Here is a 57671-nt window from a genome sequence, read left to right on the forward strand (position 1 = left end):
TTTTGCCGGCGGCGCTGGGGTTGATTCTGATTCTGTCGTGGCTGATGTTGCCGTGCGGCGCAGTGTGGGGTTGGTTGATACGTTTGCTTAATTAGTGCTTTTGCCTTCGCGGCGCTTTTTTGTCTGTTTGCCTGCGGCGTTGGGCTTTGCTTGGTTTGTTTGCCTGCGCGGCGCTTTGTGTCTGGTTGCCTACGGCGTGGGCCTTTCCTTGATCTGGCTTCTTGGCCTTTCCTTGAATTGATATTGGTTTATTAGCGTCGCCCCTGTGCGGGGCAGGCACTTACTTTCTTTGCCGCCGCAAAGAAAGTAAGCAAAGAAAGCGGCTCAAACCGCCAACTCTTAAGCGGGTCCCCTAGCTTGGAGGGGGTAGTGGCGCATCTGGAATCCGTGCCTTGGCACATTCGGCGTGAGTGACAAAGCGCTCATCAGCTCCCACTCCGCACTACGTGCGTCGCGGATGGGTCTGCATGGGAAACCTGGGGCTTCGTTTGGGCGTGGTGGGGGCCATCGGCTTCGCCTCGGCGAGGCGCCTGGAGATTCAGAAGACGAGGTCCGCGAGTGGCCGCGGTGCCGATCAAAATGCGAGAGCGCAAGCGCGGAGATCGGTTTGGTGAATTACGCGTCGGCGCGCGCAGCGCCGTCGGAAGTATGACGGCTTTGTCACTCACGCCGAATGTGCGAGGGCACCGATTCCAGATGCTCCACTACCTCCTCCAAGCCAAGGGACCCGCTTAAGAATTAGCGGTGTGAAGCCGCTTTCTTTGCTTACTTTCTTTGCGGCGGCAAAGAAAGTAAGTGCCTGCCCCGCACAGGGGCGACGCTAATAGACCAATATCAAATCAAGGAAAGGCCAAAGATCCAGATCAGGGAAAGTCCAACACCGCAGGCAAACAGACAAAACAAAAGAAGACCAAAAGCGCCGAGCAGGCAAAACCGCAAAAGCCGCGCCGCGAGGCGATCCCCCGCCCGAATGGGCAAAAACCAGAGATAGCCCTCAATAACCCTTCTTTTCGACCCATCGCGCCGCAGGCAAATAAACAACAATCACCCTCACCAGCACTAAAGGCAAGCAAAGCAAACCTCATGGCAACCACGACCGCAAACCAGCAAGCCGCGCCCGCTTCCCCGGGCCCCTTGAAGCGCATCATCCTGATCGTCCTAATCGCGATCATCGCCGCAGGCGCTGCCGGCGCGGGTGTGTGGTTCTTCATGTCCCAGCGCAGCCCCGCCCCCGCCTCAGCGGCAACCGCCAGCGCGCCGGCGCCATTAGCCGTGCCCCTGTTCTTCCCGCTCGAATCAATGACCGTCAACCTGCAATCGGACGACGGTCAGCAACACTTCCTGCGTATCGGCCTGACGCTCAAGCTCAACGACCCGAAAACCCAGCAGGAACTCTCCGACCATATGCCGGAAGTGCGCAGCCGCATCCTCCTCGCACTGTCGAACAAACACCCGGAAGAACTCGCGCCGCTCGAAGGCAAACGCGCGCTCGCCACCGAACTCCAGACGTTGATCGAACAGCCGACCGATAAGGGCGCCGCGCCGATCCACGTCCAGGACGTGCTGTTCACCGAATTCGTCGTGCAGTGAGCTTCTCAGTGACGTTATTCAGCGCTGCCATCATTAACCGCTTAGGGACGCACGAGGAATAAGGAATGGGCCACGAAGAGTTCATGTCCCAGGAGGAGGTCGATGCCCTCCTCAAGGGTGTCACCGGCGAGTCCGACTCGGTCGCCGAGCAGACCGATCGTGCGGGCGTACGCCCGTACAACATCGCGACGCAGGAACGCATCGTCCGCGGCCGGATGCCCGGCCTCGAAATCATCAACGACCGCTTCGCGCGCCTGTTGCGCGTCGGTATCTTCAACTTCATGCGGCGTTCGGCGGAAATCTCCGTCGGTCCAGTGAAGGTGGTGAAGTACAGCGAGTTCACCCGCAACCTGCCGATCCCGACCAACCTGAACCTGGTCCATGTGAAGCCGTTGCGCGGCACGTCGCTGTTCGTGTTCGACCCGAATCTGGTGTTCTTCGTGGTCGATAACCTGTTCGGCGGCGACGGGCGTTTCCATACCCGCGTCGAAGGCCGCGATTTCACGGCAACCGAGCAGCGCATCATCATGAAGCTGCTCAATCTCACGTTCGAGCACTACGCGGCTTCGTGGAAAAGCGTACGCCCGCTGCAGTTCGAATTCGTGCGCTCGGAAATGCACACGCAGTTCGCCAACGTGGCGACGCCGAATGAAATCGTCATCGTCACGCAGTTCTCGATCGAGTTCGGCACGACCGGCGGCACGCTGCACATCTGCATGCCGTATTCGATGATCGAACCGATCCGCGACATTCTCTCGTCGCCGATCCAGGGCGAGGCGCTGGAAGTCGACCGCCGCTGGGTCCGCGTGCTGTCGCAACAGGTGCAGGCAGCGGAAGTGGAACTGACCGCCGACCTAGCCCAGGTGCCGGTCACGTTCGAACAGATCCTGAACATGCGCCGTGGCGATGTTCTGCCGATCAACATCCCCGAACACATCACGGCGAAAGTCGATGGCGTGCCGGTGATGGAGTGCGGCTACGGAATTTTCAATAGTCAGTACGCGTTGCGGGTCCAGAAAATGATCAGCGCAGCCGACACGATGAAGGATGGTGGATATGAGTGATCTGAACGCAAAGACTGAGGCCGAACTGGCCGCTGGCGAGCCGCAACTGGCCGCCGACGCAGCCAGCGCCGAAGACGACGCGGCGATGGCCGACTGGGCCAGCGCGCTGGCCGAGCAGAACGACAATACGGAAGTCAGCGCGACCACGGCCGGCGTGTTCCAGCCGCTCTCGAAGGTCGAACCGACCTCGACGCGCAACGACATCGACATGATCCTGGACATTCCCGTCCAGATGACCGTCGAACTCGGCCGCACCAAGATCGCGATCCGCAACCTGCTGCAACTCGCGCAGGGCTCGGTCGTGGAACTGGACGGCATGGCGGGTGAACCGATGGACGTGCTGGTCAACGGCTGCCTGATCGCCCAGGGCGAAGTGGTGGTCGTGAACGACAAGTTCGGTATCCGTCTGACCGATATCATCACGCCGTCCGAACGCATCCGGAAGCTGAATCGATGAAACGTGTTGCCGGTCGCGCCATGCTGCATGCGTCGCGCAATGTTCTCAATCGCGCTGCGCCCGCAGCAACGGCAACGACGGCAGCGGCCACCTCGGCGCCGATGCTCGCACTGATCTTCGCGCTGACCTCGGTGGCAGCATTCGCACCATCGACCGCGCACGCAGCCGACATGAACGCGGTCAACAACGCCGCGAAAATCGCGTCGGGTGTGGGCGCCGGCACGGCCGTTCCGGCGCTCGGCGTCGGCGCGGTGTTGCAAACCATCGTCGGCCTGCTGGTCGTGATCGGTCTGGTGTTCGCCTGTGCATGGCTCGCGCGCCGCTTCGGCTTGCAGCCGGCCCATCGCGGCGGCCTCGTGAAGACGATCGGCGGCGCCTCACTCGGCGGCAAGGAGCGGGTCGCCGTGGTGGAGATCGGCGATACGTGGCTCGTGCTCGGCACGGCGCCCGGCAATGTGCGTCTGCTGCATACGATGCCCGCCGGTTCGGCCGCGGTCGATCCGATCGCAGGCATGCAACCGGCCGCACCAGGCGCATCGAATGCTTCGGGTGCGTCGCTTGCATCGGGTAAAGGCGCAGCATTGCCCGGCACCTTCGCCCAACGCTTTCGCGACGCTTTAAAGGGCGAAGTGGGCAAGCGTTTCAATGGGCAAGGCAGCGGGGATCGGTAATGCAGTTCAGTCTTCAATCAGCGCAATCCTTGCAATCAGTACATCAAGCGCACGTCACTCGCATGTCCTGCGCCGCCTCGAAAGTCATTCCCGTCTTGCGCCGTGTCGCGCCGGTCGTGTTGCCGGCGCTGATGCTCGCGCTGCCGACGCTGTCATTCGCGCAAACCGCCGGCTTGCCGGCCTTCAATACGAGCCCGGGCCCGAACGGCGGCACGACCTACTCGCTGAGCGTGCAGACGATGCTGCTGCTCACGATGCTGTCGTTCCTGCCGGCGATGGTGTTGATGATGACGAGCTTCACGCGCATCATCATCGTGTTATCGCTGCTGCGCCAGGCGCTCGGCACCACCACCACGCCGCCTAACCAGGTGCTGGTCGGTCTCGCGCTGTTCCTCACGCTGTTCGTGATGTCTCCGGTGCTCGACAAAGCCTATAACGACGGCTACAAACCGTTCTCCGAAGGCTCGATGCCGATGGAGACGGCGGTGAACCGCGGCCTCGCACCGTTCAAGACCTTCATGCTGCGCCAGACCCGCGAAAGCGATCTCGCACTGTTCGCCCGCATCTCGCACGCGGCGCCAATGCAAGGTCCGGAAGACGTGCCGCTGTCGTTGCTGGTGCCGTCGTTCGTGACGAGTGAACTGAAAACGGGCTTCCAGATCGGTTTCACGATTTTCATCCCGTTCCTGATCATCGACATGGTGGTGGCGAGCGTGCTGATGTCGATGGGGATGATGATGGTGTCGCCGGCCACCATCTCGCTGCCGTTCAAGCTGATGCTGTTCGTGCTGGTCGACGGTTGGCAATTGCTGCTCGGCTCGCTCGCGCAGAGTTTTGTTTAACCGGGTCACTTAGCTGCGTCACTGAGCTACATTACTGAGCTACGTCACTGAGTTGCATCACTCAACCCTTTCACGCTTCCGGTCGAAAACGCCATGAATCAAGAATCCGTCATGACGCTCGCGCACCAGGCCATGTATGTCGGCCTGCTGCTTGCCGCGCCGTTGCTGCTGGTCGCGCTGGTGGTCGGTCTGGTGGTGAGCCTGTTCCAGGCCGCTACGCAGATCAACGAAACCACGCTGTCGTTCATTCCGAAGCTGCTCGCAATCGCCATTACGATGGTGATCGCCGGTCCGTGGATGTTGACGACCATGCTCGACTACCTGCGCCAGACGCTCACCAACATCCCGTCGCTCGTCAACTGAGCGCGGCCCCGGCCTCCGCTCGGCGCTTGCGTCCTCCCCCACCGCCATGTTTTCCGTCACTTACGCACAACTGAACGCCTGGCTCACGGCGTTCCTGTGGCCGTTCGTGCGGATTCTCGCGCTGGTGGCGACCGCGCCGGTGCTCGGCAACCGTTCGCTGCCGACGCGCGTGAAAATCGGCCTCGCGGCTTTCATCACGATCATCGTCGCGCCCACGCTCGGCGCGCTGCCGCAGGTCACGGTGTTTTCCGCCGAAGGCGTGTGGATCATCGTCAACCAGTTCCTGATCGGCATCGCGCTCGGCATGACGATGCAGATCGTGTTTCAAGCGATCAGCGCCGCCGGCGACTTCGTCGGCCTGGGCATGGGCCTCGGCTTCGCGACATTCTTCGACGCGCAGGCGAGCAGTTCGAGCCAGGTGCTGGCGAGCTACATGAACATCATCGCCATGCTGGTGTTTCTGGTAATTGACGGGCATCTGCAGATGATCAGCGCGCTGCTGACCACCTTCCAGTCGGTACCGGTGTCGGCGAATATTCTGGGCGCACCCGGCTGGCGCACACTGGCGAATTTCGGCAGCACAGTGTTTTCGGCGGGGCTGCTGCTGTCGCTGCCGGTGGTCGTCGCGCTCCTGATCACCAACATCTCGCTCGGCATTCTGAACCGCGCCGCGCCGCAAATCGGCGTATTCCAGATCGGCTTTCCGCTGACGATGCTGATCGGCATGCTGCTCCTGCAACTGATGATCCCGAACATGATTCCGTTTTTCATGCGCCTGTTCGACGTCGGCATCGATCAGATGGGACGTGTGGCGGCGGGATTGAAGTAGCGCGGCTTCCGGGCTGGCGGGTGGCTTCGCGTTAGCCACGCCTCACGCGCGCATCGCTCACGCATTCTGGCCATGCATCGGCCACTCAAGACAAAGAAGGGCAGAACCGGCTCACACCGGCTTCCGCCCTTCCTTGTTTCTGACTACTCGTCCGATCAGTTCAGGTACTGGAACAGCGAAACGCTCTGAATCTTCACAAACGCCTGCTGCGCCGCCTGCAGCGCGTTTTGCGTCATCGTGTACTGGCCGATCGTCTTGGCCATGTCGGTCTGGGTCAGATTCGCCAGGTTGCTCGCCGTCTGCAACGTGTTGGTCTGCGTGACCGTCTGCAACGCCTGCACTTCCTGCTCGCGGCCACCCACTGCCGCCTGCGCGGTCACGACGTTGTTCATCGTGTTTTCGAGCTGGGTCATGCTGGCGGTCAGTGCGCTCTGGTAGCTGGCCGTCGAGGCGCCGCCCGACACCGGCGTTTGCAACGTGGTGATCAACTGGCTCAGGTTGGCGAATACATCCGTGCTGCCTTGCGTGGCCGGCGTCACCGTGAAGCTGTCGCCCGCGTTCGGCGCGCCGCTGATCGACACCGTCTGACCGCCTAGCGTGATCGCCGAGCCGGCCGTGAACGGTTGCGGCCCACTCGTGGTCGGCGCCCCGCTCGGCGGGGTCTGGGTCACCGTGTAGGTGGTCGCCGACGTGAAGGCGATCTTGTACATGTCCGCATTGGCCGGATTGGTCGGGTTCGTCAGGCTGACGGTGCTAATCACACCCGTGCCGGAGTTGCCGGCCGTCGCGGCCGGCACAGAGCTGGTGCCGATCGGTGCCACGCTGCTGAAGATCGCGTTCCCGTTGTCACCGGTCTGAATGGTGTGCGTGGAGGTGATCTGCATGGCAGGCGTGCCGGTATCGCCCGAATAGGTCACGACGCCGGCCGAATTGGTGGTGTACGGCTGCGCAGTGCTTTGATAACCGCCGAACAAGGCGTTGCCTTGCGGGTCGGTCGAATTGGCGAGCGTCATCAACTGGCTGCGCAAGCTCTGCAATTGCGTCGCGATCGAGCCGCGGTCGCCGTTGTTCAGCGAACCGTCGCCGGCGCGCAGCACCAGCGTGTGAATGCTCTGCAGCACCGTATTGACGCTGCCGAGCGTCGAATCTTCCTGTTGCAGCGAAGCGAGTGCCGCGCCCTGGTTGGTCGTGTACTGCGACAGGGACGTCGCCGTCGAGCTCAACTGCACTGCCTGCGCCGCGCCGAGCGGATTGTCCGACGGCGTGGAGAGGCTTACACCGCTCGAGATCTCTTGATACAACTGCGACAACTGAGCTTGCTGATCGCTCATCGTCGCCACGTTCATGTTGAAGTACTGCGTGCTGGAGATACGCATGTTCAACGCCTCACTGGAAGATGCCGAGTAGCGTCTGGAACAGGGTCTGCGCGGTCTGAATGACCTTGCTGTTCGCCTGATACAGCTGCTGATACTGAAGCAGGTTGGCTGCTTCTTCGTTGATGTTCACGCCCGAGACCGACTGCTGCGCGGTGGTGATCTGCGTCACCAGCGAGGTCTGCGCCGTGCTCGATGTCTGAATCTGGTTGGTCTGGTTACCGATCTGGTTGACGTAGTTCGCGTACGCGCCCGTCAGCGTGACCGTGCCGCCTGCCATTGCCTTCGCCGTGGACAGATTCGACAGCGCCAGCGCATTGCGGCCGTCGTTGTTCGCGCCGGTGTTCGGGCCGATGGTGAACGTGTCGCCGGCGGCCGGTGCGCCGCTGATCGTCACCGAGACGTTGTTCATCTGGCCGGCGGTCGCGTTGTTGATCGTCAGCGTCGCGCCCGTGATCGACGAATACGGCACCACGGTCGCCGCGCTGGCGATCGGGTAGGTGGTGGGGGGCGTACCTGCCACCGTCACCGTCGAGCCCGTCGGGAAACCCGACAGACCCGCGCCGTTGTACGACAGCGTGGTGGTCGCATTCGGCATCGTGTAGCCGGCTGTCACCGTACCTTGCGTGATCGTGCCGGTGCCGGTGTTGCTCGACGTTGCGGCGCCGAGCACCGGTGCGGCGGCGGCGATCGCCGACGGGTCCGAGGTCGCAGTGTTGAAGCTGTTCAGCGCGCCGCGGGTCGGTTCGACCGTGAACGAATCGCCGGCTTTCATCGTGCCGGTGGTCGAGAAATTCAGGCCGTTGATCGGCTGGGTCAAATTGGTCGCCGAGCCCACCACGGCGCCGCTCGAATTGTCGGTCAGCGTGTAAGTAGTGCCGTTATAGGCGAGCGTGTAATCGCCGGTGCTCGGCTGCGCGGGATTCGCGAACGACACGTTCAGCGAAGCGTTGCCGGTATTCTGCGTATTCGCGTAGACGGTCGGGCCGCCCACCGAGAACAGCGCGCCGCCCTGTGCGCCGGCGAGCGTGATGCCGAGGCTGTTCTGCGCGTTGACCTGCGAAGCGAAGCTCACCGCAATCGCGCCAAGTTGTGCTTCGCCCGGATCGAGCGTCTGGCTGCGGAACGCGAGGAGACCACCGAGCGTACCGCCGGTGACTTTGCTGTCGGGCAGGTTTTGCGGCGCGGCGGCCGGGTTCGCGCCAGCCTGGCCGAGATACTGCACCGACAGTTCGCTGGTGTCGCCCGTCGAAGGCGCCGTGCCCAGGTTGTAGCTGTTACCAGCCGAGACGAGCGGCTGGCCGTTGCCCATGAACACGCTGTAGCTGCCGTTGCTGTTCACGACGTTCACGCCGATCAGTTGCGACAGGTTCGACACGGCTTGATCGCGCTGATCCATCAACTGGTTCGGCGGCTGGCCCTGCGAGCTGGCCGCGGATATCTGTCCATTTAACTGGGCAATCTGCTGCGTGTAGCTGTTGATCTGCGAAACGGTGTTGCTGAGCTGCGTGTTGACGCTCTGGCGCAGCGCGTCGTATTGCTGGCCCGCGGCATTGATCTGGTTCACGAGCGTCTGCGCGCCGCTCATCGCGGTCTGGCGGGTGGCCAGACTGGAGGCGTTGTTCGAGACGTTCTGCAAACCGGTGAAATAGCTGGTGATCGCGCTCGCAATCCCGGCCGTCGGGCTGCCGATCAGATTGTTCAGCTGCGAGATCATCGTGTTGTACGTCGACAGCGAACTGCCCGAGCTCTGCGCGTTGTTCAGCTCAGTCGTCAGATACTGGCTGTACTGGCGCGTCACGGTGACGGTCGAGACACCCTGCGGCAAATAGCCGGAACCCGTGTACTGGCCGCCGCTTTCCGCGTAGACCGGCTTTTCGATCGTGTAGCCCGGCGTCGACGCGTTGCTGATATTCTGGCCGGTCGTCGTGAGTCCCCACTGGGCTGCGTTCAGTCCACTGAGTCCGAGATTGATGAGATTGGACATGCGTCATCCTGAAGGGCGACACCGACCACATGCCGCCGCGTTACTTGAACATCCTGTTTAACGGCCCCCACGAGGAAAAATTGAGGGCCATTCCGATGCTTGTTCGACGTTTGTTTCAACGTTTGCGAGGCGCGTGCCGCAAGGCTTTTTCGCCTTTTTTCCGCTTTTTTCCCGCTGATCAGCGCACCAGCGAGCGGCGCTTCATTTCCAGTTGCGTAATCAGACGTTGCAGCGTGTTTTCGGCGCTGCCCGGCAGCGTCAGAAAACGGAAGCCGAGTTGATAGCGCTGCGTGCCGTTCGGCAACGCGGTGGAGCGGTGTGACACCAGTTGCAGATCGAGCGAAAGCCGGCCGAGCGAGCCGAGCGACAGTTCGCAATCCTGCAGCTGCGTGCCCATCGGCAATTCGGCCACGCGTTCATCCGCGGTGCGCATGCCGACGCCGCCGAGCGACAGATCGTGCACTTCAAAGCGGAACGTGTCGCCTTCGGGCAAACGGCCGCTGCACATATACGGATCGAGAATCGGCGCATCGACGCGGAAATACTCGCGGCGCTGCACGTAGAACAGCACCTCGGGGAAGTTGGCCTCGAATGCGGGCAGTCCTTCGTAGCGGGTTTCGCGTGGCGTGCCGGTTGCGAACTCCACACGCACACCATCCGGCGATGCGTGGAACTGGCAACGCGGCGCGGCTAATAAACCTTTGTTCTGTTCGGAGAGCGCGCCCCAATCGAAAGTGAAAGTGCGCCCGCGCACGTCGACATCGAGCAGGCGCGTCACGAGTTGACCGCCCGCATATTCAACGGTGAGGAAATCGCCTCGATTGACGAGGTTGCGTAACTGAACGCCAATCTCCAGCGGATTGCGACGGCCGAAATCGGGGACGCTTTCGTCTAGCGGGGCGTGCGACTGGCCGGGTGCGTCGGTCTGGCCGTGCGACTGGGTAGTATCCATAGGCTTGCCGGTATGCATGTTCTTGCGGGCGCGTGCCAAGGCTCCTGCCGGGGTGGCTTTCGCGCGGTCTTCATCGAAGCCGCAGCACGCGCATTCAACCGGACATTACAACGCTTTCCGGTATCGGGTCTAACTGATTAGCGGCAGCGTTCAGCCAAAATTTAGGGGCATGTATTGAAATATTTGCCGCAAACGTTAAAACGCCGATATGTCACCAGTGGAATCCGGGTGCATCGAATACAGGCGGCATTCACGCCGGTTATGCGGGTGGACCGGCCGCCCGTAGGCAGCCGGCCTCGTCCGTCTTGTTATGCATCTGGCCCCGTCGCGTGCATACTTTATTCGAGAAAATCAAACTGCATAAACTGATCGGCTGCGCAGTCGAGTGGAACCACACACCTGCCGCGCGCCTGCCACGCATTTGCATTAAGGGAAATCAGCCCATTTTCTGCATGATGGACATCAGCTTTTTCGCGTAATGCGGATCGGTCGCGTAACCCGCGCGCTGCATGCCGTTGGCAAAGCCATTCACGTCATGCGCGGAATTGATCACCTGCGCATAACGCGGATTGCCCTTGAGCAGGCTCGCGTAGTCGGTCATCGCTTCCTGGTACGAATCGTACGCACGGAATTTTTCGACGGTGCGCTGCGGCTTGCCGTTCACATATTCGGTCGTGACCGTCGAGACGGTCTTGCCGGTCCAGTCCTTAGTCGCCTTGATGCCGAACACGTTGTGGCTGGTCGAACCGTCCGACTTCTTGATCTCGCTCTTGCCCCAGCCCGATTCGAGCGCGGCCTGGCCGATGATGAAGCGCGCCGGAATGCCGGTTGCCGCGCTGGCGGCTTGCGCCGGGGCGGCGAGTTTGTCGACGAAGGCGTCGACCTTCGGCGAGGTGCCGTCGCCTTTGATCGGCGGAGTCAGCGCGCTGTTGGCCGAGTAGCCCTTGCCCATCGCCAGTTGGCCGTTGGCCTGCGCATTGCCGTAGGCCTTCGCGAGCGCGTTCAGCGCCGCGGTCTGGCCTTCGTCGCCGCCGCTGCCGCCGCCGAGCGCGTTGGCCATGCCGGGGAGACCGCCGCCTGCGCCGCTCGCGCCACCTACCTGCATGCCCTGATTGCGCATCATCTGCTTGAGCATCGCGTCAGCCACGCCAATGCCCTTCTGCGACATCTGTTGCGACAACTGCTGGTCCATCATCGACGTGAAGGTGGCGCTGTCATGCGAATCGAACGGACCATCCTGTGGTGTCGCATCGCGCATGCTTTTCAGCATCATTTGCGTGAACACCGCGTCGAACTGCTGCGCGGCCATCTTCATGCCGGCTTGCGGCGAAGCCTTGGCTTGCGCGCTCAATTTGCCGAAGCCCTGCACGTCCAGCGCGAAGCGCTGGGTCAGGTCGTTCGCCGCATTGGCGGAATTGGTCGTATCCGAATTCATCCTGTGTCTTCCTTAGATGATTTCCAGGTCGGCGCGCAACGAGCCCGCCGCTTTCATGGCCTGCAGGATCGACATCAGATCCGCGGGCGTCGCACCCAGTGCGTTGAGCGCCTTCACCACGTCGGCGAGGTTGGCGCCGGCGGTCACCATCTTCAGTGCGCCGTTGTCCTGCTTCATCTGAATCTGCGACTGCTTGGCCACCACCGTCTGGCCATTCGAGAATGCGCCCGGCTGACTCACCACCGGCTGCGTATTGATCACCACCGAAAGATTGCCGTGCGCCACCGCGCAGTTTTGCAGCGTGACCATCTGGTTCATCACGATCGAACCGGTGCGCGCGTTCAGGATCACCTTCGCGGCGGCTTGCGCCGGCTTGACGTCGAGGTTCTGCAATTGCGCCATGAAGGCAACCTGCTGCTCCGGCTCGGACGGTGCGCGCAGTTGAATCGTGCGACCGTCGAGCGCCGTGGCCGTGCCGCTGCCGAACGCATTGTTCACCGCTGCCACGATGCGTTGCGTGGTGTCGTAGTCCATGTCGTTCAGGTCGAGCTGCATCGTGCCCGCTTGCGATACCGAGGTCGGCACCGCGCGCTCGACGATCGCACCGCCGGCAATGCGGCCCGCGGCCAGCGTATTCACCTGCACCTTGCTGCCATTCGCGCTCGCGCCGGCGCCGCCGACCGCGAGGTTGCCCTGGCCGAGCGCATACACCTGGCCGTCGGCGCCCTTGAGCGGCGTGAGCAGCAGTGTGCCGCCGCGCAGGCTCTTGGCGTTACCGAGCGAGGACACCGTCACGTCGATCGCTTCGCCGGGACGCGCGAACGGCGGCAACACCGCCGTCACCATCACCGCGGCGACGTTCTTCAACTGGATGTTCGACAGCGACGACTGCTGATTGCTCGAGCCCGCCGCCTGGTTGTTGATCGAGATGCCGAGGTTCGCCAGCATGTTGGCGAGCGTCTGCGTGGTGAACGGCGTCTGCGTGGTCTGGTCGCCCGTGCCGTCGAGACCGACGACGAGGCCGTAGCCGATCAGCGGATTGTCGCGCACGCCCTGGATCTGCACGAGATCCTTCAGACGTTCGGCATAGGCGGGCGTAGCGGCCGGCAGCGCGGCGCAAGCGAGCGCGATGAAGGCCAGCGCACGGCAGACGCGAGCCAATCGCGCGAGAGGTGCGGCGAACGCGGCGCGGTGGAGGCGGAAGAAGGCGGTACGCATGATCACCACGGCGACACGTTGAGGAAGAAGCGCTGCAGGAAGCCCATGTTCTCGGATTCGTCGATATAGCCTTTCGCGGAGTATTCGATTTTCGCGTCAGCCACCTGGGTCGAGTACACGGCGTTCAGGTTGGAGATCGTGTTGGGATTCACCACACCGGAAAAGCGCACGAATTCGTTGCCCTGGTTGATCAGCATCTGCTTCTCGCCGCTGACCATCAGGTTGCCGTTCGGCAGCACGCCGGTCACCGTCACCGTGATCGTGCCGTTGAAGGTATTCGACGCGTTCGCACCGCCGGTCGCCGAAAACTTGTTGGCGCCGTTCGCGCTCAGGTTGGTCTTGCCGAACAGGCCGCCGAGAAAGCCGGCGGTCGGCACGTCGAAGTTGGTGTTGCCGTTACGGTTGACCCCGGCGCCCGACGACTTCGTCGCGTTGACGTTTTCCTGAATCACGATCGTCAGGATGTCGCCCACATTGCGCGGCCGCTGATCTTCGAACAGCGGCCGGCCCGCGTAACCCGGGTTGTAGATCGAGCCCGGCGATTGCGCCTGCGGCGGCATCGGCGGCAGCGCCGTCATCGGTTGCTGGACGATCGGCTGCTTCGGCACGAGGCCGCAGCCACCCAGAGTCGCGAGCAGCGTGAGCTGCACGAGCGCCTGAGCGGTGCGCGAATGAACCGGATTACGAGTGAAGTGCGACATCTTAATTACCGCCTGTTAATTCCCCAGTCCCTTAGGCCTTAAACCTGCATCTGGCTGAGGGTCTGCAGCATCTGGTCGGAAGTCGTCACGGCCTTGCTGTTGATTTCGTAAGCACGCTGCGTCTGGATCATGTTCACCAGTTCCTGCACCACGTTCACGTTCGATGCTTCCACGTAACCCTGATTGAGCGTGCCGGCGCCGTTCAGGCCCGGTTGCGCGACGTTCGGCGCACCCGACGACGCGGTTTCGGAGAACAGGTTTTCGCCCTTCGCATCCAGACCGGCCGGGTTGATGAAGGTGGCGATCTGCATCGAGCCGAGCTGCTGGCTGTTGGTCGAGCCGGCAACGGTGATCGACACCACGCCGTCGCTGCCGATGGTCAGCGAGGTCGCGTTGTTCGGAATCGTGATCGCCGGAATCACCTGATAGCCGCTCGACGTGACGAGCTGGCCTTGCGCGTTGGTCTGGAACGAACCGTCACGCGTGTAGGCGGTCGTGCCGTCGGGCATCTGCACCTGGAAAAAGCCCTGACCGTTGATGGCGACGTCTTTCGAGTTGCCGGTCTGCTGCAGGTTGCCCTGCGTGTACAGACGTTCGGTCGCGACCTGTTGCACACCCGTGCCGAGCTGGATGCCGGAGGGCAGTTCGGTGTTTTGCGTCGAGTTCGCACCCGGCTGGCGGATGGTCTGATACAGCAGATCCTCGAACACCGCGCGCGAGCCCTTGAAGCCGTTGGTGCTGACGTTCGCGAGGTTGTTCGAAATCACGTCCATCTGCGCCTGTTGCGCATTCATGCCGGTAGCGGCGATGTAGAGCGAGCGATTCACTATTCTTCTCCTATGTCGACCGGAGTTAGCGCTTTAGCGCTTAGTCCGGTCCCATGCATGGCTGTCGATCGGAGTTAGTGCTTCAGCACTTACTCCGATCCCATCCCGTTAGCTAAAGCTGAGCAGCTGGTTGGCGGACTGGTCGTTCTTGTCCGCGTTTTCCAGCAGCTTGGTCTGCATCTGGAACTGGCGGGCGTTGGTGATCATCGCGACCATCGCGCTGACCGGATTCACGTTGCTGCCTTCAAGCGATGCCGGCGCCAGCGTGACGGTCGGATCAGCGTCGGCAGCATTGCCGTCGCCGGTGCGAAAGAGGCCGTCGTCGCCGCGCGTCATGCTTTGCGGATCCGGATTCACCAGCTTCAGCTGATCGACCGTCACCACCGCGGTCGGCGGGTCGCCCGGCGTCAGCGCGGACACCGTGCCGTCCTTGCCGATAGTGATTTCCGCACCCGGCGGCACCGACACCGGGCCGCCGTTGCCGAGCACCACCTGATTGGTCGCGTTCACCAGTTGACCGTTCTCGTCGACGTGCAGATTGCCGGCGCGCGTGTATGCCTCGCCGCCGTCGGCGGTTTGCACCGCCAGCCAGCCCGGACCCTGAATCGCCACGTCGAGCGGGTTGCCCGTCTGCTGGATCGGCCCCGGCGTGTAGTCGGCTCCAGGCGTCGACGACAGCACGAAGGTACGCGTGGTGTTGTCGTCGATCGAACTGCCGTCGCCGAACGCCATCGGCACGGCGCGGAACGTCGCAAGCTGCGCGCGAAAGCCAGTGGTCGAGGCGTTCGCCAGGTTGTTGGCAACGATAGCCTGCTGCTCGAGCGCTTGCGTGCTGCCCGACATCGCGGTGTAGATCAGCCGATCCATGATGGGGAGTCCCGGTCGCTTACAGGTTGATCAGGGTCTGGTCGACGGTCTGCTGGGTCTTGATCGTCTGCGCGTTCGCTTGATAGTTGCGTTGCGCGGTGATCAGGTTCACCAGTTCGCTCGTCAGATCGACGTTCGAGTTTTCCACCGCGCCGCCCTGCAGCACGCCGTGGTTAGTCGAGCCCGGTGCGGAGATCTGCGCGACGCCCGATTGGGACGTCTGCTGGAACTCGTTGTTGCCGAGGTTCACGAGACCGTTCTGGTTCGAGAAGTTCGCGAGCACGATCTGGCCGAGCGCCGCGGTTTGCTGGTTCGAATAGTTGCCGGTCAGCGTGCCGTCGGCGCCGATCGTGAAGCTCGTCAGCGTGCCGGCCGCGTAGCCGTCGGGCTGCAGCGAGTTCACGCCGTCCTTGCCGCCGTATTGCGTCGTGCCTGCGATGTTCAGCGTCAGGTTCTGCGGCGTGGACGAACCATCGGTGGTCGGAATGCCGAAGTTGAAGACGAACGGCGTGGTGGTGGCCACGCCGGCCGCATTGGTCGTCCCGAGCAGCGTGCCCGACGAATTGAAGTTCGCGTGGCCGACCAGGCTCGCGGTGCCGGTCGAGGTGCCCGCGTACACGTTCCACGTGCCCGCCGAGGTCTTGGCGAAATACATGTTCACCGTCTGCGAGCCGCCGAGCGAGTCGTAGACCGTCGTGCTGGTCGAGTAGTTGTACGTCGACGAGCTGTTCTGGTTGAACGCGACCGGGGTCGGTGCGATCGCAACGCTGTCGCCCGTAGCCGGCACGCCGTTGAACGTGATGGTCTGGCCGTTACCGAGCGAGACCGCCGAGCCGGCCGTGTACGGAGCAGCCGCGCTTGTCGTGCCGAGCGTGGTGTCGGTGACCGTGTAGGTCGTCGGGCTCGTGAAGTTGACGGTGTAGCTGTCGTTGTTCGTGCCCGACGCGGTGTTCGTAATCGTGGCGCCAGGGGTCGTGAGCGTGCTGCCCGCGACAAGGGTCGGCGTCACGGTCGGCGTGCCGAGCATCAGTGGGTCCTGCGCGTTCAGGTTCAAGCCCGCGACGATCTTGGTGGTGGCCTGCGGCGCGATATTCGCGGTCGGCACGCTGAGCGGCACGGTCTGCGCGGTGTTGATGATGCCCGAGCTGTTCGCGGCGTAGCCCATCAGTTGCAGGCCTTGCGCGTTGGTGACGTTGCCGTTCTTGTCGAGCTGGAACACGCCGTTGCGCGAGTACACCAGCGAGCCGTTGTTCGACAGCTGGAAGAAGCCGTTGCCGTTGATCGCGACGTCGAGCGCCTGGTTGGTGCTGGTGATCGTGCCTTGCGAGAACTGCTGCTGCACTTCGGAGAGCTTGGTGCCGATGCCGACCTGATTGCCCACTGCGGTCGCCACCGAATTGGCGTACATGTCGGCGAATTGCGCCGCGCCGCTCTTGAAGCCAACCGTATTCGCGTTGGCGATGTTGTTGCCGATCACGTCGAGGTCGCTCGACGATGCCGACAAACCACTCAAACCTTGTTGGTAACCCATAACGGTCTCCGTATCTGAAAGTCGTAACTGACTGAATCTGAATCAGAGGATGGCGGCGACGCTGGTCAGCCCCACGGTCGAGCCGTTCGACAACACGAGGCCCGGCGTACCGGTGCTTTGCATGACGACGCTTTGCACCGTCGCGCCCGTGAGCGTCGTGGCCGTAGCCTGCTGACCGTTGATCGAGCCGACCGCGCTGATCGTGTACTTGCCGTCGGGCAACGTGTTGCCGGCCGTGTCGGTCGGCGTCCAGCCCACCGGAATCGTGCCGGCCGACTGCTTGCCGAGGTCGATCGTGTTGACAATCTGACCCGCCGAGTTCTTCACGACCACCTGCAGATCGCCCACTGAGTTGGCGAGCTGCACGCCGAACGAGGTGGCCTTGCCGCTCGCGACCGTCACCGAGCTGCCCGGCGCGAGCACGGTCGAGCCGATCAGCAGGGCGGCTTGCGACTGCTGGCCTGCCGACATCTGCGTGGCGAGCGAGCTGAGCGTCGTGTTCAACTGGCTGATGCCCGACACCGTGTTGATCTGCGCCAGCTGCGAAGTCATCTGCGAGCTGTCCATCGGATTGGTCGGATCCTGGTTCTTCAACTGCGCGACGAGCAATTGCAGGAAGGTATTCTGCAGATCGGTCGCCGAGGTGCCCGACGTGCTGCCGGTCGAACTGGTGGCGCTGGTCGCGCTCTTGGTGCTGCTCGTGCCGTTCATCGTATCGAGCAGCGTTTGCGACACGTTGGTGCCGTTGCTGCCGATGGTGGTGTTGGTGGTCAAGGAATTCTCCTCAGGTTCCGATCGTTAGCGTTTTCAGCATCAGTGTCTTGGCGGTGTTCAGGGTCTCGACGTTGGCCTGGTACGAGCGCGAGGCCGAGATCATGTTGACCATTTCCTGCACCGGGTCGACGTTGGGCAGCGTGACGTAACCGTCCGAATTGGCCGCCGGGTTGCCGGGGTCGTAGGCGGTCTTCATCGGCGTCGGATCGTCCACCACGCCGGTGACCTGCACGCCGCCGATCTGCTGGCCGGAGCCCGAGCGCGCGCCGCCGATCGGGTTGACCGCGAACACGACCTGCTTGGCCTTGTACGGCTGGCCGTCCGGGCCGGTCGTGCTGTCCGCGTTGGCGAGATTCGACGCCGTCACGTTGAGCCGCTGCGACTGCGCTGACATCGCGGAGCCTGCAACACCGAAAATGTTCATCAAAGATGGCATGTTTCCTTCCCTCTCCTGTCGATCGGAGTTAGCGCTTCAGCGCTTACTCCGGTCCCATGCAACGCAGTCGATCGGAGTTAGCGCTTCAGCGCTTACTCCGGTCCCATACAACGCAGTCGATCGGAGTTAGCGCTTCAGCGCTTACTCCGGTCCCATGCAACGCAGTCGATCGGAGTTAGTGCTTCAGCACTTACTCCGGTCCCATGCAGGGCGCCCGATCCCATGCAACGCAGTTGCACGGTTCGACCCGGCTTACGTTAAATCCCGTAGCGATTGTTCCTGCTTACTGCGCGTATCTGTGCGGCATCGGTTATTACGAGCCCGACTGGATTGCCGCGAGCATCGTCTTGATCTCGCCCGACAGCACCGTCATGCCCGATTCGAAATGCAACGTGTTATCCGCGAACTGCACCCGCTCCGTATCGATATCGACCGTGTTGCCGTCGAGCGCGGGTTGCGTCGGAATGCGGTATTGCAGATTGCCGTAGTCGTCAGGCGTGCCCCCGGTCGGCGTCAGCGTCGCCTTGCCGGACATGTGGCCCGGCGCGGTCGACACCATCGACATGCCGCTCGTCACCCCGGCGGGCTGCGTCATGGCGAGCGTCGAGTTGTTCGAGGCGCCCGTGCCCGCACCGCCACCGGTCTTCTTCAGCGCGCCGGCCAGCGACGAAGCGAAGTCGACGTCGCGCGCCTTGTACCCGGGGGTATCGGCGTTGGCGATATTCGACGACAGCAGTTCCTGCCGGTAAGCGCGCACATCGAGCGCCTGGCGGCCAAAGGCGAATTCGGCATCGAGTTTGTCCAGCATAGAAATCTCCGGAGAACGTTCCCGAGGCTTCCCGTTTGTGCCTCGCTGTGCCTCGCGTGAGGACTGCGTCGGACGGGAAGACCTTTTTGCATGAAGTGCATCTTATGGGCCGAACGCAAGTGGCAATCGGACGAATAACCGGGAAAGGGGGCTTCTATTCAACGTTTGCGCAATGGGGACGCTCACTAGAATGCAAAGCGTACCGATGCATTCGATGGAGAAACACGATGGACCAACCCACCTTCGATCTGACGCACCGCGCAAGCCGCGCGGCGGCGCATCGCGTAGGTGCGGGCGCGCTCCGGCGTGCTTCGCGCGGTGTAGTCCATCTCCTGACCCGTCTTGTCGTGAACCTGGCGGTATGGGTCGCCGGCGGTATCGTGCTGCTGCCGGCAACCACGCATGCTCAGGACGCCGGTGACCCCATCGTGATTCCCGGCCCGGGTGAAAAGAATCCGGCCGCCCTCGCCGATCTGGCCGCGCAGATGCAGGCAACGCCCGCGAAACGCACGGGGTCCGCGGCGACGCTCGCCGCCGCTACCGCGCAGTCGCTGACGCCGGGGCCGGTCGCGCGCGACGCCGATCAATTCACGCGTGCCGCCAACGCGAGCGGCTCGATCGTCATTCCGGGCGCGGGCGAGCCGCCTGCCGCGCCGCAGATGATCCGTACCAGTTTCAAGCCCGACGCGAACGGGGTCGTGACGATTCCCGCGCCCGGAAGCGCCAATGCGGCGGCTACGGCTGCTACGGCGGCGGCGAATGCGCCGAGCAGGGGTATCGAAAGCGTGCTCAATAGCTCGTCCGATAGCGCTGCCTCGAACGCGGCCAATCGCGCGCCGACGAGCGGGTCGTCCGCCACCTTCGACAGCCTTGCGTCGCGTGGCGAGCCGCCTCAGTTGGGCGTGAACGGCAAGCCTGTCGTGACCACCGCAGTCGCATCGAAGCCGGGGCCGACGCCGACCCCCGCACCAATGCCGACGCCGCCCGCCACCATCGCTCGCACGCCGTCGATGCGCCAAGTCGCGCCGGCTGTCGCGCAACAGAATCTGCGGCCCGCAGCGGTGGCGCAGCCCGCGCCGCTCGCCGGCCAGCAAGACGCCGAGGCGATTCGCAGCGCCGCGCTCACCTTCTTGCAGCAGCAATCGGCAGGCTTGCCCGGCAAGGTCGACATCACCGTCGCGCCGGCGTTTCCGCGCGGGCTCGCGGCCTGCGCGATGCTCGAACCCTTCATGCCCAGCGGCGCGCGCCTGTGGGGCCGCATGACCGTCGGCGTGCGCTGCGCCGGCGAACGGCCGTGGACCATCTATCTGCAAGCACGCATTTCACTGCGCGCCACCTACTATCTGGCCGCCCGCGCGATGGCGCCGGGCGAAGTGCTCACTGCCGCCGACCTCGTCGCGCGCGATGGCGACCTGACCGGTTTGCCACAGGCGATCGTCACGGACCCGTCGCAGGCGGTCGGCTCGGTGTCGCTCGTGCGCATCGCCGGCGGCATGCCGTTGCGCCGTGACATGTTGAAAAGCGCGTCGGCGGTGTCGATCGGGCAAACGGTGCGGATCGTCGCAGCCGGAGAAGGTTTCGCGATTTCGGCCGAAGGCAGCGCCATGAACAACGCGTCGCCGGGCCAGCAGGTACGGGTGAAGACGGCCAACGGCCAGATCATCTCCGGCATCGTCAAGGATGGTTCGACGGTGGAGATTCAGTTGTGAAGCGGCGCGGCGGCAAGTCCGGCGGCCCGGACGCCGGCGCGGATTCGGGCGTGACGGCCGATGCGGCTGGCGCAGTGGCTGCAGTGGCTGAGGCGGCCGTGGAACCCACCGTGGGGCCGGATCGACTTGTAAGGAAAGGTAAAGCCTGGAGCGATTGCGCTAAAGTTTTGATCACGGGTTGCCGTTATCAGAATCAAATCGTTCAGGAAGCCAATCGTGAAAGTCGATTCCACAACCAATTCGAATCTGCCGACGTTGAAAGACGTTCTGTCCCGCTCGCAGCAAAGCGACGCGGCGAGCGCGAACAGCAACACGCAGAGTGCGGGCACGACCTCGCAGACCACAGCCAGCAGCGGTTCGGGCGACGCCAGCGTCAGCCTGTCGGGTCTGTCGCAGCATTTGCGCAGCCTCGCGGCGTCTGGTTCGGCCGATATCGACACGGCGCACGTCGAGTCGATCAAAGCCGCGATCAAGGACGGCTCGTTGACGATCGATTCGAGCAAGATCGCCGACGGCGTGCTGAATACCGCGCGCGAACTGTTGCAAAGCAAAACCTCGTCGACCGGCAACTAATCGACGCATCGAAGTACGGTGAATTGCCGGGCGGCATTCGACAAACCCGGCTCGCGAATCATGTGCGAGCCGTCTTGTTCAGCGAGTTGTTGAGATGAAAGACGCCCTGCTTGCCACCCTCATCGAAGAATATTCGGCCGTCGAGGCGTTCGCCTCGATTCTGGCGCTCGAGACCAAGGCACTGACCGCCTTGTCGCCGCTGGAACTGCTGCCGCCGATCGTGGAAAAGAAAACCGAGCTGATTGGCACGCTCGCCAAGCTCGAAGCCACGCGCGACGCACTGCTCGCGGAAATGGGCTTTCCGTCCGGCTGGCCCGGCATGGAACTCGCGGCCAGTGCGGACACGCGGCTCGCCGGGCAATGGGCGCTGCTGCAAAAAGCCGCCGACCGGGCGCGGCGCTTCAATACGAGCAACGGTGAACTGATCCGCGTACGGATGGACTACAACCAGCGCGCGCTGACGGCGCTGCAAGTGGCTGTGCCGCAGAAGGCCGGTTTCTACGGACCGGATGGGCGGATTCCGGCGCGTCCGGCAGCTTGAAGATTTCGCTCGTGCGGCGCGTTTCACGCGCTGACGCAGTGAAGTAGATTGCTTTGAACAAAAAGGACTCGTCAAAGACGAGCCCTTTTTGTTCGCGCTGGCCGCGGAGCATGAGATGGCGGACGTGTAACTGAAGAGAAGGCGGACGTTTCGCGCACCGCCGGTCAAACATCAATCCGTCGAACTCAAGTCGCCTCGGCGTTCGCCCAGGCCATCTCGCGCAGGCGCGTGCGCAAACGCGCCACGGCCTGGCTGTGCAACTGGCACACCCGCGATTCACTGACTTCCATCACCGCGCCAATTTCACGCAGGTTCATGCCTCGTTCGTAGTACAGCGACATCAGCAGCTTCTCGCGTTCCGGCAGGCGGTCGATCGCCTCGATCAGCGCCGAGCGCAGGCTGTCGTCCAGCAGCGCTGACAGCGGGTCCGAATGGTCGACGCAGTAACGGTCGAGAAACGGTTCGTCGTCCGCGGAACGGTCGAAGTCTTCGTAGTAGATCAGCTGGCTGCCGTGCAGGTCCTGGAGCATCGACTGGTACTCGTCGAGTGGCATTTGCAGATGCTCGGCGATTTCCGTCTCGCTCGCCGAGCGGCCCAGATTCTGTTCAACCTTGTGCACAGCAGATTCGACTTCGCGCGACGTGCGCCGCAAGCTGCGCGGCAACCAGTCGTTGCTGCGCAATTCGTCGAGCATCGCGCCGCGAATCCGCTGGCTGGCATAGGTCTCGAACTGCGCGCCCTGGTCTTCCTTGTAGCGGCCCGCCGCATCCAGCAGTCCGATCATGCCGGCCTGGATCAGGTCGTCGAGATCGACGCTTGCCGGCATCTTGGCAACGAGCTGCAAGCCGAGGCGACGCACCAGAGGCGCGTACTTCGTCAGAACATCGGCTTGGGAAATCTTTCCCTGAGCGTTATACATCGTGCTCCCCTTGTCCGTGTCCCGCCTCTCAGGCGTGCTGCACGGACGGTTGGTCGGCGTGTTGCGCCGCTGTAACTGTCGCGGGCGCCATCCACGGCGCTTGCGACGACATCGCTGGCCGCATCGGCCAGTACTGCAATTCGGCGGCAAGATGCCGGAAGTCGCGCGCAGCCGGTGTCGATGGGAAGGCATCGACGACACACCGCGACAACTCCAGGGCTCGCGCCATCCGCGCATCTGCGGCAATGCAACCGGCGTCTTCCAGCGCCACCGTCAGGTAGCGCCCGGCCACGCCGGCCAGGTTGACAAACGCGATATGCGCGTCGTCCACGCTCTGCACGTGGTTCACCAGCACGCGAAACTGCGCGGTGGCGTGTGCGTAGTGCAAACGCTTCATGCACGCATACGCATCGGTGATTGCCTGCGCGGCCACCCGCGTGACGATCATCAGGTCGTGCGCCTGCATCGCAAGCGGCGACAGGTGGCCGTGCTGGTCCAGTTGCGCATCGATCAGCACGATGTCGGCGGAGCCGCGCAACACCACGCCGAACTGCGCGGCCGTGTGGCCTTCGCGGTTGTTGCGCGAGGCGGCGAGAACGGAGAAGCCCAGCGCGTGACGCGCAGCGGCGTCGTCGAGCGTCATCTCGCCGCGCATCACCGCCGCAAAATTGCCTGCGCCGCGCATGCCGCCGAGCGTCGCGCTCACCGACTTCTCGCCAAGGCACTCGTCGATCACCAGTACGTCCTTGCCCTGCTGCGCGAGCGCCGCGGCGAGGTTCACCACCGTCGTCGTACAGCCGACGCCGGCCGAGCCGCCCGTCACCGCAATCACGCGCGAGCCGCTTCTCGCCAACAACCGCCGCAGTCCTTCTGCCTGATCCGACATGAATTTATCCAAAGCGGACCTCGTGCAGTTCGGCCGTGGACCGCGCGGACAGCGCCGACAGCAACGCCGGAATGTCGTCGTCGTGCGGCACGAACGGGGAGTTGTCGCGCGGAATGCAGAACGTGCTCTTGATCAAAAACTTCTTCGTCGCGACGTACAGGTTTTCCGGCACTTTCTGACCGGTCGACACGTAGTGCACCGGCAGCTTGTAGCGAATCACCGTATCGAGCACGCCGCCCAGATTGGTGGCTTCGTCGAGCTTGGTCAGGATGCAGCCGGCGAGCGGCTGTTGATCCGGTGCGCGCTGATAGGCCTGCACCACTTCGTTCAACGTATCGCCGTGGCTCGTTGCGTTAAGCAGCAGCAGGCGCTGCACCGGCTGACCGGCGCGGCACAGCATGGCGATCTGGTCGGAGACCAGGCGGTCGCGCTGGCTCATGCCGATCGTGTCGATCAGCACGATATGCTTGTTGCGCAACTCGGAGAGCGCGAGTTGCAGATCGGCGCCGTCTTTCACCGCGTGAACCGACACGCCGAGAATCTTGCCGAAGATGCGCAGTTGTTCGTGGCCGCCGATCCGGTAGCTGTCGGTGGTGAGCAGCGCCACCTTGCTGGCGCCGAAGCGCATCACGCAGCGCGCGGCGAGCTTGGCGGTGGTTGTGGTCTTGCCGACGCCCGTCGGGCCCATCAGCGCGAACACGCCGCCGCGCTCCATCAGCGCGTCTTCGTCTTCCATCACCGGCAGGTTCGATTCGAGCACCGAACGCACCCACTCCATGCCGCCTTCCATGTTGTCGACGTCGTCGGGCAGGTTGTCGACCATCATCTGCACGAGCTGCGCGGAGAAACCGGCGGCGAACAGGTGCTTGGTGAGCGCGGCGCGCGCCGGGCTGCGGCGCTGGCGATCGCCCCACAACAGGCCGGCGAAGTGTTCTTCCATCATGCCGCGCATCGACGACAGTTCGTTCATCACGGTGTCGTTGACGACCTGCTCCATGCGCACCTTGATCGCTTCGGCGACCGAAGCCGGGGTGCGGGCGTCGTCGCCGGTGGGCAGCGGCGGTGCAGCTTTCTGAGCGGCGCGGCGTGCGGCGAGTTGCGCGGCTTCGCGAGCCCACTCGGGCGTATCGGTGACTTGCGGTGCGGCGGGTTGGGCAGCGGCCTGTTGCGAGGCCTGCGAGGCCGCTTGTGAGACCCGTTGTGCTGCGGGTTCGACTGCGGCGCCGAGGCCCTTGGCCATCGCGGCGGCCGGTGTCATCGCTGCGGGGCGCGCGCTGTACGCGCCTTGCTGCTGCTGTTCGGCCGCGACGCGGCGTGCGTGATCGATCAGCCAAGGATTCGACTCTGCCATCGTCTGCGGCACATCGGCTGCAGGCGCGGCGGATGCTGCCGGTACGCCGGCTGCTTTGAGCAGATCCGCACGGATGTCTTTGCTCAGACGCGTCGCCGCGGCGCGGGCGCTGGGTTGCTCGATGCTGATCGATTGCGACAGCGACGCTGCAGCGGGTGCGGCCAGCGGTGCTTTAGGAGCGTTCGGCAGCGCAGCCTTCGGCGCGGCGGGGACGGCGGGCTTCGCGGCTGAACCTGAAGCAGTGCTAGCGGCATTAGCTACGTTCGGCGTCATGTTCTCGGCTCCCGCTTCCGGGCTTGCGCCAAACACGGACGAGAACACGTCGGGCATGCCACTCGCATACGGATTCGCTTGCATCGTCGGAGTGGCGCGCGGTGCGACGAGCGCGGGCTGCTGTCCGGCCAGTGCATTCATCGGCGCGGCCAGCGGTGCGCCTGCGCTGCCGCGCGGCGCTTTCGGCGTGATGGCGGCGAGGTCGCTGTCGGCTAGCGCGACGATCTCGACGCTGCCGTCGTCCATCGTGCGATTGGACAAAACGACGGCATCCGGGCCCAAGGCTTCGCGCACGAGACGCAGAGCATCGCGACTGGTAGCACCGACGAATTTACGAATGTTCAAGCTGGACCCCCGATGAGGTAGACGCACTTACGGACTAACGGACCGGCAACATACCGTTTCCCATTGAGACCATTATTGCGAAACCCGTCGAGTGACGATCGATGGATAAAGACCGTTAAAGGTGGGCAATTCGGGCGATGGAAATGCACTTCGATTCACACACACGACGGTTTGAAACAGGCTCACCAGCGGCGTCCGACGGCACTTTCGCGGACGCCGCATGACCTCCACCACGCGCTTGCGGTGCGAAAAGTCAGGCGCCGAAATGAAAACCGGCGCTCGAGGAGCGTCGGCGGAAGCCATCGGTCTGGAACAGCGGCAGCAGTTGCGGTTAACTGTCAGGTTTCACCGCACAGGGTCTAACCGCGCGGGTTTAACCGTGCGCCCCGATCAGATTCACCACCTTGATATTGCGCGTATCCGGCACTTCCGCGTACGACAGCACCTTCAACTGCGGCAGGCTGCGGCGCAGGAAGCGCGCGAGCATCGGCCGTAACGCATGCTGCACCAGCAGCACCGGCGCGAGCCCAAGGTTCTGCTGACGCGTCATCGCCTTCTGCGTTTCGTTCAGCAGCGTATGCGCGAGACCCGGTTCGAGGCCCGGATTGGCGCCGGTAGAAAGCGCCTGCGACAACACCCGCTCCAGATTCGAATCGAGGCCCATCACCTGCATGTCGCCCACGCCCGGGAACCACTGCTGCGTAATCGCGCGGCCCAGCGCGAGGCGCACGGCGGCGGTGAGATCGTGCGCGTCGGTGATCTTCGGCGTGTGTTCGGACAGCGCTTCGAGAATCGTGCGCATGTCGCGGATCGGCACGCCTTCTTCCAGCAGGTTTTGCAGCACCTTTTGCAGGGTGGTGAGCGGCAGCGACTTCGGCACCAGATCGTCGACCAGCGACGGTGTGTCCTTCTGCATTCGCTCCAGCAGCGCCTGCACTTCGCGGCGGCCGAGCAGTTCGGACGCGTGCGTGACCACGAGGTGATTCAGGTGGGTCGCCACCACGGTGCTCGAATCGACCACCGTGTAGCCGTACACCTGCGCCTGTTCGCGCAGATTCGTATCGATCCAGATCGCCGGCAAGCCGAACGCCGGATCTTGCGTCGGCGTGCCCGGCAGCGCGGCGGACACCTGCCCCGGATTGATCGCCAGCCACTGCCCCGGATACGCTTCGCCGACGCCCACTTCGACGCCCTTGAGCGCGATCCGGTAGCCGTTCGGCCGCAATTCGAGGTTGTCGCGGATATGGATCACCGGCGGCAGGAAGCCGATTTCCTGCGCGAACTTCTTGCGGATGCTCTTGATCCGCTTGAGCAGTTCGCCGTCCGAGTTCTTGTCGACCAGCGGAATCAGCCGGTAGCCCACTTCGAGACCGAGCGTGTCGATCATCGTCACGTCGTCCCAGCTGGCTTCGGCGTTTTCCACCGGGGCCATCGCGGCCGGTGCGACATCGACGAGCGTTGCGCTGTTCTTGCGATCTTCGCTGCGCTTTTTCATCGTGCGGCCGAGTTGAATCAGACCGCCGCCGAGAATCAGAAACGCGAAGTGCGGCATGCCCGGGATCAGGCCCATCAGCACGAGAATGCAGCCGGTGATCACCAGCACGCGCGGGTTCGTGAAGAGCTGGCCGGTCAGCTGCGTGCCGATGTCTTCGTTGGTCGCGACGCGCGAAACGATCACACCGGCCGCCGTCGAAATCACGAGCGACGGGATCTGCGCGACGAGGCCGTCACCGATGGTCAGCAGCGTGTAGGTCTTACCTGCCGATGCGAAGTCCATTCCATGCTGCACCATCCCGACGATCAGCCCGCCCAGGATGTTGATCACCATGATCAGCAAGCCGGCGATCGCGTCGCCGCGCACGAACTTGCTCGCGCCGTCCATCGAACCGTAGAACTCGGCTTCCTGGGAGACTTCCAGGCGGCGCTTGCGGGCCTGATCTTCGTTGATGAGGCCGGCGTTCAGGTCGGCGTCGATCGCCATCTGCTTGCCGGGCATCGCATCGAGCGTGAAGCGCGCGGACACTTCGGCGATCCGTCCCGCGCCCTTGGTGATCACCATGAAGTTGATGACCATCAAAATGATAAAGACGACGATACCGACCGCGAAGTTGCCGCCCACGAGGAAGTGGCCGAACGACTCGATCACCTGGCCGGCGGCGTCCGGGCCGGTATGACCTTCGAGCAGCACGATCCGGGTGGACGCCACGTTCAGCGACAGGCGCAGCAAGGTCGAGAACAGCAGCACGCTTGGGAAAGCGGCGAAGTCGAGCGGTTTCATCGTGTACATGCTGACGAGCAGCACCATCACGGAAAGCGCGATATTGAAGGTGAACAGCAGATCCAGCAGAAACGGCGGCAACGGCAGAATCATCATGCCGAGGATCATGCAGATCAGCACCGGCCCGGCGAGGGCGCGCAAATTGGTGCCGCTCAAGGCATCCGGCCGTCGGGACAGGAATCCGGCGCGAGCGTTCATGCGGAGGCTCCTGAAGCGTCGTCGTTATCTGGGTTAAGCGTATCGGCGGCTTCCTGCTCGGCTTCGTCGTCCGATACGCCGCCCTTGTCGAGTTCCGCGGGCACGTCGAAGTCGGTCGGTGCGACCGGCGCGACGCCGCCTTCGGTGTTGAAACGCCGCAACTGATACACCCACGCGAGCACTTCGGCGACCGCGCCATAGAGCGGGCCGGGAATCTCACGGTTTAGTTCGACGTTGTGATACAGCGCACGCGCGAGCGGCGGTGCTTCCAGCAGCGGCACGTTGTTTTCGGCGGCGATCTCGCGAATCCGCGCGGCCACCAGGTTCACGCCCTTGGCGACCACCTTCGGCGCGCGCATCTCGCCGTCGGTGTACTGCAGCGCGACCGCGAAGTGAGTAGGGTTGGTCACCACCACGTCTGCCTTCGGCACCCGGGTCATCATGCGGCGGCGAGCAATGGCGCGCTGTTGCTGGCGAATCCGGCCTTTGACGTGCGGATCGCCTTCGCTTTCGCGATGTTCGCGCTTCACTTCTTCCTTCGTCATGCGCAGTTTCTTGTGGAACTGCCAGAGTTGATACGGCACATCCAACGCGGCCACGACGAACATGCCCGCGACCGTCATACCGCAGCACACCGCGATCAGATGCACGGTATTGGCAAGCGCCAGGTGCAGCGGCTGGGTCGCCAGAGCGAGAATTTCCTCGCGGCGATTCCAGATCGCCGTGCCGCCGATACCGCCCACCACCAGCGTCTTGACGAGCGACATGCCGAGCTGGATCGGCCCGTTGATCGAGAACATCTTGCCGAGTCCAGCGATCGGATCGAGCCGGTTGAACTTGGGTTCGAGGCCTTTCGAAGACAACTGCCACCCGCCTAGCGCCATCGGCGCGAGCAGGGCGGCGGCGCCGGTGAAGGCCAGAACCGGCAGCAGCGCGTACAGGCCCTGGCGGCCTGCGGCGCCCGCGCCGATCAACATGCGGCGGGTTTCGAACACCGTGGCATGGTCGAACGTGAAGGCCGAGCGCAGCATCCCCTGCAGATGCTCGCCGATGCTGCCGGACATGCCCCACACGCCGAAGAATCCCGCTGCCAGCAGCGCAAACGTCGACAGCTCCCGCGAACGCACGATCTGCCCTTCCTCGCGCGCCTTTTCCAGGCGCCGGGGAGTGGCTGATTCGGTTTTTTCGAGGTCGCTATCCTCTGCCACTAAAGCTCTCCAGTCGGCTGAGGCACAGCGCCTCTTTCCAGTGAGAGCGATTATTCCCGCTCGACGCAAGCGACGATCGGCGGATAAGGGCGGAGAAAGGGGGGTATTTCGAGGGATGGAACAGCCGGCAAGCGGCGCGGCGGGGCTTGCTGGCGGGGCCGAGGAGATTCCGCCCAAGTGATGGGGCGCGGGCTAAAAGGTGACGCGCTACGTGTGGCGGGCTACCGGCAGCAAACCGCGCGCAGTTGTCAGGGGCCGACCGCTAACCGTGGCAAGCCGAACGGACTATGGCCAGCGGCCACCCGCGCGATTTCGCGCGGGTGGCCAAGCGGTGCTTACGCCTGCGCCCTGTGCCTCAAAAGCCGACGTAAGGCGCCGGACCGCCGCTCGCCGTCTGATCGAAGCCGTAGTACACGTACCGGCCATAAAAGAACGGCAAGCCGAGATCAAAGCTGCTGCTGCCCCCAATCTGCCCTGCCAGATCGTTGAACGCATAGTTGCTGCTGTTGCCGAACAGCGTGGCCGCGCTCAGGATGCCGATGCTGACACTGGCTTTCGTGCTATTCAGGCCGGCTAGGGTAATCGACCGGGTCTGCGCGGACGACGGGCAATAGAACCCGGCGAAATTACTGGAGCACAGCGCGAGCGAGTTGTCGGCGAAGAAGTACGCGTTCGATCCCGAGTCGAAGAACGCCGTCACCGTCGTGCCGCTATAGACACTATTGGTCATGTCGCCGGAGGTATCGGTGGCGAAGGTCTGCGCGGCCGCCAGCGGATTGTTAGACTGCGTGCGGATCCCGAACACCAGCGTGCCGGTGGCCGATGACGCGCCGGTATTCGACACCGGCGGCATCTGCACGATTACGCCGTTGTTGTCTGTGGCAAAGTGCGCGGCCGGGTTGGCGACCTGCTGGTTGAGCGGCACCGCGGTACGGGCGCAGGAGGTGCCGCCCGGACACGCGAAATAATTGCTGTTATTGGCGGCGGTTGACGCGTTCGCGCAGGTCGCACCGCAATCGGTGGGCGCCGTGCCGATGCCGAGAATGCCGTTGGCGCCGAGATCGGAGGCGGTGTTGTTCGCCGGACCGCTGCCACACCCCTTCGGCGGCGCCGTACTCGAAGCCAAATCGCCGATGATTTGTATCGGGATGCCCGTGGTCGTCGTCTCGCCGCCAACCTGCACGGTCGCGAGGCGCACTGTGCCCCACGTGTAGCCGTCGGCGAAAGTTGCGCATTCCGCGAGTTGCGCGCCGCTGGCTAGGGTACTGATCGGTAGCGACGAGGTATTCACCACCGAACTGACCAGACGCAGCCCAAACGAACCAGTATCAACCTGGATGTTGTTGATGGTCTGACAATTAGACGTCGTGCCCGGCGGGCAAACGGTCACGCTAACCGTCGGAATGTTGATTACGCCTTTCACGCCAAAGCCGACCGTAATCGGCACGGTGTTCGCCGCAGTCGCGGCGATCGGTTGCTGGGTCGGGCTGGGCGGCAGCGAGCCGCCGTTCAGCACGCTCGACGAATTGTTACTTGAACCGCTGTCGCCGCCGCCACCGCCACAGGCGGCCACGAGGGACACCAACGCCACGGCCAGGACGGCCTGCATCCAGCCCTTGAGCTTCACAGCACTTTGCATGGTTCGCATCGTTCGTCCTCGCCCTTACTGGATGTCGGAACCGCTGACGCCGGCGGGCAACGCCAGCGGCAACCAGGCCTGACCGTTGAACCCGCCCATGTGGCCCCCGGAGCGGACCACGAGGTTGCTCTGGTCGACCGCAACGGGGCCACGAGCGCCTCCGCGCGCCGCGCGCACGGCTTTTACGCCGGCGACGTACTGCGGGAAATAGCTGCCGAGCAGATCGTTGAGATCCGGCATTTGCGGACCGCGCCATGCGATGCCGAACACCGACCCGTCCGCGGCGAGGTATTCGCGCACCACCGTGCCGTTGCCGAGCGTGGTTTCACGCACGGTGTAGGACGTGGAAGCCGAGGTGGAAGAGGCCGCGCTAGATGCAGAACGCATCACGCTTTGAGCCGCCGTTGCCGAACTGGTGCCGGGCTGCACGGTGCGGGAAGAAACCGACGCATCCCCAGGGGGCGTCATCGGGGCGCCGCCCAGTGCCGCATAGGCGGACTGCACGGCTGACAGCGAACAGGGTAATGCAAGCGCCATCACGAACCCGGCGCGACGTACATGACTCCACATGACAAGGCTCCTCCCGAGCTGCTGCGGCTCGGCTCGCACCTCGTGCGAACCGGCCGCATGTATGCAGATCATACGGCACTGCTGCGGTCGCACTTTGAAGGGACGCCTCACCGTGCCACCGACCGGTGACTGTCTCTCACCAGAAAGCCGTGCCGCTGCTTGAGCCCGTAGTATGCCTGTGGTTTGTGTCGGTAGACAGCAAGCGCACGCCGGAGCGTGCCTTGCTGCCCATACCGATCAGGCGCTCCAGCCTCACGTCCTTGCGGGCGGGCGCCAGGTCAGAAGCCGAGACTCGCCAGCAGATCGTCGACCTGCGACTGATCCTGCACCACGTCCGCTTTGCCTTCCGGTTTGATCTGCGGACCGTTCAGCAGGTGTTCGGGGCTGCCGGTGGACGACGGTTCGGCCGCCAGCGCCGCCGCGGTCGCCGCGAACTGCTCGCGCCGCTCGAGCGCGATGTTCTCGACCAGCACGCCGAGCAGCTGCTGCTCGATCAGGTACACGACGTCCGTGATCTTCTTGATGACCTGGCCGGTCAGATCCTGGAAGTCCTGCGCCAGCATGATCTCCATTAGCTGCGCGTTGGTCGCGCTCGTCGCTTCGGGCACGCCGCGCAGAAAGGTCCGCGTGTCGTTCATCAACGCGCGCACTTCTTCGCGCTCGATCGGCGCCGCGTACCACTTTTCCCAGCGCGCATCGAGCTCGCCCGCGTCCTGGCGCAACTGCTCCTGAATCGGCTTGGCGATGTCGATCGAGGACAGCACGCGCTCGGCGGCCTGCTCGGTCATGTTCGCGATGTACTTCAGACGGTCGCGAGCATCGGGCACGGCTTCCGCCGCACGCTCGACATGCTTGTCGAGCCCGAGCTCACGCATCGAGTCGCGCAGCGTGCGTGTTAACTGGCCGATGCGGGCGAGGATGCGATCGGACGCGAAGTCGCCGCTCTCGTTCACCGCTTCGGCGCCTTGCGCGTTGGTCGGCAGATTCACATCAGCTCCCGGTCTTGGCCATCTTCTCGAGAATCTTGTTGAGCTTCTCGTCGAGCGTCGCGGCCGTGAACGGCTTGACGACATAACCGCTCGCGCCGGCTTGCGCCGCCGCGATGATGTTTTCCTTCTTCGACTCGGCCGTCACCATCAGCACCGGCAGATGCGCGATGTTGGCGTCGGCGCGGATTTCCTTGAGCATGGCCAGACCGTCGAGGTTCGGCATGTTCCAGTCGGAGATCACGAAGTCGTAGGTGCCGCTGCGCAGACGCGCGAGGCCGGCCTGACCGTCTTCCGCCTCGTCGACGTTCGAGTAGCCGAGCTCTTTGAGCAGGTTGCGAACGATCCGGCGCATCGTCGGAAAGTCGTCAACCACCAGAATCTTCATTCCCTTATCCATTTCATTCCCTTTGCTTGATCCATGACGCGGCGCATGACCGCCAGTTCAATCCACACGGCGCGCATCATACCCGCTGTACGCGGTCCCCCATCGACGACAGACGCGCCATCACGCGACGGCTCATCTCCGGCAGCGACGCAATTTCGTCCGCGGCTCCGAGCGCAATGGCTTCGCGCGGCATGCCGAACACGATACAGCTCGCTTCATCTTGCGCGAGGGTGTACGCCCCCGCCTTTTTCATGTCCAGCAGTCCGGCGGCGCCGTCGCGCCCCATCCCGGTCAGGATGACGCCGACCGCGTTCTTGCCCGCGTGCTGCGCGGCCGAACGGAACAGCACGTCGACCGACGGCCGATGCCGGTTCACCGGCGGTTCGTCCGACAGGTGGGCAATATAGTTCGCGCCGCTGCGGGCCAGCAACAGGTGAGCGTGGCCGGGCGCGATATACGCATGTCCCGGCAGCACGCGTTCGCCGTGCTCTGCCTCTTTAACGGTAATCCGGCACAAACCATTAAGGCGTTGCGCAAAAGATTTTGTGAAACCCGGCGGCATATGCTGCGCGATCAGCACGGCAGGCGCATCCGGCGGCAGCGGCACGAGCACTTCGCGGATCGCTTCGGTGCCGCCCGTCGATGCGCCGACGATGATCAGCTTCTCGGTACTGAGCAGCGGGTTGTTGAAGAGCGGCGCGGCGGCGGCGGGCGCATGCGCGGGATGCGTGGCCGCGTGATGCACCGGCGCGGCCTGGCGCACCCGTGCGCGGGCCGCGGCGCGAATCTTGTCGGCAAGTTTTTCCGAGTAATCGAGCATGCCGTCGCGAATGCCGACCTTCGGCTTGGTGACGAAGTCGACCGCACCCAACTCCAGCGCGCGCAGCGTGATTTCATTGCCGCGCTCGGTCAGCGACGACACCATCACGACCGGCATCGGCCGCAGACGCATCAGCTTCTCGAGGAAGTCGAGGCCGTCCATGCGCGGCATTTCGACGTCGAGCGTCAGCACGTCCGGATTGTGCTGCTTGATGAGATCGCGCGCGACCAGCGGGTCGGGCGCGGTTGCCACGACGGTCATGTCCGGCTGGCCGTTGATGATTTCCGTCATCAGGCTGCGGATCAGCGCCGAATCGTCGACGCACAGTACTTTGATCTTTTGCACAGCGCTCACGCCTCCTCTGTAGTTCTGGCGTTGTTTGAATTAATCGGGCGCGGGGTTGCGCCGAACAGCTCGATGCGCGGCTTCGATGCACCAGCGCCCGCACCGCCTGCTGCGGTGCCGAACAGTTCGACCTTGGGCCGCGTGGCAGCCGGCGTCGAGAACAACTCGACCCGTTTGCGCGCCGCCGCGAGCCGCTCGGCGCGCGCTTCGGCACTTTGCCGCACCAGCGCCTGTTCACGCTCGGCCACCCCCGCTTCCTGCTGCAGGCGCAACTTCTTTACCATCACCTGGCCGGTGCGCGGCATAAAGGCGACCTTGCGTGGATGATTTCCCTGCAAATCCTCTGCGACGATGCGGATCTTTTCCAGCGCCAGATAGCGGCGCACGAATTCCGAATTGCGATCGCCGATGTTCATCGTCGTCATGCCGGCCAGCACCGCTCCGCCGCCGAACACCTTGGCTTCGAAGCGCTCGCGCCGGCCACCGGCCTTGATCAGTTCGTTAATCAGCACTTCCATCGCATACGCGCCATAGCGCATCGAATCCGACGCGGCTTGCGCGACATCCGCGCCGTCGTCGGGCAGCATGAAGTGATTCATGCCGCCGATACCCGCAGTGCGGTCCTGAATGCAGGCCGCGACACATGAGCCGAGCACGGTGACGAGCACCATGTCTTCGCTCGTCGTGTAGAACTCGTTCGGCAACAGCTTCACGCCGGGGCGCTGAAAGTGGTTGTCGAAGTACAGATTGTTGGCGATCGGCAGACTGGCACTCATGCGGCCACCCCGCTTGTCGTAATGTTGCCGGCATGGCTCGCATGGTTCGGCGTACGTGCCGGCGTGCGCGCGGCGGCGCCTGCGTCACGCGTCAGTTCGTAGACGGTCTGGCCGCGCAGCTTGAACGCCTGCGTCACATAGGTGAAATTTTCCGAGTGGCCGGCAAACAGCAAGCCACCCGATTTCATCAGCGGCTCGAAACGCGCGAGCACCTGCGCCTGCGTCGGCTTGTCGAAATAGATCATCACGTTGCGACAGAAAATCGCGTCGAACTGCGAGCGCAGCTGGTAATCGCGATCGGTCAGATTCAGTTGTTCGAAGCGCACCATCGCGCGCACTTCCGGGCGCACCTTGACCATGCCGGCGTGCGCGCCGGTGCCTTTCAGGAAGAAGCGCTTGAGCCGCTCGGGCGACAGGTGCTTCACCTGGTCGAACTGATACATGCCGGCTTCGGCTTTCGCCAGCACTTGCGTGTCGATGTCGGTGGCGAGCACGGTGGCCTGACGCGCGCCGCTATCGCCGAGCGCTTCGATCAGCGTCATCGCGATCGAATACGGCTCCTCACCGGTCGAGGCCGCCGAGCACCACACCGAAACCGGCTGCGCGCGGCGCGGCACGAACTCGGCGAGGATCGGAAAATGATGCGCTTCGCGGAAGAACGCGGTCAGGTTGGTGGTCAGCGCATTGGTGAACGCTTCCCACTCGGCCGGATCGTTTTCCGCTTCGAGCAGATCGAGGTACTGCTTGAAGGTGTCAAGACCACGGGCGCGCAGCCTGCGTGCCAGACGGCTGTACGCCATGTCGCGCTTGTGATCCGACAGCGAAATGCCCGCACTGCGATGAATCAGATCGCGAATACGAGCGAAATCCGCCGACGTGAATTCGAAATCCCGTCCTTGCTCCCCGGATCTAGCCGGTTCCGCCCGTTCGGGACGTGCCGGTTGCGGGCGTGCCGGCTGCGGACCTTGCTGTGCGCGCGTTGCCATTATGAGAGTTCCTGCCTGCAATACGAGCCATCCGGCTTTTCGTCAAAAGGATTGCTTCTGCCGAAAGGGATTGTGTTCGCGGGGTCGCGCCCGCCCGCGAGTTCTGCCAACACGCAGTCGGCCCGCGACACGCTTTGTAAGCGTGCTTCGATGATTCGCCCCTCATGGAGCGAGATGCCGAATGACCGCATGTCTTTGTGCCACTTCCTAGAACGTTTCCCAGTCCGCGTCCGATCCTGCCGTCGCAGCGCCTGCCTGGGCCGGACGTGCTGCGGATTCGGATGCGGCGCGGGCCGTCTTCGGTTTGAGAGCCGGTTCGACACGTGTGGTGCCGGCCGCATGGGTGGCAGAAGCCGGTGCTGCATGAGTTGCATGTGCCGCATGTGTTGCCGTGCTTGCCGCCTTACCTGCTGCCGGGTGCGCTGCAGTGTGTGCGGGCGCTTGCGCCGCTGCCTTTGCCGACTGCGCGCGCTGGCTGCCGCTCTTGCTGCCGTTCGGACGTGCAGCAGCTTGCGGGCGGGCCGCCGTCACAGTGCTGCGCGCCTGGCCGCCGGCCACCTTCCAGCCGTTCACCACCGTTTGCAACTGGCGCGTCTGCTCTTCGAGCGAAGCCGCCGCAGCCGCAGCCTGTTCGACCAGCGCGGCATTCTGCTGCGTCACTTCGTCCATCTGCACGACCGCGCGATTCACCTGTTCGATGCCGCCCGACTGCTCTTCGGAAGCCGCGCTGATTTCGCCCATGATGTCGGTCACGCGGCGCACCGCCTGCACGATCTCGTCCATCGTGGTGCCCGCGCGGCCGACCAGCGCCGAGCCGCTTTGCACCTTGTCGACCGAGTCGCCGATCAGTTCCTTGATTTCCTTCGCGGCGCTGGCGCTGCGCTGCGCGAGGCTGCGAACTTCGCCCGCGACCACCGCGAAACCGCGGCCCTGCTCGCCTGCCCGCGCGGCTTCGACCGCCGCGTTCAGCGCGAGAATATTGGTCTGGAATGCAATGCCTTCGATCACGCCGATGATGTCGACGACCTTGTTCGAACTGGTCGCGATGTCCTGCATCGTCGTGACGACCTGGCTCACCACGTCGCCACCGCGCGTCGCGATATCCGACGCATTGACAGCCAGCTGGCTCGCCTGGCGCGCGTTCTCAGCGTTCTGGCGCACGGTGCCGGTCAGTTGCTCCATGCTCGACGCCGTTTCCTGCAGCGACGCGGCCTGCTGCTCGGTGCGTTGCGAGAGATCGGTGTTGCCCATCGCGATTTCGCGCGCGCCCGTGTCGATCGATTCGGTACTGCTGTGAACCGCCTTCACCATCGTCGCCATGCTGTCCTGCATCCGCTTGATGCCGGCGAACAGGCGGCCGATTTCGTTACGGCTGAATACTTCGATCGTCTCGGACAGATCGCCCGAGGCGATCCGTTCGAAGCACGCCGTCGCATCGTTCAGCGGCTGCACGATCAGGCCGCGCAGTGCAAAGCGGATGCCCACCACCACCAGCAGCGCGAGCACGGTGACGCCGATGATCAGCGTCGTCATCAGCGAGATATTCGATTGCGCGCTCGCCTGCTGATCTACCGCGTGTTGCTGCAGCCCCTTGATGACGGCGGACGCAGCGTTGTCGTACGCAAGGAACACCGGGGGGATCTTGGTATCGGCGATCGCGTGATAGGCCGCCGGATCGTTCGCGCGCAACGCGGCGAACTCCGGATCGACGCCGTCTCGCGTCAGGGTCGCGCGGCGCGCCGTCAGATCGTCGACCAGCGCCTGGTCAACGCCGTTCTTCGGTGCGTTGAGAAACGCCTGCCAGTTCTCGTTTGACTTGCCGAGCAGCACCTGCGCACGATCGAGCGCCGTCTTCGCCTGCTCGGCGTCGCCAGCGGTGCTCAAGGCGGTGACGCGGTCCAGCGTCACGCGCGAACGCAACAGGTACGCCGACGCCTCGTCGAGCGCGTGAATAGCGACCAGGTCGCCGCGCGCAATACGGTCGAGCGACTGGCTCGCGCCGTTCAACGCGGTTAGACCAAGCGCGCCGACCACGACGGTCAGCGCAACCAGAATGATCCCCACCATCGTCAACGATGTGCGAATCGACCACCTGCTCAGCATCTTGGCGCCCCCTTTCCAGTCTCTCGTTCGTGCAACAGTCGCTTACTGATGTTTAAGCGCTGAGGTTTTCGATCAGCGCCATTTCGCGGCTGGTCATCAGCTTCTCGATGTCCATCAGGATCAGCATGCGGCCGTCGACGGTGCCCAGCCCCGTCAGGTACTCGGTCGTCAACGTGGCGCCGAATTCCGGCGCCGGCATGATCTGGTCGGTAGCGAGCGTCAGCACGTCCGACACACCGTCCACCACCATCCCGACCACGCGATGCGCGACGTTCAGGATGATCACGACGGTCTGGTGGTCGTACTCGACGCGGCCCAGATGAAACTTGATACGCATGTCCACGATCGGGACGATGATGCCGCGCAGATTGATCACGCCTTTGATGAACTCAGGCGCATTGGCGATACGCGTCACGTTGTCGTAGCCGCGGATTTCCTGCACCTTGAGAATGTCGATGCCGTACTCTTCGGCGCCGAGCGTGAAGACGAGGAATTCCTGACCGCCGGCGTCTGCCTGCTGCGCGTCGCGGCGGCCATTCGTACCGCTCGCGTTCGCGACGCTCGAATTGATGGATTGGACTTCTGCCACGTTAGCCCCCAAACGGTTGGGATGAAATAAGTTGAGTGAGTTCTACGAGTGTCATGCGAGGCTCATCGCGCCATGCGCGTGGCGGGTTTCCCGGTTCAGCGCCGCCACGTCCACGATCAGCGCGACACTGCCGTCGCCGAGAATGGTTGCGGCGGAAATGCCGTGCACCTTGCGGTAATTCGTTTCCAGATTCTTCACGACCACCTGCTGCTGCCCCACCAGCTCGTCGATCAGCATCGCAAAACGGCGCCCTTCGGTTTGCATGATTGTGACGATGCCCTGCGTCGGTTCCTGCTTGGCGCCTTCGACGGTGAACACTTCATGCAGCGCGACGAGCGGCAGATATTCGCCGCGCACGCGCACCACGCGTTCGCCGTTCGCCACCGTATAGATGTCCTCGGCTCGCGGTTGCAGCGACTCCATCACGAAGTTCAGCGGCAGAATGAAGATCTCGTTGCCGACCTTGACCGACATGCCGTCGAGAATCGCCAGCGTGAGCGGCAGAACGATGCGCGTGGTGCTGCCCTTGCCCGCATGCGAGGTGATTTCCACGTGACCACCCATTGACTGGATGTTCCGCTTCACCACGTCCATGCCGACGCCACGGCCCGAGACGTCCGTGACCTGTTCCGCCGTCGAGAAGCCCGGCAGGAAGATCAGGTTCCAGACTTCATCGTCGCTCATGCTTTCGCTGACCTGCATGCCCTGCTTTGCGGCCTTCGCGAGAATCTTGTCGCGGCGCAAACCGGCGCCGTCGTCGCTTACTTCGATGACGATGTTGCCGCCGTGATGCGCGGCCGACAGCACCAGCTGGCCGGTCGCATCCTTACCCGCCGCACGCCGCGCTTCCACGGTTTCAATGCCGTGGTCGAGACTGTTGCGCACGAGGTGAGTCAACGGGTCGATGATCCGTTCGATGAGGCTCTTGTCGAGTTCGGTCGCCTGACCGAAGGTGACGAGCTCCACTTCCTTGCCGAGTTTCGCCGCCAGATCGCGCACCAGACGCGGGAAGCGGCTGAACACGTAATCCATCGGCATCATGCGGATCGACATCACGGCTTCCTGCAGATCGCGCGCGTTGCGCTCGAGTTGCGCCATGCCGTTGAAGAGGCGATCGTGCAGCGCCGGATCGAACGTGCTGGTGGTCTCGGCCAACATCGCCTGCGTGATCACCAGTTCGCCGACCAGGTTGATCAGCTGATCGACCTTCTCGACGCCAACGCGAATCGAGCTGCCTTCCGCGCCGCCTGCTGCCGCGGCCGGACGCGCCGCTGCCTTACGGTCCTGTTCGGCGGGCGCAGCCACGCTTGATGCTGCGCTGCTCGCCGCTGCGGGTGCAGCGGCGGCGGGCGCCGGGGTAGTCGCCGGCGACGCCGCGGCGTCGAACAGTCCGTGCGTGGCGGCGGCTTGAGCGGGCGCAGCGGTGTGGGCCGCCGGTGCCGACGATGCTGCCTGCTCCGCTTGTACCGTCTGTACTGCTTGTGCCGTCTGTGCCGCTTGCGCCGGGGTTGAAACGGCAGCGTCCGGCGTTCCAGGTTCGCCTTGCTGCGTCTCGTCCGCCGGTGCGGTGCCGCGGCCGATCGAGATCTGACTTTCGTCGATCACGAAACAGCACACGGCGATGATGTCGTCGGAGGTCACATCGGTCTGGAGCCACAGCGTCAGTTCGCCGCCGCTTTTGACCTTTCCGACGATGTTGCCCAGGTTGCCGAGCTCTTCGGCCAGCAGTTCCTGGTCCTTCTCACCTACGCCCCGTAGCGTAATTTTCAGATGGGGGCCGGCTTCTTCACCGGCGCCCGCGGCTTGCCCGGTCTGTGCCGGTTCGCCGTCAGTCCATTCACCCGCCGCCTGCACCGCCTGTTCGACGACATGCTCGGGCGGGGTGCCGCCTTGACCTGCTTGCGTTTGTACCGCTACTGCTACTTCTGCTGCTGGCGCGACTGCCGGTGCTGCTACCGGTGCTCCGCCGTCGCGGCTTTCCGCATTCAATTGTTCGAGCTTCGCGCAGATCGCCCGGGCGACAGCGCCATCCGGCTCGGCGCTCGCGCGATAGTCGGCGAGCTGGCCCGACAACACGTCCTTGGTTTCGAGGAACGTGTCGATCATGTCCTTGCGCAGCACGAGTTCGTTATTGCGCGCGCGGTCGAGCAGCGATTCGAGAATGTGGGTTGTTTCCGTCAGCGCGGTAAAGCCGAACGTCGCCGCGCCACCCTTGATCGAATGCGCCGCGCGGAAAATCGCTGCGAGGTCTTCGGGGTCCGGGTGCGCGATATCCAGATTGAGCAGCAACTGCTCCATCTGCGCGAGCAGTTCGTCCGCTTCGTCGAAAAACGTCTGATAGAACTGAGTGATGTCGAGTGTCATGCCTGGGTCACCGCGAAAGTTCCTGTCTAGGCTTGGGCTGCCGTGCCGCCGCGTCGAGAGCTTCTATAACTTGTGTAAAAAGTGGCGCTTATGGAGCGTTCATGCCTGGTCCGCTTCCGCTAATGCCGCGACCAGCTCGGTGAGCATGTCAGGGTCGAGCGGCTTTTCGATCCAGCCGGTCGCGCCCGCAGCCCGTGCCGCTTCCTTGAACGGCTCGCCCGATTCCGTCGTGAGGACGAGGATGGGCGTGGCCTGGTAAGCCGGGTTGCCGCGCAGTGCGGCGATCAGATCGAGGCCGGTCTTGCCCGGCATGTACTGGTCGGTCAGCACGAGGTCGAACGACATGGCGAGCGCGTTTTCGAGCCCTTCGTTGCCGTCCGCCGCGAGCGTCACTTCATAGCCGGCCGTCGTCAACGTGGCGGCGAGGAGTTGCCGCATCGATGCCGAATCGTCGATTGCCAGAATGTGCCTGATCATGAAAACCTCGCTGCACTTACGCTATGGATCGCCGGGCTGTCCGCGCCACATGGGCGCCGGGTCCGGCCAGGCGATCGCTATCTGTTACTGGGCCGCCGGCGCTATCGTCGGCGCCTTCGGTGCAACCGTTACCGGTTGCGCAAGTCTTTGCAGCAGCGGCTTGGAGCCGGCTGCGTCGTCCGACAGGGTGGTCGTGGTGGAGTCGTCATGGTCAAGCGCCTCCTCCGACTTCTTGTTCAGCACGATGATGCTGATGCGGCGGTTTTCCGGGTCCATCGGGTCCGCCTTGTTCAGGTTCTGCGTCGACGCTAGGCCGAGCACGCGCATCACCTTCGCTTCGTCCATGCCGCCGGCGATCAGCTCGCGGCGCGATGCATTGGCGCGGTCCGCGGACAGTTCCCAGTTGCTGTAGCCCTTCTCGCCGCCGGCGTACTGCACGGCGTCGGTGTGGCCTTGCACGATGATGCGGTTCGGCACGTCGTTCAGCGTGTGGCCGATTTCGCGCAGGATGTCGCGCATGTACGGCTCAACCACGTCCCGCGCGGTCGCGAACATCGGCCGCTTCTGCGAGTCGACGATTTCGATGCGCAGACCGGTCAGCGTCGAGTCGATGCGGATCTGCTGCTTGAACTGGCGCAGCACCGGGTTCGCTTCGATCGCGGCCATCAGCTTGACCTGCAGATCGTGCAGACGGACCTGTTCGCGGCGTTCCAGCTCGCCCTGCAACTGCTTGGCCGAGTCCTCGTTGTTACGGGACGCGGTGCGCTCGGCGCGGCTGTTCGAGCCGTCGGTGGAACGCGTGATGCCCTGCGCGTCGGTCGAAATGTCGCGCCCACCGCCCTTCAGAATGCTCGAGTCCTCGGCGCTGCGATCGCCGCCCCACAGCGTGATCTTCAACGGCTGGTTGAAGTAGTCGGCAATGCCCTTCAACTGCACGGTGGAGGCCGAACTCAGCAGCCACATCAGCAGAAAGAACGCCATCATCGCGGTCATGAAGTCCGCATACGCGAGCTTCCACGCCCCGCCGTGGTGGCCTTTCTTGGCCGGCGCGGAGCGCTTGACGACAATCGCGCGGTCTTTGTCCTTGCTCATCGAATCGGTTCCCGGCGCCCGTTACTTGGCTTTGACGCGGCGCACGTGCTCTTCCAGCTCGGCGAACGACGGGCGTTCAGTCGAGAAGAGCACCTTGCGGCCGAATTCGACGGCAATAGCCGGCGCATAGCCATTCAGGCTCGCGAGAATCGTCACCTTGATGCACTGGAACATCTTGGTCGACTCGGTCACGCGCTGTTCGGCGACGCTCGCGAGCGGGCTGATCAGTCCGTACGAAAGCAGAATCCCGAGGAAGGTGCCGACCAGTGCCTGGGCGATCATCTCGCCGAGCACCGCCGGCGGCTTGTCGGCCGAGGCCATGGTGTGCACCACGCCCATCACCGCGGCCACGATCCCGAATGCCGGCATGGCGTCGCCGACCTTGGTCAGCGCGTGCGCCGGGGCTTCGCCTTCCTGGTGATGCGTCTCGATCTCCTCGTCCATCAGGCTTTCGATCTCGAACGCGTTCATGTTGCCGCCGACCATCAAACGCAGGTAGTCGGTCAGGAACTCGATAATGTGCTTGTCGGCGAGAATCTTCGGGTACTGCGTGAAGATGGGACTCTTCGACGGATCGTCGATGTCGGCTTCCAGCGTCAGCGTGCCTTCCTTGCGTGCCTTGGCCAGCAGGACGTAAAGGAGCGCCATTAGCTCCATATAGACGTCCTTGTTGTACTTCGCGCCCTTGAACAGGGTTGGAATGACGCGCAGCGTCGCCTTGATCGTCTTCATCCCGTTACCGAGAATGAACGCGCCGACGCCGGCGCCGACAATCATCAGCACTTCGACGGGTTGCAGCAGCGCGCCAAGATGACCGCCTTCCAGCATGTAACCGCCGAAAACGGACAAAAGCGTCACGAGTGTTCCCACGAAAATCAGCACTGCCGAGCCCTCACAAAGAAGCGACGGTGACCGTCGTTAATCTGGTTTACGGCAACGGAGCAGAAAACTTTGACGGAAAAGCGGCGCGTCGCTCCGGTGTAAACCAGAGGCGGGTTAAACCAGCCAGGCCGAGCCCGGCATCGGCAGATAGGGCCGGAAGGTCCGCCGAATGGCGGTTGCGAACGTGCATGCCGGGTTGCGAGCCGCGCGCCGATCCCGCCCTGCGGCTCAAGCCGCGAGCGCAGCGAGGCTTTCGCGGGCCCGGGCGTCGGCAAATTTCTTTGTCTTACCTGCGCGCGAAGGCGGCTGGCACAGCCCGCAGACGAAGGCGTGCTGCGGATCGTGCGCATGCGCGACAAAATGTCCGCCGCACCGGCAGCAGGCCGTCATTTGCAGCATTCCGGAGTCGAAGAAGCGCACCAGCGTCCAGGCGCGCGTGAGACTGAGCACGGGCTCGTCGTCGTGCAACTGGACATGTTCCAGATAGAGCCGGTAGCTCTTCACGATCGACTGGATCGTCAGACAGCCGCCGTGGTCGGCCATGAAACGGTAGATGTTATAGAACAGCGATGAGTGAAAGTTCGGCTGCCAGGTCATGAACCAATCGGTCGAAAACGGCAACATGCCCTTGGGCGGCGACACCCCTTTCAGTTCCTTGTACAGCTTGATCAGCCGGTCGCGCGACAGACTGGTTTCAGCTTCCAGCAATTGCAACCGCGCGCCGAGTTCGATCAACTCGATGGCCAAGGTAATTTCCCTGACTTCCTGCACAACACTTTTAGATGCCATCCGCCTGCATTTCCCCCGTCCTGATCGCTTTATTTGAACTACAAGCTGCCATCAGCCGAGTTGCTCGACTGGCTGGCTTGCCATCAGGATCGCGGAATGCGCCTGAGCCACGGCGCTGGATTTGCCTTTGTCCGCCAGGGCGGACAGCACGGCATGGTCATCGAAACGGAAACGGCACAACACCTGATTGGACGCCGCCAGCTTCACGGTCTGCGCCAAAGACAGATTGGCGAGCACGCTGGCTAGCTGGTCCGAAATCCCCATGCGAAACATGCCCATCGGCTTGTCTTCGCGCAGCAAACGTTGCGCGAGCAGGAGATAAGACAGGTTGACTTCTCTGATCTCATTGAGCATTTCGCTTGTCGCGCTCATGATTCCCCCGGGGTGTATCTGGCTGGTCAGGCCGTTACGGAAACGTTTGCTTGAACGCGCGTACTTAAACCGCACGAATCGGCTCGTTTCTGGTCTTGCGAGCATTGTGTCGAAAGGGGGAGCAGACGAAAATCGGACAGACACCCAGCCTGTTTGACGGATTAATCCGTCATTCGTGTAGGAATTTGTCCTACACGGAGGGGATCAGAAAGAAGGCTGTAGCAGGCGAAGCGGCGTGTAGCTTGGGATTCGCGATGCGCTTTGGATAAATCTTCAGCAGAAATGTGAACTAAATGGTGAGTCCTGAGTGACTCACGGCCCGCACCTTGCTGCGGTGAGAAAGAATTATAAGACGTTTTCACTTCTGCACAATGCGCGTGGTGTAGGGTCCGCGCTCCAGTTCCGAGACCGGCCCTTGCTCGTGTTCCCCCAGCGTTTGGATCTCCACCCAGCCCTGCTTCCCGACTATCGGGACAGCCTCCTGCCGACCTGTAACGCATCATGTTTCGCGCTGTAACAACTTTAAGTGTTTGAAAAATAACTCGAATTCGCGCGTCCGATCCTGATAATGCACCTAGGGGATTACCCGGCACAGCTTCGGAACACCCCCGGGCGGCGGCTTACCGCGCCCAACCGTCCGTCAGGCATTCGCTCCTCGCTCTAATTGAGCGCCGCTGTGCGAAGCCGTTTTGAACAGGAGAAAACGCATGCGAATCGCACAAATTGCGCCGTTGTATGAAGCTGTCCCGCCGAAACTCTACGGCGGCACTGAACGTGTCGTCTCGTATCTGACCGAAGCGCTGGTCGACCTCGGCCACGACGTTACGCTGTTTGCGAGCGGCGACTCGGTCACCTCCGCGAACCTCGACGCCTGCTGGCCTCGTGCGCTGCGCCTCGACCCGACGATCCGCGACGCGCTGGCTCCGCATGTCCTGATGATGGAAAAGGTGCGCAGGGTCGCGCATGAGTTCGACGTGCTGCACTTCCACCTCGACTACATGCCGTTCCCGCTCTTCACCACCATGGACACGCCGTTCGTGACGACGCTTCACGGCCGTCTGGACTTGCCGGAACTGCAACCGGTGTTCGACGCATTCTCGAATGTGCCGGTGGTATCGATTTCGGATTCGCAGCGCGCGCCGCTGCCGCAGGCCAACTGGCTGAACACGATTTACCACGGCCTGCCGGAGCAGTTGCTCACGCCGCAGACGCACAAACAGCCGGAATATCTGGCCTTCCTCGGTCGTATCTGTCCGGAGAAGCGCGTCGATACAGCTATCAAAATCGCTGCACAAAGCGGTTTGCCGCTGAAGATCGCCGCCAAGGTGGACAAGGTCGACCAGGAATACTTCAAGAAGGAAATCGAACCGCTGCTCTCCATGGCGCACGTGGAGTTCGTCGGCGAAATCAACGAGGCGCAGAAGCCCGAGTTCCTCTCAGGCGCCAAGGCGCTGCTGTTCCCGATCGACTGGTCGGAGCCGTTCGGCCTGGTGATGATCGAATCAATGGCGTGCGGCACGCCGGTGATCGCGTTCAACCGCGGTTCGGTGCCGGAGGTGATCGACCACGGCGTGACCGGCTACATTGTCGAGGACGTTCAAGGTGCGGTGGCCGCGCTGCAGCGTCTGGACGAACTGTCGCGCACGGAGATTCGCGCGCAGTTCGAACGCCGCTTCAGCTCGAAAACGATGGCTCAGAATTACGTTGACGGCTATTCGGCACTGATCGAAGCGACGCGCCGCCCGGTGCTGCGCCAGGTGGCGGTGGGTTGAGCAACGTTCTTGAGTGGCTGACGTTTTATGCGCTCAGCCGCTTAAGTCGTGCTTCTGCCGCTTACGACGCTTTGCGATTCGCACGCCAATCATGCGTAAGTTTGCCTGGTGAATCGTTTGCGCGAGTGGTTAGCAGGAGTTAACCCGCTTCCACAACGAAAAAGCCGCCCTTCAAGGGCGGCTTTTTTAATACAAGTGTGGATGCGCTTCCATCCCGGATTAGCGCGGCGCGAATTAACAACCCGGCACCGATCAACCTTCAGTTGGCTTTCGCCTCCACCGGCAGGGCATTCAAGCCGCGCCAATCAGAAAGCGTTCGCGATTCTTGCCGACAATCCACTTTGGCGGTTTGCCGCGCCCGCTCCAGGTATTGCCCGATTTCGGATCCTGGTACTTGGCCGGCAGCGGCGCCTTCTTCGGCGGGCGTCCGCGCCGTGCGGCAACCGCAAAGCCGAGGTCTTGCGCGGTCAGACCGTATTCAGCGATCTTTTGGCGGATGTCGGCGACAACATTGTCGACTTCAGTACGGCGGGCTTCATCTGCCTGTGCCTGCAATTTGGCGATCTGCGCCTTGAGGTCTGCATATTGAGACATTTCGGTTCTCCCCTTTTCTAGAACTCATTCGTTCGCAGACTAGCTGTAATTATAAGAATTCGCAATGGACAATAATACCGATTTAGGAAGAAATCATCTGATAATTATTAAACGTCGATGAATTGTAAAATGAGATCTTTATCGCGTAATAATAGGTAAAGGCGGCTCCGCATTGACAATTCTTGACACCTAATCTGGCTGTCTTTCCCTAGAATTGCGCGCTCAAAGGCATGCATCTGCGCTTAGCACTCATGCCACTCCAGGCGTTAAACATTTTAGGATTACCAATCATGCAGTTGTCAAAACGCCTTGCTGCCGAACTGTTCGGCACCTTCTGGCTCGTGCTCGGGGGCTGCGGCAGCGCCGTCCTCGCCGCTAACTTCGCCGGCCCGGTTCACGGTCTGGGCATCGGCTTCGTGGGCGTTGCGCTCGCGTTCGGCCTCACTGTCCTGACCATGGCTTATGCGATCGGCCACATCTCCGGCTGCCACCTGAATCCGGCGGTGAGCGTCGGCCTGACCGTCGCCGGCCGCTTTCCGGCTCGCGACCTGCTGCCGTACATCGTCGCGCAAGTGATCGGCGCGGTGCTGGGTGCGCTGGTGCTGTCGTTGATCGCCTCGGGCAAGCCAGGTTTCGACCTCGTCGCCAGCGGTTTCGCCAGCAACGGTTACGGTGAGCGCTCGCCGGGCCATTACACGCTCTCGGCCGCCTTCATTTGCGAAGTGGTAATGACCGGCTTCTTCCTGTTCGTCATCCTCGGCGCGACCGACAAGCATGCGCCGGCTGGTTTCGCGCCGATCGCCATTGGCCTGTGCCTAACGCTGATTCACCTGATCGCGATTCCGGTCACCAACACGTCGGTCAACCCGGCGCGCTCGACCGGCCCGGCGCTGTTCGTTGGCGGCGCAGCGGTGGATCAGCTGTGGATGTTCTGGGTCGCACCGATTATCGGCGCGGTGATCGCCGGCGTGCTGTATCCGTTCATCGCCGAAAGCCGCCGCGGCAATTCGCAGGAACTGGCGCTCGACTAATCAGCGAGTGCGCCGGGTGTGCCGGGTGTGCCGGGTGTGCGTATCCCAGGCAGTCAAAGCGGGCGCTACGGCGCCCGTTTTGTTTTTGTGCGCACGGTGCGAGCGGCCCAGTGGCCTGCCAAGGGCCCGCTGCTAGAATCGTGCGACTTCCCAAGCTCGCACAGGTACTACCGATGACCCGTTTCCGCGGATTCCTGCATGGCGTCGCACTCTCCATCGGCGGTTTGTGTGCTGGCGTGCTGACGTTACCCGCAGCCCATGCTGCGGACAGCAATACCGAAACGCTCGTATTCGTGCGCCACGGCGAGAAACCCGCCAAGGGTTACGGCCAACTCAATTGCCAGGGGCTCAACCGTGCGCTGGCCTTGCCGGCAGTGATCGCCGCCAAGTTCGGCAAACCGGATGCGATCTATGCACCCGATCCCGGCCAGCAAAAGGACGACGGCGGCCATCCCTATTACTATATTCGGCCGCTTGCGACCATCGAGCCGACCGCCATTCAATTCCAGATGCCGGTGCAAACGCCGTACGGCTTCGCCCAAATCGACCAACTCGGCACGGCGCTCATCAATCCGTCCAATCGCAACAAGCTGATTGTCATTGCGTGGGAGCACAAGCTGATCGTGAAGTTGTTGCGCCAGATGATGAGCACACATGGAGGCAATGCCACCGATGTCCCCAATTGGCAAAGCGACGACTTCGACAGTATCTATATTGTTCGCCTCGACTGGCAAAACGGCACGGCCCACGCCAGTTTCAAGCTTGACCGGCAGGGACTGAACGGCCGCACTGCGGATTGCCCGTGCGCGGCGTTGCCCGGCGCCCCTTCTGTGGCTGCGGCGGGCGCTTCCGCGAGCTCCGCTGATTAATCGGGTAATGCAGATGTAAGCCGCGAGTACGGGCGCGGCTGTCCGTTTTTCAGGACATCAGTTCGTCGTCGAGTGAGAAAAGTTTGCGCAGATGGCGCGCGACGCCCGCTTCGAAGTTGTTGCCGATGCGCGGCACGTCTGGCAGACGCGTGATGAGATCCGGATTGGCGTTGTTCATCATGAACGGATGGCCGGCTGTCTCCAGCAGGTCGATATCGTTCATGTTGTCGCCGAACGCCACGCATTGCGAGGCGGCGACGCCGAGGCGCTTGAGCACGATTTGCAACGCGCGCCCCTTCGATACATTCGACGTCATCACTTCCAGACAATCCGGCAGCGAATAGGTGACGTATAGCGCGTCGCCGAATTCGCGCGCCAGGTTGGCCGAGATTTGCGCGAGATCGGCGGGCTCACCGATGTAAAGGACCTTCGCGATGTCGAGGCCGTCGTGCTTCGGCAGATCGGTTACCTCGTAGGTGAAGCCGGAATCCTGATGGAATTTCAGCAGGTCCGGTGCATCCCGGTCGATCAACCACGCCTGGTCGGCGAACAGGTTGACGATCACACGGCCATGCGCGCCGGTGATTTCAGGCAGCACCAGTCGCTGCACGATGGCGGGAGGCAGATCATTGGCGTGGATCACGGTGTTGTCTGGCGCGTGAATGCGCGCGCCGTTCGACGTGATCAGATACGAGTTGATGCCCAGCAGGTCGCGAATGCTTGCGACGTCGCAGTAGTGGCGCCCCGTCGCGATCACGAAGTGCAGCCCGTCGCTTTCCAGTTTACGCACGGTGGCGATCGTGAACGGGTCCACCTGGTGATCGGCGTTGAGCAGCGTGCCGTCGAGATCCGTGGCAATGACTTTGTACATAGTGTGAGCAGCCGGGCAGCGTCAAAGATCGCATTTTACCGTTGCGCGCCGGATCCGCGAGATCGCACCCGGCGCGCACCCGGCGACTCTCAACCGGCGACGCGAACCGCTTCGCGCTGCGCCAACTGCAAACCGCCGTGTGCCGAGTCCGCCAACGGCTCGCGCAAGCGAGCCTGATAAATCTGCGGCACGTACTCGCGCAAGGGTGCGCCGAGGCCGCCGCACAGCGCGACTGGCAGGGTCGCCGAAGGGTCGAGCGCGGCAATCATCTTGCCCACTTCCACGCCGGCTTCGCCAAGCAAACGCGCGGCGAACGGATGCGTGCGATGCGCGATGACGATCGGCGCGAGCCTTGCATAAGCCGTCTGATTGGCTTCGCACAGCCAGACCACGAGGCTGTCGCGGTCATGCGCACCGGTATGGGAGAGCAGCGCCTGCGCCAGATCGTCGTGGGGCACACGCCCATCGAGCGCCTGCTGGGCGTGCACGATGGCCCGCAGCCCGAGCCAGGCGCCGCTCGCTTCGTCGCCCGACGGGTAACCGAAGCCGCCAGAGGTTCGGCATTCGCCGTTGCCGTCAAGCGCGGCCGCCTGACTGCCGGTGCCAAGCGCGACGACCACGCCGGGAGCACCGCCGTGCGCGCCAAGCAAGGTGGTGTACACATCGCTTTCCACCGCGAGCCCGGCGACCGCTGGCGCCTGCGCGCGAAACGCGGCCAACCAGTCGCGATTATTGACCCCCGCCAACCCGCAGCCGAGTACGCAGCGCGACCAGTCCAGCCGCACGCCGGCACGTGCAAATGCGTCGGCGCAGCCGGCTCCGATGGCCTGCCACGCGCGCTCCACACCGAGGCCCAGACCCGACGGCCCGCTCGCCGCCTGCGCCAGTTCGCGGCCCTGTGAGTCGCCGAGTGCGACGCGCGTACCGCTGCCGCCGCCGTCAATGCCGATCAGAAAGAGGTCTTTATTCATCGAATCGAGTGAGTTCAGGTGGTGAATAACGCATAGCGTGGCAGGTCAGTTTCAATCCGGCAATCGGCCGAATGGCCAGCTTGCAGCACGCACGGCTTCCGCTATGCTGACGGGCGACATGACAACGCGGGAGCGCGAAAGTGACACAGCGATGCAACTGGGTATCGAGCGAAGCGCTCGCACACTACCACGACACCGAATGGGGCGTGCCCTCGCGCGACGATCAGCATTTGTTCGAAATGCTTGTGCTGGAAGGTGCGCAGGCTGGTTTGTCATGGTCGACGATTCTCAACAAACGGACCGGCTATCGCCGCGCATTCGCCGACTTCGATATCGACAAGGTAGCGCGCTTTACGCCCAAACACGTCGATGCGCTGGTGCTGGACGAAAGTATTGTGCGCCATCGCGGCAAGATCGAGTCGGCGATTACCAACGCGCGCGCCGTGCAGCAGATTCAGGCTGAGCACGGCTCGCTCGCCAACTTCGTATGGTCGTTCGTCGATCAGACGCCGATCCAGAACGATTGGGCATCGTATAAGCAGGCGCCGGCATCCACCGAAATTTCGGACGCGCTCAGCAAGGGGCTGAAGCGCTACGGCTGCAAGTTCGTCGGCTCGACGATTTGCTACGCGTTCATGCAGGCGGTCGGTATGGTGAACGACCACGAGGCGAGCTGCATGTGCCGCGCGCGATGCGCGGCGCTCGGCAAGAAAGGACGTAATCGCAAAGCGGGCTGACGTGGCGGTGGGGTCACCGGAAAAGAAAGGGCAAACGAGCGGCGAACGAGCCAAACACGCGAATTGAAGGCTTTTCGCTGTGCTAGTCCGGGTTTCGCTATTTGGCGCGTGTCCGATACTGCCTTTCATGCGCTCGAACAACGAATAACCGCTGCGTAACGCGTGGGAGACCAACCATGAAAAGCCTTAGCTTCCTGACGCATCAGGAGATTTTCGATCAAGCCGTAGACCATCTGCTCAGCCAGCAGCGCGCTGCCTTGCTGCCGCGCGGAGGCGGTGCTTACCGCGGCTACTGCGGCGGCTGCCCGGTCGGCAGCTTCATCAAGCCGCGCGACTACATGACCGCGATGGAAGGCGTTCCGGTGCGCTACATCGGCAGAGCGCCCGCCGAGGTGCCCGCTTACATGGATGCGGGCGTATCTGCGCTTAAAAAGGCGCTCCTGCGCGCCAACCTCAATGTGTACGACCCGGCCACCGTCACTCTGCTTAGTTGCCTGCAAAACGTGCACGACGTGTTCGGCACGTGGGAATGGCATGAGCGTCTGAGTTCGATTGCCCGGCAATTCGGCCTTTCTGCGGAGCGCCTGAAGAGCGCCGCGTAACGCGCGTCCGTGTAGCCGCAAAAGCCCAATGCAAGCGGTACCCCAAAAAATCGGTACCCCAAAAACAAAACGGCGATGTGGCTTCTTTCGAAGCTCACACCGCCGTTCGGCGTGCGAAAAAACGTGCTTAGTGCAGCTTTTTCGGCAGCATCTGGCTGCGCAGGCGCTTGTGCAGGCGCTTCACAGCAGCAGCCTTCTTGCGCTTACGTGCCGTGGTCGGCTTTTCGTACGATTGGCGCTCACGCAGTTCAGCGATCAGGCCATTCTTTTCGATTGCGCGACGAAAGCGGCGAATCGCCACTTCGAACGGCTCGTTTTCTTTCAGAAGAATCGTCGTCATGTAATTCCTAACTCAATCACTTGATAGGGGTAAATTGCGTGGCGGAATACCGCTCACGCGCCGGCCCTCCGGTCGTTTCGATTCATGGCCAGTAACAGGCAAACGCGGGTAGAACCCGGCCAAACCACGAATGAAGCGAGAGGCATAACGGCCACGGAGGCCGGAAAAGAGAGGTGGGGAGTTCACCGCGGAACGCGGACAGACGTAATGCCGAAGCCGCGTCTGTTGCCGTTTCGCCAACCTTTCATCAATGAAAAACATTGACGAAACAGGCAAAGATCTCAATTCACTCCCGATGATATCAGGAAACTCCCCATCCTACCAGGGGTTTAGCGACCGCGCCAGGTCCCGTGGGCGATCAGGCACTCGCCTCATCCAGTTCGCGGATATCGGCGCCGGTCAGTACCAGGTGAACGGCGGCGGCGAGGCTTTTGAGCTGCTCGATCGAGGTCGCGCTGGCAATTGGGGCCGTTACACTCGGACGGGCGATCAGCCATGCCAGTGCGACGGTGGCCGGCGTGCTGCCGTGCCGCTCGGCGACCCGGTCGAGCGCGTCTAGAATCCGCAAACCGCGCTCGTTCAGATACTTCTCGACCCGGCGCCGCGCGCCTTGTTGACCAGATCAACCTGCGAACGGTACTTGCCGGACAGAAAGCCGCTTGCAAGACTCCAGTACACCACCACGCTGAGCTGATTGGCGAGCGCCACCGGCTCGATGTCACGCTCATACTCCGCGCGGTCGTACAGGTTGTACTCCGGCTGCAGTAATTGGTACTCGGGCAGCCCGTGCTGGCGGGACACGGCGAGCGCTTCCTCGACGCGCGCGCCACTGTAGTTCGACGCGCCGATCACCCGTACCTTGCCCACCTCGATCAGCCTCTGATAGGCGCCAAGCGTTTCGGCCAAAGGCGTTTCGGTGTCGTCGTCGTGAGAAAAATAGACATCGATGTAATCGGTTTGCAAGCGCCGCAGCGAATCTTCGACTGCCGCCTGAATGTTCGCCGCAGACAAGCCCTTGCGCTGCGGGTGCTTGGAAACCTTGGTGGCGAGCACGATCCTGTCGCGCTTGCCGCTCTGCCTGAACCACTTGCCGATGATGGTTTCCGATTCACCACCCTGGTTGCCCGGCGCCCACGCGGAATAGACATCGGCGGTATCGATGAAGTTGAGCCCCGCGTCGACAAATGCATCCAGGATAGAAAACGAGGTGGTTTCATCAGCGGTCCAGCCAAATACATTGCCACCGAACATAAGCGGCGCGACCTCCAATTTGGAACGTCCAATCCGGCGCTTTTGCATGATTTCTCCAGGGTTTGCCACAAGAGAAAAAGAGAATACGCCGTCTTTTCGATACCTGCAGTGGATCTCCCGAACAAGGCTGCAAGCGGCTCACGGGCGAGCGGCGCCCCAATCGACCCGAAAAACAATTGGGTCGCTATTGCACAAAGTCCCTCAAGTTTTTTTTAGACGAGCCGTCAACCTTCACTGAGGCGGCCAGCAATGAACGAGTGCTTCCGCCGATGCCAATGTGGCGTTTTGGGCTCAAGGCTTATTTAGGAGATTTTCATGCTCGGAATCAATAGCAACATCAACTCGCTGGTTGCACAGCAAAACCTTAACGGCTCGCAAAGCGCCCTCTCGCAAGCCATCACGCGCCTGTCGTCGGGCAAGCGCATCAACAGCGCGGCTGACGACGCAGCAGGTCTGGCAATCTCGACCGGCATGCAAACGCAGATCAACGGCCTGAATCAGGGCGTGTCGAATGCGAATAACGGCGTGTCGATGATCCAGACGGCATCGAGCGGTCTTGCACAGATCACGTCGAGCCTGCAACGTATTCGCCAACTGGCGGTGCAGGCATCGAGCGGTGGCTTGACGGCCGACAACCAGGCCGCGCTGCAGCAGGAAGTGGCACAGCAGATCTCCGAAGTGAACCGGATCGCGTCGCAGACGCAGTTCAACGGCCAGAACATTCTGGACGGTTCGGCAGGCAGCGTGTCGTTCCAGGTCGGCGCAAACGTCGGCCAGACGGTCAGCCTGAACCTGACGCAAAGCCTGTCCTCCTCGTCGCTCGGCGGCGGCAAGGTACAGGCAGGTGCCACCCTTGGCTCGATCGCTGTGTCGGTGGATTCGAGCGGCGCAGCATGGGTCAACGGTACCAGCACAGGCAATGAGATCACCCAGATCAACGTGCTGTCCAATGGCAACGGTGGGTACACGTTCACCGATCAGAACAACCAAGCGCTTTCAACGGCCGCAGGTGGCGCTGTCCAGACGCTGTTTGGCGCAACACCGACCGTCGGCACGCTCACTGCAACCACCACTGGCGCGTTGAATCCGGCGACGGAACTGACTGCCATTAACACCAACAACGTTGCCGGCGTAACCGCAGGTACGGTGCTGGGTACGATTGGTGGTATCAGTGTCAACCCGACGACCGGCGCGAACATCGCAGGCGCCAGCCCGGCGAACGCGATCACGTCGATTACGGCGAAATCGGATGGTAGCGGTAACGTTGTCTTCTTTGATCAGAACGGCAGCCAGTTGTCGTCCGCAGCGACTGCCGCCATCTTCGGCACGTCCGGCAACAAGGGTACCGCCGCGACGGCTACGGTCGCTTTCGCAGGGGCGCCGGCCAGCAACTTCGGCACGATCTCGGCCAACAACGCGCCGCCGACGGTGTCGAACATCAACATCAGCACGACCAGCGGCGCGAACCAGGCGATGGAAGCCATCGACAACGCGTTGACCACGGTCAACAACATCCAGGCAACGCTGGGTGCGGCACAAAACCGCTTCACGGCCATCTCGACGACTCAGCAAGCCCAGTCGACCGACCTGGCAGGGGCGCAATCCCAAATCCAGGACGCCAACTTCGCACAAGAAACGGCGAACCTGAGCAAGGCGCAGGTGCTGCAACAAGCGGGTATCTCGGTGCTGGCACAGGCCAACTCGCTGCCGCAGCAAGTTCTGAAACTCCTGCAATAAGGCTTCACGTAGTAACGGCATACGCGTCGAGCGCATAGTGCGACGCGTATGCGATAGTTTCGGTTTTGCGGGAGGCTCAGCCTCCCGCACTGCGTTCTGAACCAACACCCTAAGCTTGACTGACTCACCGACGCACGGAGCCGCTCCATGTCAACCGTCTCGACGGCATCATCCACGACTGCCACCAATACAACCGCGAGCACCAATGCCGCGCTTCAGCAGGCCGCACAGTCGATCATCAGCGGCTCGACCGGCAATTCGTCGCTTGATGTCTCGTCGCTGGTGACCGCACTTGTCAACGCGAAGGTGGCCGGCCAGACGTCGGCATTGAGTGCGCAGCAAACCAGCGACAATACGAAAATCTCGGCGATCGGCACGCTCCAGGCGGCACTGTCAGCACTGCAAGCCAGCGTGGCCAACCTGGCGAACGGCAAGACGCTGGCGTCGTACACGACGACCACAAGCGGAACGGGCCTTACCGCAACCGCCGGCGTAGGCTCCGTGGCAGGCAGCTATTCGATTGCGGTCTCGCAAGTCGCGGCGGCACAGACCATTTCCTCGAGCGCCTTCAACGCCACTACGCAGATCGGCACCGGCACGTTGAACGTCTCGCTCGGCAGCCAGTCGATGAGCGTCAACATCGATTCAACGAACAACACGTTAAGCGGCATTGCCTCGGCGATCAACTCCGCGACCAACAATCCGGGCGTCTCGGCAACCGTCGTCACCGGCACGGACGGCGCGCACCTCGTGCTGCGTTCCACGGCTACCGGTTCAGCGAACACGATCAGCGTTTCTTCGAGCAGCGCAGGCCTGTCGAGCCTTGGGGTGACATCCTCACCCGTGCTCACGTCGGGCACGTTCGGCGCGACCAAGGAACTCGGTAGCGGCACGATGAATGTGTCGCTCGGGGCTAACTCGATGACCGTCAATATCGCTTCGCCGGCGGATACGTTGACCGACGTCGCAAATGCGATCAACAGCGCGAGCGGCAATCCGGGCGTGAAGGCAAGCGTCGTCACCACTTCGAGCGGCGACCAGCTCGTGCTGACCTCGACCAACGGCAGTTCGAGCCCTATCAGCGTCTCGACGAGCGGCGTGACGATCGATCAGGGACTGTCGAGTCTCAGCAACATGGTCGCGACTTCGTCGGTCACTTCTGCGGCAGGCGGCGCATGGACCCAGACGCAGTCCGCACAAGACGCACTCTTCACCGTGGACGGTACGCCGGTCAGCAGTTCCACCAACACGTCGACGACGGCAATCGCCGGCGTCACCCTGAACCTGACCGCCGCGGCGCTCGGCACCACCTCGTCCTCCGGCGCGACCGTCGGCAATACGCAGACACTGAGCATCACGTCCGACACGAGCTCGCAGGCGACCGCAATCACCAATTTCGTCAGCCTGTACAACACGCTGGTGACGACAATGGGCACGCTCACGTCGTTCGACAGCACGCAGGCGCAAGGATCGCAGAGCGGCCCGCTGCTGGGCGACTCGATGGCCAATACGGTACAGAACACGCTTTCGAATATTGTCAGCGGTGGTGTGAAGAATGGTAATAGCTCCCTCACACTCGCCTCGATCGGTATCACATTGAATCAGGATGGCTCGCTGACGGTCGACAACACGGCGCTGAACACCGCATTGACCAGCTCGCCGGCGACCGTTGCCTCGCTGTTCAACACGACGACCGGCATCGCCGCGCAGTTGAACAACAGCATCACGAACTTCACGCAGACGGGCGGTATCATCGCCACCGAGACAACTGCACTCAAGACGGACCTTGCCAGCATCGCCACGCAGCAAACGGCCCTCACCAACTACACAGCGCAGTTGACGAGCCAGTATCAGGCGCAGTTCACGGCCCTCAACACCTTGATGGCGACGATGAACAACAACTCGCAATACCTGACGCAGTTGTTCGGCGGCACCAACAGCGCGGGCTCGATGGCAACCAACAAGAACTGATCGAAAGGAACCGTTCGGTATGAACCAGACATCTTCAGTCGAACACCTGCTCTCGATGACGCAGGAAATCGGGCATGCAGCGTCTCTCGCCGACTGGCCGGAGGCGGCCCGCCTGACGGAAGCACGCTCGTCGCTGCTGATGGCGTTGAGCGCGCAGCAGGAGCTCGCCACGCTCGAGATGATCCGCAAGATCCAGGCGATCGATGCCGCCATCCTCGCGGACGCGAAAGCGACCCAGATCGAACTGGAAATCGAATACGAGAAGGCGATCGGTCGGACGAAGGCAGCCCAACAGTATCTGCGCACGGCCTGCGGCTGAATCGGAAGGATTGCGGGCCTGCGGAGATCTGGGCGCAGAGCGCGACGTAACTGCGCCTCGGCGACCCAGCGTGCCTAAATCACGTCATACGCATCGAGCATCGACCTGACAACATCAATATCATTGAACATGACGACGTCAATGATCGAGAGCCACGGCACGAAATCGTTGGCGAACTGCCGGTACTCAATTGGCCTCGATTTAATAAATCCGAGGTCGATTCCGTTCTGGCGGAAGGCCTCCTTTGAATACAACTCCATTCCGCCAATGGCATTGATGTAAGTGGTCGCGCCCAGGGCCCGACATATCGCCATTACTTTGTCCTGCGCCTTCAAGGCATGATCGATGTCGATAGATGAGGAAACGAGAATTTTAGCTTTAATATCCAGACGCTCAACCACCCTATCGATCGAGTGCTTTA

The 57671-nt window shown here is 62.8% G+C and carries 55 protein-coding genes and 1 pseudogene (1 of these 56 running past the window's edge); 18 read left to right on the top strand and 38 right to left on the bottom strand.

Going from position 1 to position 57671, the window contains the following annotated elements; all coding sequences use genetic code 11:
- Positions 1-1083 precede the first annotated feature (1083 nt).
- The 7 genes from fliL to fliR all read left to right on the top strand — a co-directional run bounded on the left by fliL (position 1084) and on the right by fliR (position 5816).
- Positions 1084-1590: a flagellar basal body-associated protein FliL gene (gene fliL / locus GNZ13_RS13945; protein WP_172165202.1), complete on the top strand. Its 507-nt coding sequence runs from the start codon at positions 1084-1086 to the stop codon at positions 1588-1590.
- Between the two features lie 65 nt (positions 1591-1655).
- On the top strand, positions 1656-2654 hold the full coding sequence (gene fliM / locus GNZ13_RS13950) for a flagellar motor switch protein FliM (protein ID WP_172165055.1): 999 nt from the start codon (positions 1656-1658) through the stop codon (positions 2652-2654).
- Positions 2647-3111, top strand: a complete 465-nt coding sequence (gene fliN / locus GNZ13_RS13955) for a flagellar motor switch protein FliN (protein WP_074281892.1) — start codon at positions 2647-2649, stop codon at positions 3109-3111. Before fliM ends, fliN begins: the two co-directional genes overlap by 8 nt.
- Positions 3108-3782 (top strand): flagellar biosynthetic protein FliO, encoded by a 675-nt coding sequence (fliO, locus tag GNZ13_RS13960; RefSeq protein WP_172165058.1) that lies wholly within the window; start codon positions 3108-3110, stop codon positions 3780-3782. Before fliN ends, fliO begins: the two co-directional genes overlap by 4 nt.
- A complete protein-coding gene (fliP, locus tag GNZ13_RS13965) occupies positions 3782-4624 on the top strand; it encodes a flagellar type III secretion system pore protein FliP (protein WP_172165061.1) in 843 nt (280 codons plus the stop codon). The genes fliO and fliP overlap by 1 nt, the downstream gene beginning before the upstream one ends.
- Positions 4625-4717: 93 nt before the next feature.
- Positions 4718-4987, top strand: coding sequence for a flagellar biosynthesis protein FliQ (gene fliQ / locus GNZ13_RS13970; RefSeq protein ID WP_028198519.1), 270 nt, complete (start codon positions 4718-4720; stop codon positions 4985-4987).
- Positions 4988-5033: 46 nt separating this feature from the next.
- Entirely contained in the window at positions 5034-5816 is a 783-nt protein-coding gene (gene fliR, locus GNZ13_RS13975) for a flagellar biosynthetic protein FliR (protein ID WP_172165064.1), read from the top strand.
- Positions 5817-5971: 155 nt separating this feature from the next.
- On the opposite strand, the gene flgL is transcribed toward fliR, so the two are convergent.
- From flgL to flgB, 12 genes are all read right to left on the bottom strand, one after another.
- On the bottom strand, positions 5972-7192 hold the full coding sequence (gene flgL / locus GNZ13_RS13980; RefSeq protein WP_172165067.1) for a flagellar hook-associated protein FlgL: 1221 nt from the start codon (positions 7190-7192) through the stop codon (positions 5972-5974).
- Between the two features lie 10 nt (positions 7193-7202).
- Entirely contained in the window at positions 7203-9176 is a 1974-nt protein-coding gene (flgK, locus tag GNZ13_RS13985) for a flagellar hook-associated protein FlgK (protein ID WP_172165070.1), read from the bottom strand.
- Positions 9177-9354: 178 nt separating this feature from the next.
- Positions 9355-10128: a flagellar brake protein gene (locus GNZ13_RS13990; protein ID WP_172165073.1), complete on the bottom strand. Its 774-nt coding sequence runs from the start codon at positions 10126-10128 to the stop codon at positions 9355-9357.
- Between the two features lie 436 nt (positions 10129-10564).
- Complete coding sequence (flgJ, locus tag GNZ13_RS13995; protein WP_172165076.1) at positions 10565-11563, bottom strand: flagellar assembly peptidoglycan hydrolase FlgJ; 999 nt, start codon at positions 11561-11563, stop codon at positions 10565-10567.
- Between the two features lie 12 nt (positions 11564-11575).
- The gene (locus GNZ13_RS14000; protein WP_236001990.1) at positions 11576-12781 is read right to left on the bottom strand and encodes a flagellar basal body P-ring protein FlgI; all 1206 of its coding nucleotides are present in this window, start codon (positions 12779-12781) and stop codon (positions 11576-11578) included.
- A gap of 2 nt (positions 12782-12783) precedes the next feature.
- Positions 12784-13482 (bottom strand): flagellar basal body L-ring protein FlgH, encoded by a 699-nt coding sequence (flgH, locus tag GNZ13_RS14005; RefSeq protein WP_172165079.1) that lies wholly within the window; start codon positions 13480-13482, stop codon positions 12784-12786.
- Between the two features lie 38 nt (positions 13483-13520).
- Positions 13521-14309, bottom strand: a complete 789-nt coding sequence (gene flgG / locus GNZ13_RS14010; RefSeq protein WP_172165082.1) for a flagellar basal-body rod protein FlgG — start codon at positions 14307-14309, stop codon at positions 13521-13523.
- A gap of 108 nt (positions 14310-14417) precedes the next feature.
- Positions 14418-15176: a flagellar basal-body rod protein FlgF gene (gene flgF / locus GNZ13_RS14015; protein ID WP_172165085.1), complete on the bottom strand. Its 759-nt coding sequence runs from the start codon at positions 15174-15176 to the stop codon at positions 14418-14420.
- Positions 15177-15195: 19 nt separating this feature from the next.
- On the bottom strand, positions 15196-16707 hold the full coding sequence (locus GNZ13_RS14020; RefSeq protein ID WP_172165088.1) for a flagellar hook protein FlgE: 1512 nt from the start codon (positions 16705-16707) through the stop codon (positions 15196-15198).
- Positions 16708-16749: 42 nt separating this feature from the next.
- Positions 16750-17481, bottom strand: coding sequence for a flagellar hook assembly protein FlgD (locus GNZ13_RS14025; RefSeq protein WP_172165091.1), 732 nt, complete (start codon positions 17479-17481; stop codon positions 16750-16752).
- 10 nt (positions 17482-17491) lie between these two features.
- Positions 17492-17917: a flagellar basal body rod protein FlgC gene (gene flgC / locus GNZ13_RS14030; protein ID WP_120297135.1), complete on the bottom strand. Its 426-nt coding sequence runs from the start codon at positions 17915-17917 to the stop codon at positions 17492-17494.
- 313 nt (positions 17918-18230) lie between these two features.
- Positions 18231-18725 carry a flagellar basal body rod protein FlgB gene (gene flgB, locus GNZ13_RS14035; protein ID WP_172165094.1) on the bottom strand — a complete coding sequence of 165 codons (495 nt, stop codon included), beginning with the start codon at positions 18723-18725 and terminating at the stop codon, positions 18231-18233.
- A 227-nt stretch (positions 18726-18952) separates the two neighbouring features.
- Between flgB and flgA the strand changes: the two genes are divergently transcribed.
- The 3 genes from flgA to GNZ13_RS14050 all read left to right on the top strand — a co-directional run bounded on the left by flgA (position 18953) and on the right by GNZ13_RS14050 (position 21548).
- Entirely contained in the window at positions 18953-20434 is a 1482-nt protein-coding gene (gene flgA, locus GNZ13_RS14040; protein WP_172165097.1) for a flagellar basal body P-ring formation chaperone FlgA, read from the top strand.
- Between the two features lie 216 nt (positions 20435-20650).
- Positions 20651-21007 (top strand): flagellar biosynthesis anti-sigma factor FlgM, encoded by a 357-nt coding sequence (gene flgM / locus GNZ13_RS14045; protein ID WP_172165100.1) that lies wholly within the window; start codon positions 20651-20653, stop codon positions 21005-21007.
- A gap of 94 nt (positions 21008-21101) precedes the next feature.
- Positions 21102-21548 carry a flagella synthesis protein FlgN gene (locus tag GNZ13_RS14050; protein ID WP_172165102.1) on the top strand — a complete coding sequence of 149 codons (447 nt, stop codon included), beginning with the start codon at positions 21102-21104 and terminating at the stop codon, positions 21546-21548.
- A 185-nt stretch (positions 21549-21733) separates the two neighbouring features.
- Here the strand turns inward: GNZ13_RS14050 and GNZ13_RS14055 are convergent, their stop codons facing one another.
- From GNZ13_RS14055 to flhD, 20 genes are all read right to left on the bottom strand, one after another.
- Positions 21734-22468: an RNA polymerase sigma factor FliA gene (locus GNZ13_RS14055; protein ID WP_172165104.1), complete on the bottom strand. Its 735-nt coding sequence runs from the start codon at positions 22466-22468 to the stop codon at positions 21734-21736.
- A gap of 28 nt (positions 22469-22496) precedes the next feature.
- A complete protein-coding gene (locus GNZ13_RS14060; protein WP_172165106.1) occupies positions 22497-23366 on the bottom strand; it encodes a nucleotide-binding protein in 870 nt (289 codons plus the stop codon).
- Positions 23359-25323 (bottom strand): flagellar biosynthesis protein FlhF, encoded by a 1965-nt coding sequence (gene flhF / locus GNZ13_RS14065; protein WP_172165108.1) that lies wholly within the window; start codon positions 25321-25323, stop codon positions 23359-23361. The genes GNZ13_RS14060 and flhF overlap by 8 nt, the downstream gene beginning before the upstream one ends.
- Before the next feature lie 373 nt (positions 25324-25696).
- Entirely contained in the window at positions 25697-27799 is a 2103-nt protein-coding gene (gene flhA, locus GNZ13_RS14070; protein ID WP_172165110.1) for a flagellar biosynthesis protein FlhA, read from the bottom strand.
- Entirely contained in the window at positions 27796-29007 is a 1212-nt protein-coding gene (flhB, locus tag GNZ13_RS14075) for a flagellar biosynthesis protein FlhB (RefSeq protein WP_172165112.1), read from the bottom strand. Before flhB ends, flhA begins: the two co-directional genes overlap by 4 nt.
- A 355-nt stretch (positions 29008-29362) precedes the next feature.
- Positions 29363-30655, bottom strand: coding sequence for a DUF3443 domain-containing protein (locus GNZ13_RS14080; protein WP_172165114.1), 1293 nt, complete (start codon positions 30653-30655; stop codon positions 29363-29365).
- A 15-nt stretch (positions 30656-30670) separates the two neighbouring features.
- A complete protein-coding gene (locus GNZ13_RS14085) occupies positions 30671-31216 on the bottom strand; it encodes a DUF2844 domain-containing protein (protein ID WP_172165116.1) in 546 nt (181 codons plus the stop codon).
- A 278-nt stretch (positions 31217-31494) separates the two neighbouring features.
- Positions 31495-32205: a protein phosphatase CheZ gene (gene cheZ / locus GNZ13_RS14090; protein WP_172165118.1), complete on the bottom strand. Its 711-nt coding sequence runs from the start codon at positions 32203-32205 to the stop codon at positions 31495-31497.
- A gap of 1 nt (position 32206) precedes the next feature.
- On the bottom strand, positions 32207-32602 hold the full coding sequence (gene cheY, locus GNZ13_RS14095) for a chemotaxis response regulator CheY (RefSeq protein WP_172165120.1): 396 nt from the start codon (positions 32600-32602) through the stop codon (positions 32207-32209).
- Positions 32603-32666: 64 nt separating this feature from the next.
- Positions 32667-33755, bottom strand: a complete 1089-nt coding sequence (locus GNZ13_RS14100) for a protein-glutamate methylesterase/protein-glutamine glutaminase (protein WP_172165123.1) — start codon at positions 33753-33755, stop codon at positions 32667-32669.
- A gap of 5 nt (positions 33756-33760) precedes the next feature.
- Positions 33761-34531, bottom strand: a complete 771-nt coding sequence (cheD, locus tag GNZ13_RS14105; protein ID WP_172165126.1) for a chemoreceptor glutamine deamidase CheD — start codon at positions 34529-34531, stop codon at positions 33761-33763.
- Positions 34528-35520, bottom strand: a complete 993-nt coding sequence (locus GNZ13_RS14110; protein WP_407945631.1) for a CheR family methyltransferase — start codon at positions 35518-35520, stop codon at positions 34528-34530. The genes cheD and GNZ13_RS14110 overlap by 4 nt, the downstream gene beginning before the upstream one ends.
- A gap of 204 nt (positions 35521-35724) precedes the next feature.
- On the bottom strand, positions 35725-37620 hold the full coding sequence (locus GNZ13_RS14115) for a methyl-accepting chemotaxis protein (protein WP_172165132.1): 1896 nt from the start codon (positions 37618-37620) through the stop codon (positions 35725-35727).
- A 52-nt stretch (positions 37621-37672) separates the two neighbouring features.
- Positions 37673-38209 carry a chemotaxis protein CheW gene (cheW, locus tag GNZ13_RS14120; protein ID WP_172165135.1) on the bottom strand — a complete coding sequence of 179 codons (537 nt, stop codon included), beginning with the start codon at positions 38207-38209 and terminating at the stop codon, positions 37673-37675.
- A gap of 51 nt (positions 38210-38260) precedes the next feature.
- Entirely contained in the window at positions 38261-40573 is a 2313-nt protein-coding gene (gene cheA / locus GNZ13_RS14125; protein WP_172165138.1) for a chemotaxis protein CheA, read from the bottom strand.
- Between the two features lie 99 nt (positions 40574-40672).
- The gene (locus GNZ13_RS14130; RefSeq protein WP_172165141.1) at positions 40673-41050 is read right to left on the bottom strand and encodes a response regulator; all 378 of its coding nucleotides are present in this window, start codon (positions 41048-41050) and stop codon (positions 40673-40675) included.
- An 84-nt stretch (positions 41051-41134) separates the two neighbouring features.
- A complete protein-coding gene (motB, locus tag GNZ13_RS14135) occupies positions 41135-42142 on the bottom strand; it encodes a flagellar motor protein MotB (RefSeq protein WP_172165144.1) in 1008 nt (335 codons plus the stop codon).
- Positions 42143-42163: 21 nt separating this feature from the next.
- Positions 42164-43024 carry a flagellar motor stator protein MotA gene (gene motA, locus GNZ13_RS14140; RefSeq protein WP_172165147.1) on the bottom strand — a complete coding sequence of 287 codons (861 nt, stop codon included), beginning with the start codon at positions 43022-43024 and terminating at the stop codon, positions 42164-42166.
- Between the two features lie 228 nt (positions 43025-43252).
- Complete coding sequence (flhC, locus tag GNZ13_RS14145; RefSeq protein ID WP_172165150.1) at positions 43253-43813, bottom strand: flagellar transcriptional regulator FlhC; 561 nt, start codon at positions 43811-43813, stop codon at positions 43253-43255.
- Between the two features lie 51 nt (positions 43814-43864).
- A complete protein-coding gene (flhD, locus tag GNZ13_RS14150) occupies positions 43865-44185 on the bottom strand; it encodes a flagellar transcriptional regulator FlhD (protein WP_268959154.1) in 321 nt (106 codons plus the stop codon).
- A 707-nt stretch (positions 44186-44892) separates the two neighbouring features.
- On the opposite strand from flhD, the gene GNZ13_RS14155 reads away from it, so the two are divergent.
- Positions 44893-45957, top strand: a complete 1065-nt coding sequence (locus tag GNZ13_RS14155; RefSeq protein WP_172165156.1) for a glycosyltransferase family 4 protein — start codon at positions 44893-44895, stop codon at positions 45955-45957.
- 291 nt (positions 45958-46248) lie between these two features.
- Here GNZ13_RS14155 and GNZ13_RS14160 read toward each other — a convergent pair whose 3' ends face one another.
- A complete protein-coding gene (locus tag GNZ13_RS14160) occupies positions 46249-46551 on the bottom strand; it encodes an H-NS histone family protein (protein WP_172165159.1) in 303 nt (100 codons plus the stop codon).
- A gap of 290 nt (positions 46552-46841) precedes the next feature.
- Between GNZ13_RS14160 and aqpZ the strand changes: the two genes are divergently transcribed.
- Positions 46842-47582 carry an aquaporin Z gene (gene aqpZ / locus GNZ13_RS14165; protein ID WP_172165162.1) on the top strand — a complete coding sequence of 247 codons (741 nt, stop codon included), beginning with the start codon at positions 46842-46844 and terminating at the stop codon, positions 47580-47582.
- A 173-nt stretch (positions 47583-47755) separates the two neighbouring features.
- Positions 47756-48451 carry a histidine phosphatase family protein gene (locus tag GNZ13_RS14170; protein WP_172165165.1) on the top strand — a complete coding sequence of 232 codons (696 nt, stop codon included), beginning with the start codon at positions 47756-47758 and terminating at the stop codon, positions 48449-48451.
- Positions 48452-48500: 49 nt separating this feature from the next.
- On the opposite strand, the gene GNZ13_RS14175 is transcribed toward GNZ13_RS14170, so the two are convergent.
- Positions 48501-49322, bottom strand: a complete 822-nt coding sequence (locus GNZ13_RS14175) for a Cof-type HAD-IIB family hydrolase (protein WP_172165168.1) — start codon at positions 49320-49322, stop codon at positions 48501-48503.
- 89 nt (positions 49323-49411) lie between these two features.
- On the bottom strand, positions 49412-50293 hold the full coding sequence (locus GNZ13_RS14180) for a BadF/BadG/BcrA/BcrD ATPase family protein (protein WP_172165171.1): 882 nt from the start codon (positions 50291-50293) through the stop codon (positions 49412-49414).
- A gap of 140 nt (positions 50294-50433) precedes the next feature.
- On the opposite strand from GNZ13_RS14180, the gene GNZ13_RS14185 reads away from it, so the two are divergent.
- Together GNZ13_RS14185 and GNZ13_RS14190 are read left to right on the top strand one after the other, a co-directional pair.
- A complete protein-coding gene (locus tag GNZ13_RS14185) occupies positions 50434-51030 on the top strand; it encodes a DNA-3-methyladenine glycosylase I (RefSeq protein WP_172165174.1) in 597 nt (198 codons plus the stop codon).
- 176 nt (positions 51031-51206) lie between these two features.
- Positions 51207-51632: a hypothetical protein gene (locus GNZ13_RS14190; protein WP_172165177.1), complete on the top strand. Its 426-nt coding sequence runs from the start codon at positions 51207-51209 to the stop codon at positions 51630-51632.
- Between the two features lie 127 nt (positions 51633-51759).
- Here the strand turns inward: GNZ13_RS14190 and rpsU are convergent, their stop codons facing one another.
- A complete protein-coding gene (gene rpsU / locus GNZ13_RS14195; protein WP_006050883.1) occupies positions 51760-51972 on the bottom strand; it encodes a 30S ribosomal protein S21 in 213 nt (70 codons plus the stop codon).
- Positions 51973-52330: 358 nt separating this feature from the next.
- A pseudogene (locus tag GNZ13_RS14200) lies at positions 52331-53271 on the bottom strand (aldo/keto reductase).
- A 267-nt stretch (positions 53272-53538) separates the two neighbouring features.
- Here GNZ13_RS14200 and GNZ13_RS14205 point away from each other — a divergent pair.
- The 3 genes from GNZ13_RS14205 to GNZ13_RS14215 all read left to right on the top strand — a co-directional run bounded on the left by GNZ13_RS14205 (position 53539) and on the right by GNZ13_RS14215 (position 57250).
- Positions 53539-54960 carry a flagellin N-terminal helical domain-containing protein gene (locus GNZ13_RS14205; protein WP_172165180.1) on the top strand — a complete coding sequence of 474 codons (1422 nt, stop codon included), beginning with the start codon at positions 53539-53541 and terminating at the stop codon, positions 54958-54960.
- A 147-nt stretch (positions 54961-55107) separates the two neighbouring features.
- A complete protein-coding gene (gene fliD / locus GNZ13_RS14210; protein WP_172165183.1) occupies positions 55108-56931 on the top strand; it encodes a flagellar filament capping protein FliD in 1824 nt (607 codons plus the stop codon).
- A 19-nt stretch (positions 56932-56950) separates the two neighbouring features.
- Positions 56951-57250, top strand: coding sequence for a flagellar protein FliT (locus GNZ13_RS14215; RefSeq protein WP_172165186.1), 300 nt, complete (start codon positions 56951-56953; stop codon positions 57248-57250).
- A 74-nt stretch (positions 57251-57324) separates the two neighbouring features.
- On the opposite strand, the gene GNZ13_RS14220 is transcribed toward GNZ13_RS14215, so the two are convergent.
- Positions 57325-57671 carry the final stretch of a WbqC family protein gene (locus GNZ13_RS14220; protein ID WP_172165189.1) on the bottom strand. The gene runs 349 nt beyond the window's last position, so 347 of the gene's 696 nt are visible here — the last part of the coding sequence; its start codon lies beyond the right edge, outside the window; the stop codon is at positions 57325-57327.

Origin of the sequence: Paraburkholderia elongata, from assembly GCF_013177735.1 — a bacterium.
In the GTDB taxonomy this organism is placed as follows: Bacteria; Pseudomonadota; Gammaproteobacteria; order Burkholderiales; family Burkholderiaceae; genus Paraburkholderia; species Paraburkholderia elongata.

Bases quoted from the DNA above. Each gene is read 5' to 3' on its own strand.
- fliL (WP_172165202.1), top strand. From the start codon at position 1,084: ATGGCAACCACGACCGCAAACCAGCAAGCCGCGCCCGCTTCCCCGGGC.
- fliM (WP_172165055.1), top strand. From the start codon at position 1,656: ATGGGCCACGAAGAGTTCATGTCCCAGGAGGAGGTCGATGCCCTCCTC.
- fliN (WP_074281892.1), top strand. From the start codon at position 2,647: ATGAGTGATCTGAACGCAAAGACTGAGGCCGAACTGGCCGCTGGCGAG.
- fliO (WP_172165058.1), top strand. From the start codon at position 3,108: ATGAAACGTGTTGCCGGTCGCGCCATGCTGCATGCGTCGCGCAATGTT.
- fliP (WP_172165061.1), top strand. From the start codon at position 3,782: ATGCAGTTCAGTCTTCAATCAGCGCAATCCTTGCAATCAGTACATCAA.
- fliQ (WP_028198519.1), top strand. From the start codon at position 4,718: ATGAATCAAGAATCCGTCATGACGCTCGCGCACCAGGCCATGTATGTC.
- fliR (WP_172165064.1), top strand. From the start codon at position 5,034: ATGTTTTCCGTCACTTACGCACAACTGAACGCCTGGCTCACGGCGTTC.
- flgL (WP_172165067.1), bottom strand. From the start codon at position 7,192: ATGCGTATCTCCAGCACGCAGTACTTCAACATGAACGTGGCGACGATG.
- flgK (WP_172165070.1), bottom strand. From the start codon at position 9,176: ATGTCCAATCTCATCAATCTCGGACTCAGTGGACTGAACGCAGCCCAG.
- GNZ13_RS13990 (WP_172165073.1), bottom strand. From the start codon at position 10,128: ATGGATACTACCCAGTCGCACGGCCAGACCGACGCACCCGGCCAGTCG.
- flgJ (WP_172165076.1), bottom strand. From the start codon at position 11,563: ATGAATTCGGATACGACCAATTCCGCCAATGCGGCGAACGACCTGACC.
- GNZ13_RS14000 (WP_236001990.1), bottom strand. From the start codon at position 12,781: ATGCGTACCGCCTTCTTCCGCCTCCACCGCGCCGCGTTCGCCGCACCT.
- flgH (WP_172165079.1), bottom strand. From the start codon at position 13,482: ATGTCGCACTTCACTCGTAATCCGGTTCATTCGCGCACCGCTCAGGCG.
- flgF (WP_172165085.1), bottom strand. From the start codon at position 15,176: ATGGATCGGCTGATCTACACCGCGATGTCGGGCAGCACGCAAGCGCTC.
- GNZ13_RS14020 (WP_172165088.1), bottom strand. From the start codon at position 16,707: ATGGGTTACCAACAAGGTTTGAGTGGTTTGTCGGCATCGTCGAGCGAC.
- flgC (WP_120297135.1), bottom strand. From the start codon at position 17,917: ATGCCATCTTTGATGAACATTTTCGGTGTTGCAGGCTCCGCGATGTCA.
- flgB (WP_172165094.1), bottom strand. From the start codon at position 18,725: ATGCTGGACAAACTCGATGCCGAATTCGCCTTTGGCCGCCAGGCGCTC.
- flgA (WP_172165097.1), top strand. From the start codon at position 18,953: ATGGACCAACCCACCTTCGATCTGACGCACCGCGCAAGCCGCGCGGCG.
- GNZ13_RS14050 (WP_172165102.1), top strand. From the start codon at position 21,102: ATGAAAGACGCCCTGCTTGCCACCCTCATCGAAGAATATTCGGCCGTC.
- GNZ13_RS14055 (WP_172165104.1), bottom strand. From the start codon at position 22,468: ATGTATAACGCTCAGGGAAAGATTTCCCAAGCCGATGTTCTGACGAAG.
- flhA (WP_172165110.1), bottom strand. From the start codon at position 27,799: ATGAACGCTCGCGCCGGATTCCTGTCCCGACGGCCGGATGCCTTGAGC.
- GNZ13_RS14080 (WP_172165114.1), bottom strand. From the start codon at position 30,655: ATGCGAACCATGCAAAGTGCTGTGAAGCTCAAGGGCTGGATGCAGGCC.
- GNZ13_RS14085 (WP_172165116.1), bottom strand. From the start codon at position 31,216: ATGTGGAGTCATGTACGTCGCGCCGGGTTCGTGATGGCGCTTGCATTA.
- cheY (WP_172165120.1), bottom strand. From the start codon at position 32,602: ATGGATAAGGGAATGAAGATTCTGGTGGTTGACGACTTTCCGACGATG.
- cheD (WP_172165126.1), bottom strand. From the start codon at position 34,531: ATGAGTGCCAGTCTGCCGATCGCCAACAATCTGTACTTCGACAACCAC.
- GNZ13_RS14115 (WP_172165132.1), bottom strand. From the start codon at position 37,620: ATGCTGAGCAGGTGGTCGATTCGCACATCGTTGACGATGGTGGGGATC.
- cheA (WP_172165138.1), bottom strand. From the start codon at position 40,573: ATGACACTCGACATCACTCAGTTCTATCAGACGTTTTTCGACGAAGCG.
- GNZ13_RS14130 (WP_172165141.1), bottom strand. From the start codon at position 41,050: ATGATCAGGCACATTCTGGCAATCGACGATTCGGCATCGATGCGGCAA.
- motB (WP_172165144.1), bottom strand. From the start codon at position 42,142: ATGAGCAAGGACAAAGACCGCGCGATTGTCGTCAAGCGCTCCGCGCCG.
- flhC (WP_172165150.1), bottom strand. From the start codon at position 43,813: ATGGCATCTAAAAGTGTTGTGCAGGAAGTCAGGGAAATTACCTTGGCC.
- flhD (WP_268959154.1), bottom strand. From the start codon at position 44,185: ATGAGCGCGACAAGCGAAATGCTCAATGAGATCAGAGAAGTCAACCTG.
- GNZ13_RS14155 (WP_172165156.1), top strand. From the start codon at position 44,893: ATGCGAATCGCACAAATTGCGCCGTTGTATGAAGCTGTCCCGCCGAAA.
- GNZ13_RS14160 (WP_172165159.1), bottom strand. From the start codon at position 46,551: ATGTCTCAATATGCAGACCTCAAGGCGCAGATCGCCAAATTGCAGGCA.
- aqpZ (WP_172165162.1), top strand. From the start codon at position 46,842: ATGCAGTTGTCAAAACGCCTTGCTGCCGAACTGTTCGGCACCTTCTGG.
- GNZ13_RS14170 (WP_172165165.1), top strand. From the start codon at position 47,756: ATGACCCGTTTCCGCGGATTCCTGCATGGCGTCGCACTCTCCATCGGC.
- GNZ13_RS14175 (WP_172165168.1), bottom strand. From the start codon at position 49,322: ATGTACAAAGTCATTGCCACGGATCTCGACGGCACGCTGCTCAACGCC.
- GNZ13_RS14180 (WP_172165171.1), bottom strand. From the start codon at position 50,293: ATGAATAAAGACCTCTTTCTGATCGGCATTGACGGCGGCGGCAGCGGT.
- GNZ13_RS14190 (WP_172165177.1), top strand. From the start codon at position 51,207: ATGAAAAGCCTTAGCTTCCTGACGCATCAGGAGATTTTCGATCAAGCC.
- rpsU (WP_006050883.1), bottom strand. From the start codon at position 51,972: ATGACGACGATTCTTCTGAAAGAAAACGAGCCGTTCGAAGTGGCGATT.
- GNZ13_RS14205 (WP_172165180.1), top strand. From the start codon at position 53,539: ATGCTCGGAATCAATAGCAACATCAACTCGCTGGTTGCACAGCAAAAC.
- fliD (WP_172165183.1), top strand. From the start codon at position 55,108: ATGTCAACCGTCTCGACGGCATCATCCACGACTGCCACCAATACAACC.
- GNZ13_RS14215 (WP_172165186.1), top strand. From the start codon at position 56,951: ATGAACCAGACATCTTCAGTCGAACACCTGCTCTCGATGACGCAGGAA.